Genomic DNA, 56,459 nt, shown 5'->3' with positions numbered 1-56,459 from the left:
AACCGGAATGCCGTCCTCCATGTGAGACACGCAGACGACCATGCTGTCCGAACCGGAGCCGCCGGCGGCGTCCAGGAAGGCCATGTAGCGCTTGCCGGCACTCAGCGCCGGCGCCCGCTCATAACAGCCGGGTTCAACACAGGCCTCGACCACCTCACGGCTTACGAAAGCAGCCAGCCCCGATCGGAACTCGGCGCCCAGCTCGCTGGCGGCACCTTCCGGATCTTGGTCATACGCTTCCTTGATCTCAGACGGATCGAGCGTAGGATTCATCGCCCAAGAGGGGGACTTCCAAATCAAAGTCCGGGAATTGTCCTGCCCGTAGTGCCGCTTGTGCATATCCCACAAGACGCCCATTTCGGCGTATGGGGTCGAACCACCCCACAACATCGAACCTGGGATGTTCAGCAAGCCGCCGCGAATTGCTTTAACTATCTCGCGATCTGGATTGGCGCTGTAGTCCGAGGTCCGCAGATGAGCCAATTCATCCACGACACAGAGCGGATATGAACTTCCCCGCAGCCCGCGATAACTGGCGGCGTGGATCTCGATCTTCACCTGTCCATTGACGATAACTGAGTCCTGGGTCTCGTTGCTCTTCGCACTCGACAAGCCCGGAACACTGTCCAGCATGCCCAGGATGTAACGGAAGATCACCTTCGCCTGGTCGGTGTCGCTCGCGACCACCGGGATAACGGCCAGCTCGCCAGGACCCAGATAAGCGGCATAATCCCTTGCGATAGCAAAATAAACTGCGATCAGGGCCAGGATGCGCGACTTACCCGCCCGTCGGCCGCAGATCAGGAACAACTCCTTCACTGGCGTTGTTGGTGCGTCCTGCCGACCAGTGCAGGTGCGGTAGACCTCCAGCATCTCGGGCGTCATGGGCAGGCCGAAGGCGGCTGCGCACAGTGCTCGCCAGGCCATCCACGACGGATCGGCGAACATTTCGTGGAACACGCCATCCATGGCTTCTAGAATGGTGAACTGGAACACCTAGTCGCTCACGAATTTGGGGCGAGCAAACTTGCCGCGCCAAGTGTTGCGGCGCCGGGTAGCCAGGACCGGCCGGCTTCTTAGCTCAGGGCACCAGGCTGCATCGAACGCCATGCCCTTTCGCGCCATCGCTTCGCACTTAGCCTTCATCGTCCAGTCGATGTCGGTACGGCGCCCGTCCAGGTCGATCGTGCAGGTCACTGCAGCGCCTCCGGCGGCAGATGGATCGGCGGCCGTAGCGCTGCCGGGCAGAGAGCACCGCCGAGATACCGGGGCTCACGACGCTGCAGCAGCGCCGCCTCGGCTTCCTGCGCGGGCTGCAGCGCGTCCTGATCGAGATAGGTGTCGGCGAACACGAACACGCCGACCTCGCGGTCGCGCGCCGGGATCTCCAGCTCGGACGCCAGCACCATCATGCGGACATTGACCAGGAAGGCGCCTGAGGCCGTTGGAACGGTCCAAAAGCCACGGTCGAGCATGATCGCCACGTCGCCGGCTGTGAGGCTCAGAAGGCCATCATGGGCCTCCAGGATGGCCTGCCGTGGGTCGACACCGGGGCTGCGCTGGTAGATGCGACCGACCGCATGATCACTCACGGCGAAGGACCAGGAGCCGCCGCCCATGATCAACCCGGTGTGGAGGTTGCCCATCGCGGCATAACGGACCTCGACAGCATCGCGGCCGAGGCTGGCCTTGCCAGGACGATCATCGGGCAGCACGAACGGATGATCCCGGCCGATCAGGTAGCGCCACACCCGAACGCGCGGCTCTGCCACCAGGGGGGGGACGACCATTGCGCGCTCGATCTGCTGCCAGGCGCGATCCCGGCCGATCGGGCCTTTGGCAACCGCGTTGGCGATGGTCTGGGATCTGATGCCATTGCCCCGCAACGACATCAGTCCACCGTCACTGGCACACCGCGCCATGAACGACCGGACGGACTGGTTGTGTTCAGGTGCAATACCGAAGTCGTGCCGCGCCAGTGGTCGGTTCAGCAGGCCGGTGGGTGCCATGCTGCCCATTAGATGCTCGCCAGCCCCTGCGACCACTTGAGCTGCAGCTGGGCAGCACCCTGGGCAAACGTGGCGCCTGCGGGAAGGCTGAGCAGGTAGGCGGTGTCCTCAGGCAGGGTGAGGGTGCACCGGGCCACCGCTGCCGCTGCTACCGTCAGCGCCGCGCCACCGGCGCCGGTGACCAGGGTGCAAAACGCCACACGCTGCACTGCCGTGCTGGTGTCGGTGCTGCCGCTCATGCTGCCACCCCGGCCCGCGCACGGGCGTGCAGCGCCGCGACCATCTCAGCCGCCGTAGGTGGCTTCTGCTTGGGACCCTGAAGGCCCAGCTGGCGGCTTAGCCTCTCCAGGCTGTTCGACCAGGCTAGATACTGCTTGCCGGCCGCGAGGCTGAATTCGCCCGCCTGCAGGGCCTTCGCGTCCATCTTTGTGATGTGCAGCCGGAGCCAGCAGATCTGCTCGATGATCTGTTTCTGCGTCGCGCTCGGCTTGCCGCCGACGTGCGCGATCAGCTCCTCGCGGACCTTCCGGAGAAGCCGGCCTTCAGTGCTGCGTCCATCGAGTGACAGGAGGCTGTTGGCTCGGTGAGGGTGGGCCGCTTTCGTCATTTCTGGAGCAAATCCGCGACGCTTATCGTTCAGAGATTGGACAGAAAGCTGCAGACATATCAAGGAACTTCGCGAAATCAGTGGGTTGTGCACCAACGTCCATTACTAGATACCGCCGTGTATGAGCGGATACTGTTGTGTTCAGGCGTCTCGCGACGGTCGCGAATATTCTTCCGGCGGAAGCATTCGGATCGGAAAAACGAAGCTTCTTCACGCTGGTGGTCAGACGGGGATATCGGTTGGCAATCCCCACGCCTGGAGCGCTGCCTTCGCCTTCTCGGTCTTCTGTCGCTCGCTATCCTGCTCGCTGTAGAACCAGCGCTGAACCGCTAGGCCCTTCACCCACTCTCTCGGGTCTGCTGGCGTCGTGAGCCCGTTCCAACGGCTCCAGATCGGCTCGTAGAACCGGTTGAAGAGCACCAAGCGCCCGCTGCTGCAGGTCCATTCGCCGTAGGGCATGAAGACGTTGCGCTGGAATTCGGCCTGGCTAGCGGAGATGACGCGCCCGCTCGGCGACGTGAACAGTCTGCTCAAAAGCTTCCCTTTCGTTCTGCTCTTGGTGCGTGCGCCGACCACCAAGGTCGGGCAGCGCACCTCTCCCGTAGGGAGAGACACTCTGCGGAGTGCACCTTCGACGGACCTTCGACGCAGTTTCCTGCGACCTTGGAGAACCTTCGACGGACACCTTCGAGAGACTCTCGACTAAGCAATATCAATGAGTTACGGGAGACCTTCGAGTGCTTCTTTGGCATCCTCGAAGTGGTCGACATGCACGATGTGGAAGGTCTTGTCGGACGCCCATCCATAGTGCTCGCGGCGGATCTGACCGCTGGCAAACAGACGGTTCATGGCGCCCTCAAAGTCGCGCTTCGAGAAGCCGTGGCGGTCGGGATGCTGGCTGAACAGCCTTGGCGCGAAGTTTGCCGAGTTGCGGCTGTCGGAAGCGTGGCGGCCCTGGGTTCCGATCTTGTCGAGCAGCGCCAGGAACACCGCTTCGGCGTTGCCCTTGCCTATGCCGGCGACCGTGCCGTGCATGACCTTCGGGTCCAAGACCAAGACACCTTCGACCCACCGCAGTTTGATCTCGTCACCGCGACTGGCGTAGTTCGCCTTTTTCTTGGCCAGGATGCGAGCGTCGAGGTCGAGCGGCTCACCCTCTTCGCCACTTGGCGTGAGCATCGCCCAGCGCGACCGGGCTGCGCCGTTCCAGCCGGTTGAGCCACCGTCCAGGTCGCCGCTGCTTATGCCAGCGCGGCTAGGGTGCGCATTGAGCAACACGCCGGCGCCGAGCTCGAGCGCCAGGCTGCCGAGGCCGTGCTTGAGGAACTGTCCCACCTGCTGCCGCACATTTTCATTGCCGCCAAACAGATCCGCTGCAACGTCGAAGACCACGAATCCGGGCTTGAACTCGAGCGCCTGCTCGCGGAAGTCGCGGTAGCGCTCGGTGAAGACTGGAGAGCCGTCTGCTTCGAACCGGATGAGCGTGTTGTCGTCACCCACCGGGCAGGTCCAGCGCATGTCGACTAGGTCGTTGAACTGGATGCCGTAGCTCCGGTTGATCGCGTCCTGGCGCCGGTGCATCTCGTCGTCATCGTCCTCGCAGAAGAGACCCATGGCGCGGCACTGGGTCACCGGCAGCCCGATCCAGCGCAGCCCGGTCGCGACGCTTGTCATCAGCTGCTGGGCGAGCAGCGTTTTGCCCTCGCCCCCGGCCGCATAGTTCAGCGTCACGTTGCCGGCCGGCAGCCAGCCCGACACGATCCACTTCCGCGCTGGCACCGGTACGCCCTGCAGATGCTGCGGAGCAGTGAAAGCCAACGGTTGATATTCGGCCGGTGGCTTATCGGCAGTTCCGTTCCAGCCTGGGTTTGCCTGATCGAACTCTGCGCGCCGCAGTGCTTCGGCCGCCCAGAGATCGTAGCTGCCGGCGATCGGACGAAGGGCGCCATTGATCATCATGTCCGAACCTGCCCGGCCTCGACAGCCTGCGCGACGGTGCGGATGATCTCTTTGTCGTCGAGCCCCGCATGCCGGGCGGCGCTGGTCATGACGCTGATGATCTCGCCTGCGCTCAGTTCTCCCTTCGGGATGAAGCGCGCGAGGCTCCAGGTCTGGTAATTCAGCTGATCATGTCGTGTGCCCTCGGGAGCGTTCTTCACCAAGGCCTCCGCCCGCTGCAACGCTGCGGCCGCATAGCCTGCGCCAGACACCACCGTCTCGACTGGGACGGGTCGAACCACCGGTTTCGGTAGTAGCGTCTCCAGTAGCCATCCTGGCCACTGTGCGAGGTCTTCCGGATGCGATACGGCCAAGCCTGCGGCTGGCCACCAAACGATGTAGCCACCCTGCCCGCGAGTATCTACGCCCGACGCAATGCGGCCAGCGGTGTTGCGTACGCCTTCGCGATGCAAGAACAGCAGGTGCAGTCCCCCGGATCGCGTGCGGTGCGTGCGCGTCGCGGGCAGCCGGTGCCGATGTTGCTCCAGCCAAGCGTCCGAGCCGTTGTCGGGATCTAGGTCGAGGACGTCGATGCCGGATCCAGAACCGGTCGCGACGCCGATCAGTTCACTCGGGTATTGGCGAAAGAGCTGGCTCGCCGCATCCGGGTCGGCGACGGCATCCTTGAATCCACGCGGGCAAGCCGGCGCCTTGTTGAGCAGGCAGGGGAAGACCCGGTAGCCAAGGGCTGCCAGCTCCAATGCCGCTCTCACGCTGCATCCTCCACCCGGAAGATCCGCCGCGGGAAGCGATCGCCACCGACCGCGCGCAGCAGATCCGGAGAAAGCCGGCGATACTGCTCAAGCTTATCCAGCAAAAAGTCGACCTCTCCGACAGGAGAGACCACCTCCGCCAGCAGCTCAGCGGTCGCGCGGGGACCGAGGCCGTGTAGGTGCTGGACGCCCCTCTCCAGCTGGAGGCGCTGCGCCGGGCTCACGGCCGCACCTCAGACCCGGTCCTGAGATGGTGCGCAAGCCAGGAAAGAGCTTCCGCGCGAGGCTGATTGCCTGCAGCTGCCGCCAGCTCGGAGAGGTGTTCGGCCTCGCGTGAGGTGAGGCGAGGTTCCGACCAGCGCCGGCGAAAGTGATTGTTCCGAAGAGGATCGGCTTGTCCAGCCATCCGAGAAGAATCGATACGCACGCTTGGTAGCTCCAGGATAGGAGCAGCAACGGCTTGAACGAGCCAACCAAAACCGCTATGTCGATCGTGCCGCGACCGACTGCTGTTGACTTGATTGGCCCCCGCCACGCTGCCCGCGTTGGTGGGGGTTTCTATTTTAGGCGGCGTGGGAAGCGGTCTCGGCTTCCATCTGCCGGCGCCACGCGGTCGCCGCCTCTTCGCTGATCAGGCGGCGAGACCCGACTTTCATGAAAACTGGGCCTTTCCCCGCCTTCCACAGATTATAGAGGGTGGCGCGGGACAACCCATGGGACTGTCCGAACTCATCGACCGAAAAGATGTGCCTTTGCATGACCGTCTCCGTCTATTGGTGACGGAACAAGACTGAATTGGCAGACCTAGGAAAAATACGGACCTTATTGTTGTGAATAAGGTCCCTGCTTCAGCCGGCTCGTCTGTGGAGATTCCCCCGGTGAGCGTCGCGCGCGTGACGGTCGCCGGTTCGCCATAGCGTCGGCGAATGTCTCCGGCGACATCCTTTCCAGGTCGCAGACATGCTGCACCATGCTCGCGCCTATGCAGGCAATCACTCCTGTGCGGTCAGTCCGGTTCAGGTTGCCACTATAGCCAGCGTTGCGGAGGGCTTCTTCGACCCTGCTACAGAAAGGTCGGCCCCATGTGTGCCACCCGGCCTTCGGCTTTCCGGCCAACTTTCTTGGCGCCTCGCGGACATTCCCTGAGACGGCCATGCCACGGAGGAAGTCCGCAAGCTCGGCATAGGGGATACCATCTGCCTCACGGGTCCACAGTCCCCCCTGCAGCAGCTCACCAAGCCGCTCGAGAGAGAAGAGCAGCTTGTTCGCGGCAAGCGTCACTTCAATCTGTGCCTGTGCGATGTATTGGCTCGGCTCTGCATCGCGATGTTTATCCGGCGTTGTCGACTGGTTCCTGTATCGGTTGACTGACTTTTTCAGCTCCTCTGCTACCTGCAGGTAGACCGCCTCTGAGGGTCGCGGATCGTTCTGCTTCAGGGCGTTCTCGAACCAATCTTTCACGTCTGCCGCCGAGGCGATCTTGGGATCGACAGTCACCGGGTCGTCTCCAGCGCCACCACCTTCCGGTCCATCTCAACGCCGAACCGCGGCACGGCCGCCCGGATCGCATCGGCGATGTAGGTCGACGACATGTGGCCGTAATGCTTCTCGACCATCCTGGTGTCGACGTGACCCAGGTTGCGCGCGATCACCATCAGCGGGGCGCCGTTCATGATCGACAGGCTGGCGTAGGTATGGCGCAGCGTGTGGAAGCCAGCCGGCGGGTCGATCCGTGCCGCCTTGCAGGCATCCGTCATAGGCCGCGACTGCTGGCTCTTGGCCCAGCGCGTGCCAGCCTCGGTAGGCAGCAGGATCGAGCGCGTGGGCTGCCCGGCAGCAAGTCGGCTGAAGAACCCCAAGCCCTCCTCGGTCAGCACCACGTGCCGCCCCTTGCCGGATTTGCTGGTCCGGATCTGCAGCGTGCCGCTGTCCTGGTTGAAGTCGCCGGCCTGTAGCGCCGCGAGCTCGCCGAACCTGCATCCGGTGAGCAGGGCGGCGTGCACCAGGTCGTGGAAGCTGCCTGAGGTTGCGTTCAGCAGGCGCTTGGCTTCCTCGACGGTGAGGTAGCGCACCCGGGCTGCGTCAGCCTGCGCGAACGGCTTCAGCGCACGCCACGCCTGATCGCTGGAGATCTTCTGGTCACGCCAGGCGTGGTTGAGGGCCGCCTTCAGGATCGTCAGCACCCGGTTGGCCGATGCTCGGCGCCGGCGCCTGGCCTCGGCCGGATCCTGGTCGGGTGCCGTCCGGAATAGCTGCTTGTCGCCGATCTTCGTCCGGATGCGGGCAGGGGCCTCGGCCGCAGCGTCCCGCCAATCGCGCAGCTGCTTGGTGCTGAGCTTCTCGCAGTCGATCTTGCCGAGCGTCGGCAGGATCAGGGCAAGAGCCCGCCACCGGGCATCCTTGGCGGTCTTCCGGTGCTGCTCGAGCCAGCGAAGGTAGTCCTCGATGCACAGCGCCACCGTGTACGGACCACCCTGCGCCGGCAGGCCAGCCGCGATGCGCTTGCTTTCGACGAACTTGGTCCGGGCGAGGGTCTGCGCCTGGGAGAAGTTCAGGAACTCGACGCCGTCGGCATCCAGGGTATCGTCAGCGCTGCCGATGGTCTCGACACGGTATATCTCGTTCCCGAGATAGGCGCGCATCACCCACTTGCCGGCGGTCTTGCCGCGGCGATAGCCAATGTGCAGGCCCACGTCGATCGCCCGGTAGTATGGCTTGGCAGCCGCCTTTAGGCGCAGCCGAGCCGCGCGGCTCTCAAGGTTGGCGTCACGGACGGTCCTAGCCATCACATCCTCCATCCCGGACGGCCATCCGACCACCAGCCGAGACGAGGCCAGCAGTAGGGCGTCTGTCCAATATCTGTCCAATATATGTGGCTAGACAGCCTTGAACAAGATGATACGGAGAAGGACATCTTCCGTTGCGCATCAGCGGTTTAAGCGGATAATCCTGGACGCTGGTGAACGAACTAACGCCTCTTTCACGGCGGTAACACGGGTTCGAACCCCGTACGGGACGCCAGGAAGACCAGTGAGTTAGCCGCGAGCGCTGGCGCGGATGCCCTATAGTTGGCTGATATGTGGCCCTGGACGAAAACCGGTCCGATGGGACGGTTCAGTGCTCAGTATCCATAAGCTCACGTTTCTCAGCGGGTAGAAGATTTAGCGGCCTTGGCGCATCGGTCAGGCGCTGCCGGCGGAGCGTCCGCTTTCCCGGGCGCGAGGTCGTGCTGCCGAGGGATCCGATTGCCTGATGCCCGTGTTAATGGGTCGCCATGGGTGCCGGCCCGGCCTGCCGCGTCGCTCCGCGGGTGTGCTGGCTCGTCCTGTCCGGGGTCAAGGCCGGGGTACCGGACAACGCCCGGTTGCTCCCCCGGAGACCGCCAGCAGTTGGCCACGGTTCGCAGCACCTTGGAGACCGGTCACCATGTAGAGGTTCGGTGCAGTCCCCGCCAGTGCGGGACGCCGCTTGATCCCGCCGGACTGATCGGATCCGCTCGAGGCGAGGCATCGTTGATCCACCTATCGCTCCGGTGCGCGTGCTGCAGCAGGCAATACTCGGTCCTACTGATGGCGGGCCGGGCATATTACAATCCTGGCTGGAACAGATGTGGTTCTTTGAAAAGCCAGCCTGGAAACGGTATCGCCGGATGAGGCTTGGCAATCAGCTCCCCAATCGCCGTTAACTAGTCATTAACTATTGATTTCTAGTCTCGTGAAACAAGCAGGTCTTTACGCAAGCCGGTTGATGAATAGGCGGGACAATGACCCAGACAGTCGCTGAACCGGATGTATCGCCTGGTCGTCAGGAAACAAACAGCCGGGACCTTCCAGGCCCTTTTGCCGCTCCTGACCTGTTCGACTGGCTGATCGTAGCCGCGGCGAGCGATCTGGATACGCTGCCCTATGGCGTCATCGCCATGGACCTTGACGGCGTAGTGCTGGCCTACAATTCCGCAGAGTCGAAATATGCCGGACTCGGGGTTGAACGTGTGCTCGGGCGAAATTTCTTCAGCAATGTAGCCCCGTGCATGAACAACTTCATGGTCGCGCACCGCTTCCAGACGGAAGTGGATCTCGATGTGATCATCGACTACGTCCTCACCCTCAGGATGAAGCCCCAGAAAGTACAACTACGACTCTTGAAGCGCAGTGACGTCTCAAGAATGTATTTGATCGTCCAAAGGCGCACTTGATGAGCGATCTAGATGAAGGCGAATTTGACTACGCCGCTGCCTATGAAGGTTTGCTCGAGTTCCTTTACCTGACGCCTGCTGGCATCGTTAAGTTCGCGGTCGATGGGATGATCGACATGGCTAATCCGGCGGCAGCGCAACTCCTTATGCCGCTTGCTACCGACGGCGACATGTCAAACCTGTACCGGCTTCTGAGGAGCATTGTCCCCGATCTCCAGATGCATGTTAAACGATATCAGCCAGATGCCGGGCAGATCTTCGACCAGATGCAGATACTGATTCCAGCCAGCAAGATCACCTTGATGCTGGACATCAACAAGATCAACGCTACGACGTTCATGGCTGTCGTCCAGGACATTACAGATCTGACTCTAGCCAGACGTGAAGTCGTGCAACGGACTGAGTCGCAGCGCCTTCTGGCATCCGTCTTCATGCGGATCAACACGCCGGCTCTGGTTGTTCGGGCGGACGGCTTTGTTCTGCTGAGCAATAAAGCCTTCCAGACGTTCATGGGATATGACTCCGTAGGCGTTGCAGGTCTCAATGTCAGCGCTCTTCTACCTCCTGATCGTAACGGCGCAGCACAGGCCGCGCACTCCCAGCAAATGCTTGATGGGCGGTCCTACTCGCTGCTGACGACCGTCGAACTCCGAGACGGTCACCGCGTGCAGGTGGTCATAAACTCGTCCATCCTGGTCGAAGCCGAAGTCAAGCAGCTCCGAGTGATCACGCTTACCGAAGGCTTTGGTGCTGGTCCACCTGGCATGGGATCGACTCGAGTACGGCAGGTTGAAGTATTGGACCTGGGACCGATACGCAACGCGATTGGCGCAGATTGGGCGCGGCTGAGCGCACGTGGACTTGCTCTGGTAGAACAGGAATTGCGGCGCGTACTCGGCCTCGAAAACGTCTTCAAACCCGGCAAAGGGGACAGTTTCATAATCTGGTTCATCGACACGAACCAGTCCCGTAATGCGGAGCTACTCGATCAGGCGGCACAAGCTGTTCGTCGCGTTTTCATGACCGAATTCGGTCCGAAAGTGAGAGCTTATGTCGAGGCGGTGGAGAAGCTAGACGAGCAACGAGCACATCGGCGGCGTGAATCCGACCTTGTCAAATAATGTGCTATGCGGATGAACAGCATGTCGACAGACATGCGGTCGAGGTGAGATGCCGCACGACACCTCGGTGACGTCCCCCCTTCCTCGCTCGGGATGAGCGAGGGAGGCCCCGAACAACATCGCTCCTATCCTGTTGAAGAGGTGTTCAGGCCGCCCTCACCGCAGAGAGGAAGCTCCCAACCTCCGAAGACAGCCTTTCCGCCTGCAGGGACAGGCCGCCCGCCGCGTGGAGCACCTGACCGGCCGAGGCGCCGGTCTCGTTCGCCGCGCGGCTGACGCCGGCGATGTTTTCCGTCACCGCACGTGTGCTGGTAGCAGTCTCCTGCACGTTGCGCGCGATCTCACCGGTGGCCGCACCCTGTTCCTCGACCGCGGCCGCAATCGAGGTCGTGATGGAGCCGACCTCCTCGATCTGGACCGCGATTTCCTTGATCGCTTCAACCGCGGCCTGCGTCGCCTGCTGCACCGCGGTGATCTGCGAACCGATCTCCTCCGTCGCCTTGGCGGTCTGCTGTGCCAGGCTCTTGACCTCGCTTGCCACCACCGCAAAGCCTTTGCCCGCGTCACCGGCGCGCGCTGCCTCGATGGTGGCATTCAGGGCCAACAGGTTGGTCTGGCTCGCGATGTTGTGGATCAGGTCGACAACTTGCCCGATACGCACGGCGGCTTCCGCCAGCATACGGACGGTTGCGTCCGTCTGCCGGATGCTCTGCACAACCCTGCCGGTGAGGGATGCCGACGCCGATACCTGGCGGTTGATCTCGGTGATCGAGGACGCGAGCTCTTCCGCCGCCGCCGCCACGGTCTGCACGCCGGCGTCCGACGACCGGGCGGCATGGGCAACCTTGGTCGCCTGCTGGTCGGTCTGCTCCGCGTTGCCGGTCATCGACCGGGCGGTCGCCTCCATCCCGGTCGAGGCCGCCGCAAGGGCCGCCACCGTGCCACCGATCTGCCGCTCGAAGCCGCCGATCAAGCTCTCGATCCGGGCAGTCCGCTGCGCTACCGCCTGTCGTTCACGCTCCTGCTCCGATGCCGTCGCGTCCGCCTTGATCATGTTGTCCTTGAACACCTGGACGGCAGCGGCCATGCCGCCGATCTCGTCCCCACGCCCGATTCCCGGGATGACCGTCGCCAGGTTGTTGGCGGCAAGGCTGCGCATTGCATGCGTTGCCGCAGCGATCGGGTTGGAGATGCCGCGGATCAGCACCCAGGCTACGAGCAGGCAGAAGGCTGCGACCAAGCTGACAACGAGAATCATCATTGCTTGTGCAGAAGAAGCGTAAGTCGCGGCAGCGGCCGTGCTCTGCTTCGTCTGGCGGTCCTGGTAGTTGATGCTTGCCTGGACCAGGTCCTGGACGCGGTCGAGGGCGGCAATGTAGTCGTCAAGGAAGAAGGCCCTGTAGGTATCCTCGTCGGCGTTTGCCTCAAGCTCGATGAGGCTGCCGTGCGTTTTCAAAAACACACCATACCCCTTGTCTACGGCAGATGCGTCCTGCGCCTCCTCGCCCGGGTCGCAGGTAGGCTTGTACTGGCTCCAGTTCTTCGATACGTCCTCGATCGTCGTCGCGATTTGCGAGACTACTGCAGCGCGCTCATTGGCTTCACGCGCATAGTGACGCCTCGTGGCAAGTCCGGAAAGCTCCGCCAGGTCTCCCGAAATCCGGCCGAGTTGCTGGACGGCAAGAACGTTAGTGGCGACTTGACTGACCGCTGCATGTAGCGCCGCGATCCGCGAGACAGAGAATGTCCCGAGGCCGGCGACGCACCCGACAATCATCGCGAAGACTACGATAAGCTTGACCCGTATCGTAAGGTTCGACATGAGCTTCATTTCGCGCTCCTTGCTGCATGGGTCATCGGCTTGCCTCGAATACCTTCACACCTTGGCAAGGAAAAGTTAATATAACCCTAAGTCCATGCCGCCTACTTCCAGTATATGTGGCTTAATGCGGGATTTTTAGAAATCAAACCTCAAGTCTTTGGCGCCGGATGAAGTCGTCATGTAGCAACGGACCTAGCGAATAGCTGAAGTCGAGATCCAGAACCTTCAGTCCGCTCCGGTCGTTCTACTGCCAAACCCTTCCGCCGTTGGCTCCCCAATCGGAAAATGACTTCAAGACACTGGCTTCGGTTGCCGTGTGCCGGAAGAAGCCGGACGCGGATCATGATCGGTTGATCCTGCTGTCCTCCCTGTTCCGATCGCAGCCTGCTGCCATCGGTGGCGTCGTGGGGGTCGATCGGACAGGGGAGGAGCGCGGGTACGGTTTCGATCCGGTTAAGCCAAAGTTTACGAGTCCGAGCTAGATGTCGCACGCAAACAGAAGGCTCAGAGCGTGAACCATGTCCGCCAGGCACGAAGCTCTTCCGGCGTCCATCAGCCTTCTCGGCAAGCTTCAGCGGACGGCTGAAGCTGCCCTGATCTGGTTCGCATGGGCTCACGGGCCTGTTCTGCTGGTGGTCGGCTTGCTGACCGGGCAGCATCTGCTGCTCGCCTTGGCGCTCTGGTTGGTTGTCGGTGTCTTGGTATCGGGTGTCCACTGGCTTCGGCCCGGAACATCGAGCTCCCGGAGCGCAACAGCCGCCGCAACGTGCGCCATGCCTGTGCTGCTCCTGCTTACTCTCGCAGGTACATCCTGGCAGCTGGACGGGCACACGCTGTTCTTTGCCGAGCTGGCAATGACTGCGGCAATGCTCGATCTCCAGGCAGTCATCGTCGGAGCCTCGATCGTTGCCATCCACCACCTGGTGATGAATTACACGATGCCCGACATGGTCTTTCCAGGCGGAGCGAGCTTCGTCCGTGTCATCTTCCACGCGGTCGTGCTCATCATGGAGTGCGTCGCACTTGGCTGGCTCGTCGCGATGGCCGCGAATGCGATAACCAGTGCCGAAGCACTTGGTGCGAGGATCGAGGACACTGCCGCGCGCCAGAAGGATGAGGAAGCGCGTATCCACAAGGCGGCTTCCTCAGCTCAGAAGGACGCGCTTTCCACGCTGGCCCGGCAATTCGAGAGCAAGATCGGCAGCATGGTTGATGCTCTGGCCGGAGATGCGGAAGGCTTGCAGGCCACGGCGCGATCCATGTCCGCGACGGCACTGCGGACCAACGACATGGCCGGTGCGGTCGCCACCTCCGCGCTGGAGGCAAGCCAGGGCGTCGGAACCGTCGCCGCTGCAGCCGAGCAGCTTTCGGCGTCGATCCAGGAGATCAGCAGGCAAGTCAGCCAGTCCACACTCATCACCGGACAGGCGGTAGCCAGTGCCCATCGCACCGATGCCATCGTTCGCGCTCTGGCGGAGGGCGCCCATAAGATCGGTCAGGTCATCGAACTCATCACCGGGATCGCCGCACAGACCAACCTGCTCGCCCTCAACGCGACCATCGAAGCTGCGCGGGCCGGAGACGCCGGGAAGGGCTTCGCCGTTGTCGCCAGCGAGGTGAAAAATCTTGCGCTGCAGACGGCCAAGGCGACCCAGGAGATCGGTGCACAGATCGCCCAGACGCAGGCCGCGACGGTCGAGGCGGTGACCGCCATCAAGGAAATCGGCAGCCGGATCGAAGAGGTCAGTCACACGACGAACTCGATAGCTGCCGCGGTAGAGCAGCAGGGCGCCGCCACCGCCGAGATCGCTCGCAACGTGCAGCAGGCGGCATCCAGCACCCAAGCTGTCACGTCCAACATCGCAGGCGTGAATGGAGCCGCGAACGAGACGGGTGCTGCCGCCGACAAGGTGCTCGGCGCCGCCAATGGTCTCTCGGCTCAGGCCGTGCAGCTCACCCAGGAGGTCGGTCGCTTCGTTGCTGAAGTGCGCGCGTCATAGGCCAGTGTCGGTCCCGGCCACGCAGGCCAACGCCTCTTCGTCTTGCCCGATCAGCCACCCAGGGGGCGGCTACCGGCCGCAAAGTTGGAACGGGACTTCTCTGGTCATAGCCACCCGCGAGGGCGGGAGGGGGCAGGATCGCGATCAGGTCGTCAGCGGGAAGCCATTGGCGGCGGCGCCGTGCAACACCCCGTTCGCGGTTGCTGGCTTGCCTGCCTTGTCCAGGATCTCCAGGAACGGTTTCATGATGTCGATCGGCATTGGAAAGACGATGGTCGAGTTCTGCTCGGCGCCGATCTCGGTCAGCGTCTGCAGATAGCGAAGCTGCATCGCCGCTGGGACACTGGAGAGGATCCTGGCTGCATTCACCAGGGTCTGCGAGGCCTGGAACTCGGCTTCGGCGTGGATGATCTTCGCACGCCGGTCACGTTCCGCCTCGGCCTGCTTGGCGATGGCACGGACCATATTCTCGGTGAGCTCGACGGTCCGGATCTCGACGTTGCTGACCTTGATCCCCCAAGCCTCCGTCTGGCTGTCGAGAATGCTCTGGACGTCGACGCTCAACTTCTTGCGCTCCGACAGCATCTCGTCGAGCTCATGCTGTCCCAGCACCGCACGCAGCGTCGTCTGAGCCAGCATGTTGGTCGCCGGCATGAAGTGCTGCACCTTGATGATCGCCCGCTCGGGATCGACGACGTTGAAATACAGGACAGCATCGACCTTCATCGAGACGTTGTCGTGGGAGATGACATCCTGGCTGGGGATCTCGATGACCTGGATGCGAAGATCCACCCTGACCATTTCCTGGATGAAAGGCAGCAGGAGGACCAGTCCTGGCCCCTTCACCTCTTGGAACCGTCCCAGAGTAAAGACCACCGCACGCTCATACTCGCGAAGGATCTTGACCGTCGCACTCAGGATGAAGAGCGTGAACAGCACCACCACGGCGCACGCCATGGTTGTCACGAGAAGGCCTACGGACAGGGGCATGGCTGATCTTTCAGTCGTCACGGCAAAGCAGCGCCCACCGCAAGTGGGCCGGCCCAGGCGACCGTAGCGACGGGATCCTTCCGACGACAGGCACGGAAAATACGCATATCCGGAGCCGTCACCGCCCGGCGATGGCCTCAGTGCCGCAGCAGCGCCAGCAGCACCTCGGCCAGGATGAGGATCACGATGATGAATTCCATCGCGGCGGCACGGCCGCTGGAGGCTTCCTCGTAGAGCGCTGCATACGTGTCGCGAATGATCGCGAGCTTGCGGTCGACGGCAGCGCTCACGGTGCTGACACGGAACAGATCCAGCGCCGCGGTGTAGATGCGCGCCAGATAGACGTCCTCGGTGACCTGCAGCGCGTTGTCGACCTTTTCGGTCAGCTCGGTGACCTCCGCAACCAGCGTGTAGAGCCTGCGCGCCAGGCTTGCGAACCGGCGCGAGCTCAGCAGGCCGCCGATGCGATGGGTCTTCTCGACCAGGTCGTACATGCTCGGCAGCTCGTCATCGAGCAGCTCGTCGTAGTAGCGCATCTCCAGCAGCTGCGCGTTCGCGACCTCGATCACGTCCAGCACGTCGGAATCGCCGCGAGGCTCGTAGATGAAGGCGCGGTCCCAGGTCAGCACCGCCAGGTCGTCGGTGTAGTACGAGAACCGCTTGCGCAGCAGGTCGGCCCGTGCGCCATCGGACAGCGTGCGCTGCTCCCCGGACAGCAACGGCACCAGGTCGCAGCGCTCGAGCAGGGCGGCCGCGGTGATCGGGATATCGAACGCGCGCACCACGCCGACCAAGTAATCCTCCTGCAGGATCGATCGCGCCGGGCGTGTCAGCGCCGGTCCGAGCACCTCGTGCAGCTCGGCATTGAGCCGGCTCCAGACCGCATGCGGCGAACCCGGTCCGATTGCATCGTCGACGGCGTTGAGCCGGGCGGTGAACCCCTCCCAGTTGCAGCCACCGGCGGTCACCGAGAAGGCGATCGTCAGCACGCCGAAATCATAGAGCCGCGCCGTCGCGGTGGCGGTCACCTCGCCATCGGCCAGTGCCAGCCGCACCGGCTCCAGCGGCAATACCAGTGGCGGCACATCGTAGGAGATCGCCTTCGGGGAGGTCGCCCGCAGGGTCTTGCGGGCGCTGGTGGCGCCGGTGTGCAGCCGCCAGATCTCTTCCGCCCGCACCAGGTCGGCCTCGTAGGCAAAATCGAACAGCCGATAGACGATGATCTCGCCATCGACGATCTGCAGCGCCGGTGGCTCGCTCACCGGCCGGCCTGCTGCGGCAGCGGCGGAATGGGTGCCGACAGGGATCAGACCCTTATGTTGCTGAACCGGAAAGGCTGCGCGCGGTCGAGATCCTCCGGGAACAGCCTCGCGCGATCCTGCAGCGGCGTCCAGTCGGAATAGACGCCGACCAGCTCGCCAAGATACGGCCGCATGATGTCGAGGACACGCGCATGGTCGAGCTCATCCGCCTCCATCAGTCCCCTGGACGGATGCTCCATCGCCCACACCATGCCGGCCATTACCGCGGCGGTGACCTGCAGGCTGGTTGCGTTGTTGTGCGGCGCGAGGCGGCGCGCCTCCTCGATGGTGAGCCGCGAGCCATACCAGTAGGCGCCGCGCTCATGGCCGAGCAGCAGCACGCCGAGCTCGTCCATGCCGCTCCCGATCTCGTCCATCATCAGCCGCTGCGTCGGCTGCATCTGCCAGTTCCGCCCGGCCAGCTCGTGGATCGACAGCACCGCATCGTCGCAGGGATGGTAGGCGTAATGCACGGTCGGCCGGTAGCGCACGGCATCGCCGTCGCGCACGGTGTAGTAGTCGGCGATCGAGATCGACTCGTTGTGGGTGATCAGGAAGCCGTGGAACGGGCCTTCCAGCGGCGTCCAGCTGCGCACGCGCACCGAGGCCCCCGGGCGCATCAGGTAGATCGCGGCGTCGCAGCCGAATTCGTGCCGGCGTCCGTCCGCGGGCAATGCGCCCTCGTGGGTGCCCCATCCAAGCTCCGCCGGCTGGCAGCCTTCGCCGACGAAGCCGTCGATCGACCAGGTGTTGACGAACTCGCCGCGACGCTTGGCGATGCCGCCGACCTGGGTGTCGCGTTCGGCGATATGGATCGCCTGGATGCCGAGCCGCTGCGCCAGCGCCGCCCAGCCGGCCTGCGTGGCGGGGGCCTCGCCGCCCGCGCCGGTGTCGCGCGCGACATCGAGCAGCGCCTGCTTGACGAAGTGCGAGACCAGTCCGGGATTGGCGCCGTGCCCGACGATTGCCGTCGGAAGCTGGCCGCCGGGAACGGCGAGGGCGCGGGCACTCTCCCGCAGCGCGTAGTTCGAGCGCTGCGACGGGGTCAGCGTCGGATCGGTATAGCCGCCGGCCCAGGGCTCGATGCAGGTGTCGAGATAGAGTGCGCCGGCCGCGCGACACAGCTCGATCAGGGCGACCGACGAGACGTCGACGGACAGGTTGAGCAGGAAGTCGCCGGCTTCGAGCAGCGGCGCCAGCACGTCGCGCAGGTTCTGGCGGTCGATCGGCTGCACCAGCACCCGGATGCCGAGCTCGCTCGCCACCGCGCCGCCGCGGGCGTCGGCGGTAACGATGGTGATGCGGTCGCGCGGCATGTCGATATGCGACAGGATCAGCGGCAGCACGCCCTGGCCGATGCTGCCGAGGCCGAGCATGACGAGGCGGCCGCCGAACGCGACGTGCTTCATGGGCAGAACTCCTGATGTCGTGCGCAGCCTGTGCGCCGGCGCCGCGGGCAGCTCCGGAGACCGTCAGGCCACTAACTTTTTCGCGGGTGAGGTGTCCACCGACAATCTGATGTCGGCGGACACCTCGTGCGGGTCAGGCCGCGAGCAGCTCCGGGGCCACCGTCGCCGGGGCGACCGGCGCGACGCCCTGCAGCAGCGGCGGGTCGCGCACCTCGACCGTATGGGTGCGGTCGAAACCGTTGAAGCTTGTGCGCAGGCACGCTCCGTAGGCGCCGAGCTGGCCGATCTCGATCCAGTCGCCTTCCTCGATATCGTCCGGCAGCAGGAACGGCCCGTGCATGACGTCGGCGCTGTCGCAGGTCGGTCCGAAGAAGCTGAACGCCGCGAGGGATGCATCGGAGGCTGGCGCCTGCGGGCGCATCCGGCGCACCGGATAGCGGAAACCGAGCGCGCCGGCATCCGACAGGCTGCCGTAGACGCCATCGTTGATGTACAGCGACGTCCCGCGGCGCATCTGCACCTGCACCACCACCGAGGCGCCGCCTGCCACCAGTGCGCGCCCGGGCTCGGCCCAGAGACGGGTGCCGGCGGGCAGGCCGAGCGACTCGAACGACCGCTCGATCTCGGCGAAATACGTCCCCATCGGCGGCGGGGTCAGGTCGGGATAGGCAACCGGGAATCCGCCGCCGACATCGACGATGTCCACGCGCATGCCGGAGGCGCGGATCGCCGCGCCCGCCAATTCCATCGCCCGGCTCCAGGCGGTCGGATCCATGCACTGCGAGCCGACATGGAACGACACGCCGAGCCGGGCCGCAAACGGGCGTGCGGCGCGCAGCAGGGCGGCCGCCTCGTCGAGCGGGGCGCCGAACTTGCCGGACAGGTCGAGCAGCGCCTCGCCCTTCGGCAGCGCGATGCGCACCACCAGGCCCAGGCCGCGCTCCGGCGCGGGGATCACGTCGTTGCCGGTCTCCTGCAGGATCTTGGCGAGCTCGCTGGCGCTGTCGAGCACGAAGTCACGCACGCCGAACCGCTCCCACGCCTCGCGGATCGCCTGGCGCGACTTTACCGGGTGCATGAAGTGGATCGCCGCGCGCGGGAACAGGCCACGCACCAGGGCAACCTCGTTCGGCGAGGCGCAGTCGAAATGACGCACGCCGCCGTCCCAGACCGCGCGCAGCAGGCTTGGGTCGGGGTTGCATTTCACCGCATAGAGCACGTCGCCGTCGAAGCCGTTGACGAAGGCGCGGCTCGCCTGGACCACCGCGGCCGGACGCAGGGCGTGCAGCGGCTCGGACGGCTGCTCGACGGCGACGACATCGTCGACCGCAGGCAGCAGGGCGGAATGCAGCGGGAGGTCGCGACGCAGGACCGAGACCGCGGTACGGGCACCGAGATGGGACATGACAGGCTCACGATCGGACAGGGCACACTTGGGATGTGCGGATCACAGTCGACGCGTCGGTTCGGCCTGTTGCCGGACGCGCAGGCGGGTGGGCTTAGGCTCCGGCGCTAAAGCACCGAAGCCCTGGCTGTGATGATGTCGCGATGGCTGGGCATCGCAGCGGACCGAAGCAACAACATGGGCGGCTCCCTAACGACCCCGGCCCTCTCAGGCCGGCCCGGACGAAAAGGACGCGATACGTCGTAGCTGTGCCCCAGTGGGAGGGCTCGCGGCTCGTGCGATTTGCGTCAAGCACCCTGGCCGGACTGGTAGACCACCCCGGCAGGGATCGCTGATATAGGGGACGCCGATCCCGACTAGCTATGCAAAAAATGCATGCAGCTTGGGTGTGATCAGCGTGCGACCAGGGAGAGGTATTCCCAGACGACGGTGGCCGCGGCCAGGGCGGTGATCTCCGAGACGTCGTAGGGCGGCGCCACCTCGACGACGTCCATGCCGACGAAGCGCAGCCCCTGCAGCCGACGCAGGATCGCCTGGACCTGCCAGGAGGCGAGGCCGCCAATCTCGGGTGTGCCGGTGCCGGGGGCGAAGGCCGGATCGAGCGCGTCGATGTCGAAGCTGAGATAGGTCGGACCGTTGCCGGTGACGATGCGGATGCGTTCGGCGACCATGGCCGGGCCGAGCTCGTGGACGTCCTGCGCCGTAAGGATGGTGACCCCCTGGGCCAGGGTCCAGTCCCACACCTCGCGCTGCACCGGCGAGCGGATGCCGACCTGGATCATCCGGTGCGGATCGACCAGATTCTCGCGGATGGCATGGAAGAACGGCGAGCCGTGGCCGTACGCCTGCCCGAAGCTGTCCGGCCAGGTATCGACATGGGCGTCGAAATGCACCAGCCCCGGGGCGGCCTCGCGACGGTTCAGGGCGCGCAGCAGCGGCAGCGTGATGCCGTGCTCGCCGCCGAGGGCAAGGAGGTGCGTGCAGACGGCGGCCTGCTGCTCGATCAAGGCGAGGCTGCCGGCGAGGTCACCGAGCGCGATTTCGAAGTCGCCGATATCGGCGACCGGCAACGCGGCGGGATCGATCCAGCTGTGCGGATGGGCGCCATCGACCAGCATCCGGCTGGCCTGGCGGATCGCCTGCGCCCCGAAGCGTGCGCCCGGCCGGTTGGTGACGCCGATATCGAGCGGAATGCCGGCGACGGTGTAGGCCGCGGCGCGATCGTTGCGCTGCAGGCCGAGGAAGCTGGGGGGTGTCGCAAAGGTCGGGATGCCGGTCATCGGCGGACGATAGGCGGGATAGGCCGGCCTGCGCCACCGGGACACGGGCGTCTTCCGCCATGACACATTGATGAAGATTGCAGGCTGCACCGTCGCAACTTGCTACAGCCCCGGCTAAGGCTTGGATCGCAAGGACATCGTCTGCCAGCCTGACCGCCCAGATCCTGAACACCGGGAATTCATGTCGATGCCGGATACCGATGCGGCTGTCGTAGATCATGAGCAGATCGCCCGTCTGCGCGCCGATTTCCTCGACAGCTGGGACGAGGAACTCGAGTCCGAACTCGACGACGATCGTCTTGGCGGATCGAGCGGCGAGGGTGGCTCGACCCTGTCGCGCCGCACCTATTTCCGCGAGCTGTTCCGGCTGCAGGGCGAACTGGTGAAGCTGCAGGACTGGGTGGCGCATACCGGCCAGAGGCTGGTGGTGATTTTCGAGGGGCGCGATGCCGCCGGCAAGGGTGGCGTGATCAAGCGCATCACCCAGCGGCTCAACCCGCGCATCTGCCGCACCGCTGCGTTGCCGGCGCCAAACGATCGCGAGCGCACGCAATGGTATTTCCAGCGCTATGTCGCGCACCTGCCGGCGGCGGGCGAGATCGTGCTGTTCGACCGCTCCTGGTACAACCGCTCCGGCGTCGAGCGCGTCATGGGCTTCTGCAACGAGCAGGAATACGAGACCTTCCTGGACATGGTGCCGGAATTCGAGCGGATGCTGACACGCAGCGGCATCAAGCTGGTGAAATACTGGTTCTCGATCACCGACGAGGAGCAGGGGGCACGGTTCCGCGCGCGTATCGAGGATCCACTCAAGCAATGGAAGCTGAGCCCGATGGATCTCGAAAGCCGCAGCCGCTGGGAGGCCTATACCGCGGCCAAGGAGATCACCTTGCAGCGCACCCATACCGCGGATGCGCCGTGGTGGGTGGTGCCGGCGGTCGACAAGAAGCGCGCCAGGCTGAACTGCATCAGCCACCTGCTTGGCCAGCTGCCGTACGACGAAGTCGAGCACACGCCGGTGGCGATGCCGGATCGGGTGTTCCACCCGGACTATGTCCGCCATCCGGTGCCGCCGGAGATGATCGTCCCGGAGCTGTTCTGAGCAGCGCCGTGCCGAGGATCGAAGGTTGAGCATCCTGCCGCCGGAGACACGGCCCGATGGGCTGGTCTGGGAAGCCGGACCGATCGGCCCCGGCTGGCACTGGGTGCATTACGATCTGGTGCATTCGGCCGCGCGGCCCGCCATCGAGGCGATGGACAGCCTGCCGGAGGACGCCAGGGACACGCTGGTGGCGGCCGACGAAACGCTTCGGCTTGAAAGCGAGGGCCACACCGTGTTCGGCGTGCTGCCGGGGCTCGAGGGGCGGCTCGGCGAAGACGGCTTTGCCGTGGCCGCCTGGCGGTTCGCGGTCAGTCCGGCCAGCCTGGTCACCTCCCGCCGCGCCCCGGTCTCCACGCTCGGCGAGGCGTATCGCCGGATCGGCGACGGGGGCATGGACACGCCGGCGGCGCTGATCGACTACGCCGTCACCAGCTTCACCATCGAGGTGCGCAAGGCGGTGGCCCGGCTCGCGCTCGACCTGGACGATGCCGAGGATCACCTCCTGAAGGAAGCCGCCGGCGTGCCGGACGGGGTCGGCAGCATCATCGGCCGGGTTCGTCGCCACGCGACCCGCCTGAAGCGGGTGATGGCGCCGCTCGACCGCGTCTTCCACAGCGACACCGAACTGCCCGACTGGGAGATCCAGACGGTGTACGAACGCCTGCAGCGGGAGATCCACAACGTCGCCGACGACCTGTTCGCGTTGCAGGACCGCTCACGCTCGCTGCAGGACGAGCTTTCCTCGCGGCAGGCGGAGGAGGCCAACGAGCGGCTCTACCTGGTCTCGATCGTGACCGCCCTAATGCTGCCGGCAACCTTCGTCACCGGCTTCTTCGGCATGAACACCGGCGGCATGTTCCTCGCCGGCACGCACGGGCATGGTGGCACCATCATGGCCGGCGTGATCTGCCTGCTGTCCCTGATCGGAATGTTCGGCTTCCTCAAGTTCCGCAAGCTGTTGTAGCGGACCGCCGCCGCCGGGCCTGGTCGAGGCGGGAGGAACCGGGGCAGCGCGAGGCGTTGGGCTCGGCAGGCCCGAAAGGAGCACGACCATGCTGACCAGAACCGCCATCTACGAGGGACGCGTGACCCCGGGGCACGAGGAGGAGTTCTTCCGCCGGGTGCGCGACGAGCTGGAGCCGCTCTGGCGCCGCTTTCCCAACGTGACCGAGGTGCGGGTGCAGCGGCTGCGATCTGCCGATCCGGATGCGCGTCCGATCGCGATGATCCTGGAGATGGATTTCCCCGACCAGGCCGCCATCGACGCGTGCCTCGCCTCGTCGATCCGTCCCGAATCGCATTCGGCGACTGTCGAGGTCATGAAGCTGTTCGAGGGCCGCTTCTATCACCTTGTTACCGAGGCCACCGTCCTGCCCCCCGCCGGTTCCACCTGATGCTTGCGAAGGCAGCGCTTGGGGAGAGCGAGACGCGGCTCCTCATGCAGGCGTCGCGCGAGGCCGCGGTCCGGCTCGGTGTGAAGGTCAGCATCGCGGTGGTCGACGAGGCCGGAGTGTTGCTGGCGCTGGAACGCCTCGACGGTGCCCGGCTGCACACGCCGGAAGCGGCGTGGATGAAGGCGCGCACCGCCGCCATCGTGCAGCAGCCGACCGCCGCCCTGGAGCAGCAGGTTGCCCACGATCCCGCCCTGCTGTCGTTCCCCGGCCGCATGCCGCTGGCCGGCGGCATGCCGGTCATCTATCGCGGCGCGGTCGTCGGCGGGGTGGCTTCGTCAGGGGCCCAGCCGGACCAGGACGAGGCGATCTGCAATGCGGCCCTGGCGGCGTTCGCAGCTTCGGGGGGCGAGGCTCAGCCGGGGTAGTCCGTTTCCAGCTCCTGCAGCCGGCCGGTGATGAAGGCGTGTATCTCCGGTGCCCGGCGCGGCAGGTCGGATCCCGCCTGCCCGAATCCGGCGCTCGGCACCACCACCGTGCGGCCATGCACCAGAGCCGCCTCGATCTCGTCGAACACGTCGCTGATAGTCTGGAAGATGCCGTTCGAGCGCCAGTCCGCATCTCCGAACAGGGCCGCCGGATCGTCGCCCAGCGCCCAGCGCGTCGGCAACCCGATCACGTTTGGCTCCCGGCGCAGCGCCTCTGCGCGATCGCTCGGGCTGGCCCGCTGCATGTTGTCGTCGAGGACGAACAGGGTGTCCGGCATGCCGCGCACCATCTCCGGCGTGAGCTGCTTGATGCGCAGGAGGTGGCCCCGTCTGTTCATGCCAGCCCCCGGTCCGGAAGGTTACGGCATCAGGCTACAGCATGATCCGTCATGATGGAGGTGCCGGATGCGGATGCTCGGCGAAGAAGCGCACCATCTCACGGGTGGCGTCGGGGCCGCGCCGGTCGGTATAGGATCCCGCCTCGCTGCCGCCGGACCAGGCGTGGCCGGCTCCCAGCAGGCTCCACTGCTCGATGACCGGCCGGCCGGTCGCATCCCGGTAGAGGGTCCGGCGATACGGATAGCTGCCGGGGTCCTGGCCGTCCTCCGCCGAGATGCGCAGGCCGGCCCCCTGCGCCAGCTGCGCCACCACATCCTCGGCGTTGCGCGGGCTGACGACGCTGTCGCGGTCGCCGTGGAAGACGATGGCCGGCATCGGGCGGGCGCGTGCCGAATGGCGACGGTGCCGCAGCTCCGGATTGCCTCGCTGCATGGCCAGCAGGGCCGACGGCAGGTCCTGTGCGGCGCCGCAGGCGAGTCCGGAATGCACCCCGATGGACGCGTAGAGATCCGGATAGGCCTGACCGAGGATCGCCGCCTCGGCACCGCCGGCCGATAGCCCGGCGACGTGCACGCGTGCCGGATCGACTTCATACTCCGCCATGACCAGGCGGGTAATGCCGGCGATGATTGCCGGCTCGCCGTGGTCGCGCCGCTGGTCCTGCGCGCTGAACCATTTCCAGCAGCGTTGCGCATGCGCCGCCGCCGGCTGGCCGGGATAGACGACCAGGAAGCCATGTTCCTCCGCGGCCGCATTCATGCCGGTGCCGGCGGCGAAATCCTCCGGCGACTGCATGCAGCCGTGCAGCATGACGATCAGTGGAACCCGCTGGCCGGCATAGCTGCCCGGGACATAGAGCCGGTACGGGCGAGTGCCGGCTTCGCTGGTGAAGGTGCCGTACAGGAACTGGCCGCCGGCTCCGGACGGATCGGGCCGGGGTGTATGCGGCGCGTCGTTGGGCTCCGGGGGAGTGCGGTGGAGCGGCTGGGACCAGGAGGCGGGCGGGACGCTCCAGCCGCCGGGCTGGTCCGCACCGGGCTGGGTGCGCAGCAGGCTGCGTACTCCCTCCGGAACGAAGTCGAGCCAGGCCGATGAGGGCCCGGCGCCGGCAGGGGCCTTGGCGATATTGCTGCCGGCGACGCGCTGCCAGGCGGCCTGGGCTGTCGCGTGCCAGTCGCGGGGTGCGCGAGGGCGTCGGGTGGTGCCGTCGGTCATGGTCTGGCCGCCTTTGCAAGAAACTGGATCATCGTGTCCGGCACGCGGCACTGGCCGGATCGTCGAGCGCTGGAATGCGGATCCCCCGGCGGAGATGGTAGAATGCTTCCCGCAGCGGGAGGTTCGTCGTGCAGAAGGCGCCTTCCGACGAGCAGCGCAAGATCCTGGGCGCGTTCCTGGTCGACCGGCGTGCGCGGCTGGACCCCGCCGCTGCCGGTTTCGCGGTCGGACGCCGCCGTACGCCGGGCTTGCGCCGCGAGGAGGTGGCACAACTCGCCGGCGTCAGCGTGAGCTGGTACACCTGGCTCGAGCAGGGCCGCGAGATCCGTGCCTCCCCAGAAACCCTGGATCGCGTCGCCGAGGCGCTTCGGCTGGATTACACCGAGCGCGTCCACCTGTTCGCGCTGTCCGAGCGCAGGCCGCCGGAAGCGCCGCCCGACGACAGCCTCAGCAACGGGCTGCTGCTGCTGCTGCGAGCGCTCGATCCGGTGCCGGCCTACATCCGCAACACCAGGCTGGATATCCTGGCCTGGAACAGCGCGATCGCCGACCTGTTCACCGACTACGGCGTCCTGGAGCCGCACGAGCGCAACACCCTGCGGCTGCTGTTCCTGCATCCGCCATACCGGCGCCTGATCGTCGATTGGGAAGTCGTGGCACGCGGCATGCTGGCGACCTTCCGCGCCGCCCAGGCGCAGGCGGCCGACAAGACGCCGTTCCGCACGCTGGCAGACGAGCTGATCGCCAGCAGCACGGAGTTCCGGCTGTGGTGGCCGGACCACGACGTGCGGCATTTCGATGAAGGCGTGAAGCGCATCGATCATCCGGTGCATGGGACGGTCGACCTGACCTACGTCTCGATGGTCCCGGAAAGCCGGCACGATCTCTCGCTGGTTACCTACATCCCGCGCCCATCCGAGCGCGCGCCCCCCTGAGCGTCCCCCTGCGGGCCTGGGTCTCCCCGACGGGGACCGCAGGTCATAGGTTGAGAGCTTATCTGGTGGGCTCCTGTCGAGGCGCATACATCCAGCCTGTGCAAGCGCCGCATTGCAGCCGGTGCACGAGGATGTTCAAGCCATGTCAGCCTTCCAGACTTCCACCGACCGGCATCCTGGCAATCTGCCCGGCGCGGTGTCGACCGATCCCACCGACGGCGTCGTATTCGCCCGCCATCCGTTCCTGACCGACAGCGAGCTGCGCAGCCTGCTCGAGCGGGCGCAGATCGGGTTCGAGCGCTGGCGCGACACCGCCGCCACCAGACGCGCCGCCCTGCTGCACCGCATGGCGTCGGTGCTGCGCCGGCGCCAGAACGAGATGGCCTTGATGGCGACCCGCGAGATGGGCAAGCCGATCATCCAGGCGCGGGCCGAGATCGAGAAATGCGCAGCGCTCTGCGACTGGTATGGCGAGAACGGTCCGCGGCTGCTGGAGGATGAGAGCACCAGTGTCGAGGGCGACCGCGCGACCGTCTCGTTCCTGCCGCTGGGTACCGTGTATGCGGTGATGCCGTGGAATTTCCCGTACTGGCAGGCCATGCGGGGCGCGGTGCCGATCATGATGGGCGGCAACGGCTTCTTCCTCAAGCCGGCCGGCAACGTGGTCGGCTCGGCGCTGCTGCTGGAACAGGCCTGGCAGGAGGCCGGACTGCCGGACGGGGTGTTCACCGTCGCCAACCTGACCCGCAGCCAGAGCCCGGTAGTGATCGCCGATGACCGCATCGCCGCGGTCACGCTGACCGGTGGTGTTGCGGCGGGCCGGCAGATCGCCTCGCAGGCGGCCGCCGCGCTGAAGAAGTCGGTGCTGGAGCTGGGCGGCTCCGACCCGTTCATCGTGCTCGCCGATGCCGACCTCGACGCCGCGATACGCGCCGCCGTCACCGCGCGATTCCAGAATTGCGGCCAGGTCTGCATCGCCGCCAAGCGCTTCATCATCGAGGCGCCGGTGGCCGAGCGCTTCACCGAGCGTTTTGTCGGGGCCGTGAAGGCGCTACGGGTCGGCAATCCGCTCGACGAGAACACCGAGGTCGGTCCGATGGCACGGGCAGACCTGCGAGACGAACTGCACGGCCAGGTCGAGGCGAGCCTCGCCGCCGGCGCCAGGCTGTTGACCGGCGGCCATGCGGTCGAGGGGCCGGGCTGCTTCTATGCGCCGACGGTGCTCGACCAGGTGCTGCCTGGCATGCAGGCCTTCGATGCCGAGACCTTCGGGCCGGTGGCGGCGATCACGATTGCCAGCGATGCCGATCACGCGGTGCAGCTTGCGAACCAGAGCGAGTTCGGGCTGAGCGGCAGCCTCTGGACCGGCGATCGCAGCATCGGCCGCCGGCTGGCGCGGCGGATGAATACCGGGGGCGTGTTCGTCAACGGCTACGCGATCTCCGATCCGCGGGTGCCGATCGGCGGCATCAAGAAGAGCGGCTATGGCCGGGAACTGTCGCACTTCGGCCTGCGCGAATTCCTCAACGCCCAGACCGTCTGGTCCGACCGGCTCTGATGTCCCGGGTGTTGTCCGAGGAGCGCGCGGACGGTCGGTATCGGTGTGCGCTGCGCGCTAACCGCCCGGTCGCTAATCCTGGCCGAGCCAGTCCGCCACCGTGGCGATCTGGTCGGCGTCCATCAGCGCCGGCGCGTGGCCGCAGCCGCGGAACTCGACGAGATCCGCCTTCGGGCCGCGCTGCGTCATCTCGGTGGCGATGGCCGCCGGCAGGACGTCCGACTCGGTGCCGCGTAGCACCAGAGTCGGACACTCGATCTGGTCCCAGTAGTTCCAGATGCTCAGGTTGAACAGCAGGCTGGAGCGCAGCGGACCTGCGATGTCGGAATCGGCAAGCTTCCTCCATGCGCCTACATTGTTCTGGACGAAGCCGTGCCGCGCCATGTGCTCCCACTTCTCGTCGGAAAGCGGGCCGAAGCCGGACAGGGAGGTCCGGACGAAACTTGTCGCCGATGCGAGGTCCGGCATGGTGAGCGGAGCCGCGCGCACCGCTTCGGCGAGGCGCTGCAGCACCTGCCAGGTTACGAACGGGCCGATATCGTTCACCACCAGCCGGCTTACCGGAGATTGCCGTTGCCCGGCCATCAGCATGCCGACGATGCCGCCGAGCGAGGTGCCGATCCAGTCGATGCGCGGCACATCGAGGCGGGCTACCAGGGCGGCGAGGTCGGAAACATATTGCGGCAGCGTATATTCGGTCGGCTCGCGCAGCCAGTCGCTGCGGCCGCGGCCGACCAGGTCCGGACAGATCACACGCCAGCCCCGGCGCGCCAGCTCGGCAGCGATCAGGTCGAAGTCGCGCCCCTGGCGGGAGAGCCCGTGCAGGCAGATCGCAACACGCTCTGATTGCGGATCGCCCCACTCGACGTAGGCGACCCGGTGGAACCCATGTTTCGAGACGCCGAGATAGGAGCCGGTGCGGTCTGGAGTGCGGAACTGCTCGATCGGGTCGACCGCCAGATCGAATTCAAATGATGGGCCTGTCGTCGTCACGGTTTTTCGCAGCATCTTGCCAAGGGTGTGAACCCATCCTCCGGACCCGATCACGCCCGACCCCCCGGAGACTGGCGGCCCCGAGGGGACCAGCTGCGGCATTGGTGCGTCAACAGCCTCGGAGCCGGGATCCACTGAACGCACGGACCTTGTACTCCGTTCATCCACAAGATCGGGTTAAGCCTGGGCCGGTGTCAGTCTCCTGCGGCAGCGTATTGCGGTTCCAGAACCGCGGGCACGCCTCTTTGCGGACGCTGCTGCCGCTCGCCCGCATGACTGGCCCGCTCCGGAACGCTCAGTTCGTGTAGTGCGAGATGCAGGCCCATCGCTTCGGGCCGGAACAGTCGGGCATCCATCATCCGTGGCCGGTCCACGATCGGCCGGAACCCCATCTGCGCCAGGATGTCCCGCTCGATGTCGATCCCGGGCGCGACCTCGACGAGCTCGACACCGTCATGCGTGCGGGCGAACACGCAGCGCTCGGTGACATACAGCACCTGCTGGCCCTTCTCGCCGGCATAGTCGCCGCTGAAGGTGATCTGCTCGACCGCCTCGATGAACTTGTGCGTCCTGCCCTCGCGCACGATGTGCAGGCGGCCATCCTCGATATGCACCAGCAGGCCGCCGGCCGTGAAGGTGCCGGCGAACACCAGCTTGTGCGCGCTCTGGCTGATGTTGATGAAGCCGCCGGCGCCAGCGAGCCGCCCGTTGAAGCGGCTGACATTGACGTTGCCCTTGGCGTCCGACTGCGCCATCCCGAGGCAGGCCAGGTCCAGCCCGCCGCCGTCGTAGAAGTCGAACTGCTGGTTCTGCTGGATCACCGCCGCCGGGTTCAGCGCGGTGCCGAAGTTCAGCCCGCTCTGCGGCAGGCCGCCGATCACCCCCGGCTCCGCGGTCAGGGTGACGTGCCTGAGGATCTTCTCCTCGGCCGCCACGGTGGCGACGCACTCCGGCATCCCGATGCCGAGATTGACCACGCCGCCAACCGGCAGCTCGAGTGCCACCCGGCGGGCGACGATCTTGCGCTCGTCGAACGGCAGCGTCGGGATGCGGTCCAGCGGCACCCGGATCTGGCCGGAGAAGGCGCCGTTATGCGCCGTCGCGTAGGTCTGGCAGTGATTCTTCGGCTCGGCGAGCACCACGTAGTCGACCAGTATGCCGGGGACCTGTACCCGCCTTGCATCCAGCGAGCCTTCCTGGGCGATGCGCTCGACCTGGGCGATCACGATGCCGCCCGAATTGTGCGCCGCCATCGCCGCCGACAGCACGTCGAGCTGCAGTGCCTCGCGCTCCATGGTGATGTTGCCGGCGGTGTCCGCGGTGGTACCGCGTACGATGGCGACGTCGATCGGGAAGGCCTTGTAGAGCAGCACCTCCTCGCCATCGATTTCCAGCAGCCGGACCAGGTCCTCGGTGGTGCGGTCGTTGATCTTGCCGCCGCCGAGCCGCGGGTCGACGAAGGTGCGCAGTCCGACCTTCGACAGCAGGCCGGGCCGGTGCGCGGCGATGTCGCGATAGAGCTGCGCGATGCAACCCAGCGGCAGGTTGTAGGCCTCGATCTCGCCGTTCATGGCGCACTGGCCGAGCTTCGGCACCAGCGACCAGTGGCCGCCGACCGCGCGCCGCACCAGGCCGGGATGCGCCAGGCGGTTGAGGCCGCGATCCTTGCCGTCGCCAGGGGCGGCCGCGAACACCAGCGTCAGCTCGCCGGAGAGACCGGTGTCGTTGTAGCGCCGCTCGAGCGCCAGCAGGACCTCGTCCGGCGTGCCGACCCCCACGAAGCCGGAAACCGAGACGGTGCAGCCGGTCCGGATCGCGGCGACGGCCTCGTCCGCGGAGACGATCTTGTTGCTCATGTCGGAATTGCTCCGTGTTCGGTCGCGCCGTCCCGGCGCGCGGGGTCCATTTCGCCGTCCCGGCGCGCGGGGTCTCGGTCGTGTCGCATCACGAAATCCGCGAGGGCGGGCGCAAACAGTCGCTGCGACCGGCCGCCGACGAAGATGCCGACATGGCCACCGGGCAACGCCAGCTCCTCGTACTCGTCGGTGCCGACCTCGCGCCCGAGCGCCCGGCTGGTCTCGGCCGGGATGATGTGGTCGTCGCTGCCGAACACGTTCAGCACCGGCATGGTGATGCGCCCAAGCTCGACGCGCCGGCCATCCAGTTCCAATTCGTTGCGGATCAGCTTGTTCTGCTGATACAGCTCGATCAGCCACTGCCTGGCGGCCTCGCCGGGATGGTCGGGCCGGTCGGCGATCCATTTCTCCATGCGCAGCCAGTTGAGCAGCCGCTTGTCGTCATCGACGATGTCGAGCATGTCGAGATTGTATTTGAGCGCGGTGCGCATCGGCGTCAGCTGGTTGAACATCGCGCCGAAGAACCGGCCCGGTACGTTGCCGTGCGCCTCGATCAGCCGCTCGACATCCTGGGCCGGCAGCGATCGCGTCCACACGTTGATCAGTCCGTGGCCGAGCCGGTCCTGCCTGGTGTCGGCATGGAAATCGATTGGCGTGATCGCCAGCGTCATGGTGTTGACGCGCTCGGGCTCGAGCGCCGCATAGCAGGTGGTGAACACGCCGCCTTCGCAAAGGCCGAACAGGTTGACCCTCTCCACCCCGGACAGCCGCGCCACTTCCTCGATGCACCGGTCGAGATAGCCGCAGATATAGTCGTCCATCGTCAGGTAGCGGTCGGCGCGCGACGGATTGCCCCAATCCACCACATACAGATCGACGCCCAGGTGCAGCAGGTTGCGCACCAGCGAGCGGTCGTCCTGCAGGTCGGTCATGGTCCAGCGCCCGATCAGCCCGTAGGTGACAAGCAACGGAATGCGGACCTTCTGCCCGGCGAGCGGGCGGTAGCGGTGCAGCGTCACCTTGTCCTGGCTCCACACCAGGTCCTTCGGGGTGGTGGCGATCTCGACATCGCTGTCGCGGAGGCGGCCCAGGCGCGACGCGCCGGACAGCATCTTGCCGTTCATCCGCGCCGTGGCCGCCATCATGTCGGCCGTCACCGTCAAGGCCTGGGTCCAAGGCAACGGGATGGCGGCGGCCATGGGGGAAGCGGCCGCCGGCGGCGTGGGTGATCCCGCCGAACTCTTGCGCTCGGGCGCCATGGCGTTCATGGACGCTGGCTCCCCTGGCCCGGCCGTACCTGCTTCGAAGACGAACGGGGCTTGTGGCCGTTGATGCCGCGTCGCGTGGCGACCGGGGCAACCGGCTCGCGCGGCTCCGGCGGGTAGGCCGGATGCACACGCGCCGGGTCTGCCTGCCCGGCCGTCGGCATGCGCAACTGCCGCTGCAGCAGGCGCAGTTCCCGACGCAAGGTCGTCACAGTGCGATGCACGTCATCCAGCTCGGTGCGCGTCGGCAGGCCGAACTGGTTGGCCCAGGCCTCCACCACCTCGCGCTGCGCCAGCTTCAGCTCGGTACTGGCGCGCATCAGCGCCGCCTGGGTGCGCAGGAATGGCTCGGACCGCTGCGTCTCGAGCAGCTCGCGGTTGGCGGTCTCGGTCCACAGCGTCAGCAGCGCGCGGCCGGCCGGCGGATGCTGGTCGACCCGCGTCTTTGCCGTCATTTCGCCCAGAAAGATCTGGCCGGCGCGGATCCAGGCCGCGAGCACGATCGCGCCGTGCTCCAGCCGGCAACGGCTCATGTCGAGCCATGCCTTCGTCACCGCCGCCTGCTGTCGCTCGGCGGTCCACAGATCGGCGAACCTGGGTCCTTCCGCCAGGTAGGCGGCTGGACCCTGCATCGCCTCCAGGCCGGTCGCGCCGAACCCCATCGCGCCGGTCAGCCACGCATTCGGCTCGGTCATCGCGCGCCAACCCGCCTCGACGCCGGCGTTGCCCGAACTCACCGCCGCCATGAAGGCGGCGAGCAGCTTCTCGTGCAGCGCCGATGCGGACTGCATCAGATCGGACAGGGGCCGTCCCGCATGCGCGCCGGGCGTGGACAATGGTGCTGCGTCGGCCGGTTCCGCTCCCGGCCTGGCGCCAAGCGTGAAGAAGCCGGCGAAGGCGCGGGCGGCATCCTGCTGCGCCTGCAGGGCGGCGGTGCCGGCGGCATGCCAGAACTCGGCCATCGCATGGCCCGCCTCGATGCCGGCCTGCAGCCCGCCATCCTTCGCCGCATTGCTCATGCCGGAAACCCGATGATCTGCCGGACCGCCCGGCCTTCATGCAGCCGGTCGAAGCCTTCGTTGATCTGGTCGAGCTGCAGCTTGCCGCTCATCAGCCGGTCGACCGGCAGCTTGCCGGCGCGATACAGCCCGACATAGCGCGGGATATCGCGCGTCGGCACGCAGGCGCCGATATAGCTACCCTTCACCGTGCGCTCCTCGGCCACCAGCTGAACCAGCGGCAGCGCCAGCGTCGCCGTCGGCGGCGGCAGTCCGGCGGTCACCGTGGTGCCGCCGCGACGGGTGATGCGGAACGCAAGCTCCATGGCACGAGCGGCGCCCGCCATCTCGAAGGCGTAGTCGACACCGCCGCCGCTCAGCGCGCGCACCTGTTCGGACGCATCCGGCGCCCGCGCATTCACGGTGTCGGTGGCGCCGAGCGAGCGCGCGATCTCGAGCTTCTCGTCCGACAGGTCGATCGCCACGATCTGCCTTGCGCCGGAGGCGACCGCGCCCAGCACCGACGACAATCCGACGCCGCCGAGCCCGATCACCGCGGCGGTCTCGCCCGGCTGCAGCCTGGCGGTGTTGACCACCGCCCCCACTCCGGTCAGCACGGCGCAACCGAACAGCGCCGCCTCGTCGAGCGGCAGATCCGGCGGCAGCTTCACCACGGAGCGGCGCGATACCACGGCATGGGTCGCAAACGCCGAACAGCCGAGATGATGGTTGATGGTGACGCCATCGCAATGCAGCCGCCGCCCGCCGCCGAGCAGCGTTCCGGCGCCGTTCGCCCCCGCACCCGGCTCGCACAATGCCGGCCGGCCCTCGGCGCACGGCATGCAGTGGCCGCAGGAGGGCATGAACACCATCACCACATGATCGCCCGGCACCAGATCCGTGATGTCGGCGCCGACCTGCTCCACCACGCCGGCGGCCTCGTGGCCGAGCGCCATCGGCATCGGCCGCGGCCGGTCGCCGTTGATGACCGAGAGGTCGGAATGGCACAGGCCGGCGGCGGCGATCCTCACCAGCACCTCGTCGCGGCCGGGCGGATCGAGCTCCAACTCGACGATACGCAGCGGCAGGCTGCTGGCGTAGGGCGGTGCGGCGCCCATGGTGTCGAGCACGGCTGCCCGGATCTTCATGACAGGTTCTCGCAGCTCTTCAAGGCACGTTCCTCTTTGCTGTGGCGGCGACCGCGTCGTGCGGCCACTCCGGGCTTGCCACGGATCAGGCGGCCCAGATCTCTTCGTCGGTCGGAATGAGCCGGTGGGCAATGACCCGGCCGACGCGCGAGACATTCATCAGGTGCTTGTAGTCGAGGTTTTCCGAGATCGAGTTGCCGCCCCAGGACCCGCAGCCGAGCGTCGTGGTCGGTGCGAAGCCGTTGCTGAGCGAACCGCCGGCGGTCAGCGACGAAGTCTGGTTCACCACCAGGCGGCTGATCGGCAGCCCCAGGCCCATGGCGCGAATGTTCGCCTCGTCATGCGAATGCAGCGCCGCCGAGTGGCCGGCGCCCTCGACCAGCAAGTTGGCGCGCGCCTTGGCGATGGCATCCTCGAAACTGTCGTAGGCCAGGATCGCCACCACCGGGCAGAGCTTCTCCTTGGCCAGCAGGTCGGCGGTTCCGGCACCGCGCGCCGGCACCAGGATGATGCGTGCAGAAGCCGGCACGTCGAATCCCGCCTTGCGGCCAATGAAGTGCGCCGACTGGCCGACGATCGACTTCTCGAGATGGCCGTTGGTGAACATCACCTCGCGCAGTCGCTCGACCTGCGCCGCATCGTCGGTGAACCACACGTCGCCGGTCGCCAGGAAACTGTCGATGGTCGCCTGGTAGCTTTCCCGCGGTGCCAGCACGAACTGCTCGTGCGAGCAGATGATGCCGTTGTCGAAGGCGGCACCGGCGATGACTTTCTCGGCAGCGTCGCGCAGGTCGACACCACGATCGATGACCACCGGCACGTTGCCGACACCGACGCCGAATGAGGGCTTGCCGGACGAATAGGCCGCCTTGACGAGCGATCCGCCGCCGGTGGCGACCACGACATCGACCGACCGCATGAGCGTCTGCGTGGTTTCGCGCGAGCCGCTCTCGATGGTCTGCACCATGTTTTCCGGACCGCCATGCTCGTGCACGATCCGCTCGTATTGCGCGACGAGATGGCGGGTCGCATGCTGCGCCCGGAAATGCGGTGCGAAGATGATCGCGTTGCCGGCCTTCAGCGCGAACATGGCGTTGCACATGGGGGTCACGATCGGATTCGTGATCGGGCATACCGCACCGACCACGCCCATCGGCTTGGCGATCAGCACGAGGTTGCGCTCGAAGTCCTCTTCGATCACGCCGCGGGACTTCTTGTTCTTGAGGCTGTTCCAGATGGTGCGGGCCTTGCCGCGCTTCTTCTGTACCTTGTCCTCATACACGCCGAGGCCGGTCTCCCGGTGCGCCATGGCGGCGAGCGTCTCGGCATTCGTATAGACGTATTTAGCGAACTCGCGAACGATGCCGTCGACGTGGGCCTGCGAGAGGGTTTCGAAAACTTCCTGCGCCAAACGGGCTTTCTCGATCAGGCGTTGTACGGCGGCGGGTGCGCCTGAATTGGTGCCGCCGGCCTGGGTGCCGTTGGTCGATATGAGAGGCTCGCTGTACATGTGTCACTCCTTCGGCGCGCCGGCCGATCATCCGGTGCGAGGCATGACAACCGGATCTGCTCCGGATCAGGCCGGAGGCGACAACCGGGCAGCATGCTCCGGCAGGGCCCGATCACGGTGGAACGGGCGGCGGACCAGGGATCGGGGACGGGACGCGAATGTGGCTGCGGTGAAGACCAGCGAAGAACTGGCAGCACTCAAGGCTGCGAGATGGCAGGACCAGTCTGCGATATGAGGCGAGGCGACCCGGGTCCCGGACAGGCGGGCAGGGCTTTGCTGTCAACTCCAGGCGCTCGCATCGTCCCGGGTCATGGCTTCGGCGATGGCTGGTCGCCATCACCGAAGCAGGCGATCAGGCGATCGCTTTGTCGAACGTCTCTGCGGCCAGATAGGCGCGCGCGGTCATCGGTCCGGTAACTTTCTCGAACATCTCGACGCTGCTGCGCGCGAAATTGCTCGACTCCGAAATGGCCCAGATCGCGGCACTGCGCGAAAGCGTCATCTGCAATTCGAGCCGCTCCTTGGCGGTCTTGGCGGACATCAGGGTACGTACGCCGGAGAGGCCCTCGGATGTCGCGGTCTGGCTGGTCCTGATCGCATGGCGGATCAAGGCCTGCGTCTCCTCGACCATGATGCGGCCAGACTCGATGTAGGCGGCCATGGTGCCCTGGTTGAACGAGACGGCCTTGCCGGTCATGTCGAGGGTGCGCTTGGAAAGATCGCGATAGGCGGCGCTGGCCGACGCGACGGCATCCTTGGAGGCATCCAGCGTGGCGGTGGCGGCCTCGCGGCTTGCAGACATGGCGGACGAGACCGCTTCCTTGGAGGCGGCGATACCCGCTGAAGAACTTTCCTTTGATCGCGAAGCAGCCTGCTCGGCCGCCTTGCCGGTATCGGTGTCGGAAGACTTGCTGCTCGACATGAGCGCTCCTGTTTTGAGTGGGATCTTCGGGCACCTCTGCGTGCCGCACTGCAACAACTAAAGCGAAGAGCCAGCGTGATCAACGAGAAATACGATAATCTCTCGATTAAGATCCGGAGACAGCCAGCAATGACAGACAAATGAGTTTTGTTAATGGATAGAGCACTACCCTTTATAACCCTATGGCTGTTTATAAACTATTTGTAGCTGCTGCTTGCCCAACTATAAATGCCGGACCATTTGGATGCGCTGCCAGCGCCGCGGGCTGAAGGCACGCGCGACGTTACGCCCCGTGCGTCGGGATTGTCCGGACCATCGCCACGTAGGCCAACTACCGCAAGGGTCTAGCTGTAGACCGGCGTTTGTGTGTGTTCCGACTTGTCGCGGATCGCGGTCAACTCGCGGAGCTTCGCATCGAGGGTCGATAGCTCGTAGGGCTTCGAGATGAACGCCATGCCATCGCCGATCTCAGGCAGGCTCTGCAGGCGTGCCCTGGGATAACCCGACGTGAGGAGGATTCGCAGCGCTGGGTTGAGCTCGCGCGCGCGCCTGGCCAATCCCAGGCCACTGACGCTCTTCGACATGATGATATCGGTGAACAGCAGACCGACGCTCGGATCGTTCTCCAGTATGGCGACCGCCGCCTCGGCATCGGCAGCGCTCACCACCACGTAGCCAAGTTCCTGCACTGCGCAGCTGGCAAGCTCCAGGACGTCCGGATCATCATCGACAACCAGAACAGTGACCTGCCTGTCATCGGCCAGCGCCGGCGCCACACCTCCGACGCTACCGGCGCTGACCTGCGGCTGGTCCGCCTGCGACGTCTCCAGCAGTGTCGCGGTCAGGCGCGCACCCGACTGTGCGGCGCGCTGCGCCATGCGGGTCAGGCGGTGCATCGTGCTGATGTCGTCGGACCGTGTGATCAGGTCGAGGCTGACGGCGACGGCGGACAGCAGGTCGTTGAACTGGTGCGCGACCTCGCCGCTGGCGATGCCGTCCGCCACGCCGCTCTGCGAGTGCGCCAGCTTCTGCTCGAGTTCGTCGATGGTCCGCTGCAGCGTGATGTCGCGGGTGACGTGGGCGAAGCCGATGCAGTCTCCGTGCTCGTCGCGGATCGCGTCCACCACCACACGCGCCCAGAAGCGGCTGCCGTCGCGACGTATGCGCCAGCCCTCGTCCTCGAACTGACCGGCTGCCCGCGCGCTGCTCACGACCAGCGCATCCTTCCCGCTCTCGCGATCGTCCGCGCTGAAGAAGCAGGAGAAGTGCTGGCCGACAATGTCGCGCTTGCCGTAGCCGAGGATTTCCTCGGCAGCCGGGTTCCAGCTTGCAACGATGCCGTCGGTATCGAGCACGAAGATTGCGTAATCGGTGATGCTGCTCATGATCAGGTCGATGTGCTGCTCGCTTCGACGCAAAGCTTCGCGCAAGGCGCGTGTCTCGGAGATGTCGCGCATCATCGTGGTGAAGCCCAGCACCCGCCTCGCATCGTCATGAACCGGCTCGACCACCACGCTGGCCCAATACCGGCTGCCGTCGCGCCGGACCCGCCAGCCCTCTTCCGCGAAGCCGCCATGCAGGACGGCAAGCTTGAGGACCTGCTCGGGTCGGCGCCGGGTGCGGTCCTCGGGGGTGAACAGATGAGAATGGTGTTGTCCGACAAAACCCGACGGGACATGGCTGCCGGCAGAAGCTATGTTTGTTTTCCAGCTGGTTATCATACCATCCGCATCGACCATGCAGACGTTCAACTCATAGACGGCCGGCACGAAACCATGGAAAGGCTCGATCGAGCCGTGAGCTTCCGAAATGTTCAAAGACCCAGCCATCGGAATCTCCTAGTGGGCCTGCCGTGGGTGAAGCTTTACCAGGAAGATGCACAGTGCCTCATGAGGCGACGGCTTTGCAATCGGCATGACTCCGGAACTGCGTCCGGCGACTGGCTTAAGTTTCCATGGCGATGGTATTTCGAGCAATCGCAGCGACTTCGGCGAAGCAACGTTTATTTGGAGCGGCACAGGCAGACTGGCGCGCGGATAGCGCCAGTGCCTTGATCCGGATCAGGTCGTGGAAACCGCCAGACCTGTGACCCGGGCCTCAGTTACGATACATCCGGTTCCAGGTCGGGCTGATGACGATCTCATTAAGGCACACGGTCGCGGGGCGGGTGGCGATGAACAGGATCAGGTCGCCCAGATCGTTCGGCTGCAGCATGCGTGCCCGCTCCTGCTGGTCCGGAGGGTTCGGCCTCGCGTCCAGGATCGGCGTCGCGACCTCGGCCGGCAGCAGGGCGGTCGACCGGATCCCGTTGCCGTATTCCTCCATGTTCAGGCTCTGGCTCATCGCCACCACGGCGTGCTTGGCGGCGGTGTAGGCCGGCCCGCTGACCGGATGGATGTACTTGCCGGCCCAGGAGGCGGTGTGGATCAGCACGCCGTCGCGGTTGGCGCGCATCAACGGAAGTGCTGCGGCCGCGCAGTAGAAGGCAGCCGACAGGTTGCCCTGGATGACGCTGTCGATGGCAGCCGGGACGAGCTGGTCCCACCGACGCAGCGGCGTGTTCAGGCCGGCGTTGTTGACCAGGATGTCGAGCCGTCCGAACCGCTCGCCGATGCGGCCGGCGATGGCGGCGACGGTATCCGAGTGGGTGAGGTCGCCCGGCTCCACCACGACGGTGCCTTCAGAATCGGCGAGCTGGCTCGCGGTGGCCTGAAGCGGCTCGGTGCGACGGCCGGTCAGCACCACGCTGGCGCCGGCGCCGGCGAGTGCGGCCGCCGCGGCAGCGCCGATGCCGCTGCCGGCGCCAGTGATCCAGGCGACTTTTCCACTCAGCAAGCCCATTGCATTCTCCTGCAGGTTGGCGCCCCGCAAGCCGGCAGGGTGGCCGGCGGCATCGTCCGGCTCGATCGGGACGGTGCGGAGCGGGGCGGGTTGGACGGGGGGTGCCGCGCTGTCTAACCTGTTTCCGTAGCCACCAGTTGCATGCCGGAGAACCCATGCAGGAGTTTGCCAGCCGGGTCGCACTCGTCACCGGCACCAGCGGCATCGGCCGCGCGACCGTGCTCCGGCTGGCACACGGTGGGGCGCGGGTGATGGCGCTTGGGATCGATGAGGGCGCCAACGCGGGCCTGGCCGACGCCGCCCGCGCTGCCGGGCTGAACGTCGAGGTGCGCCACGCCGACGTGGCCGAACCGGGGGACGTCGAGGCGGCGGTGCAGGCTACCGTCGATGGCCTCGGCGGACTCGACATCATCGTCAATGCCGCCGCCGTACACCCCTATGGCGACGCCGTGCAGACCTCTCCCGTGCAGTTCGCGCGCTGCCTTGCGGTGAACGTGGGATCGATGCACCTCACCGCGCATTACGGGGTCCCGGCGATGCGCCGGCGTGGCGGCGGCGCGATCGTGACGCTGTCCAGCGTGCAGGGCTTCGCCTGCCAGTCCGGCGTCGCTGCGTACGTTGCTTCCAAAGGCGCGATCCACGCCATGACCCGCGCCATGGCGCTCGATTTTGCCGGCGATCGCATCCGGGTGGTGTCGGTCAGCCCCGGCTCGGTTCGCACGCCGATCCTGGAGGCCTCCGCCCGCGCCTTCGACGGCGACGATGCCGATCTCGATGCCGCCTTCGCCCGCTTCGGCGCGGCTCATCCGCTCGGTCGCATCGGCGAGCCGGAGGAGGTGGCCGAGCTGGTAGCCTTCCTGGCCTCCGACCGCGCCGGCTTCATCACCGGCACCGACCACCGGATCGATGGCGGCCTCACCGCCGGACTCGGCGTGCGCTGAGAGGGCAGGCCCCAGCGTTGCAGCAGACCCCGGCCTTGCAAACCAAGTTCCTGGAGGCGGCCGATGGATGATCGCGTGCTGGCCGGGTTGTCGCCCCGGCAACGCGAGATCGCCGGGCTGATACGCGAGATCGGCCGGATCGGGGTCGACGAGCTGGCGGCGCGGTTCCAGGTCACGCCGCAGACCATACGCCGCGACCTGAACGACCTCAGCGATGCCCGCCTGATCGCCCGCGTGCATGGAGCGGCGATCGCCGCATCCGGGGTGGAGAACCTCGCCTACGACGCCCGCAAGCTGGTGGCGCAGGCGCAGAAGCAGCGCATCGGCCGCGCCTGCGCCGAGCTGATCCCCGACAACAGCTCGCTGTTCATCAATCTCGGCACCACCACCGAGGAAGTCGGCCGGGCGCTGAGCGGGCGCCAGGGCCTGATGGTGGTGACCAACAACGTCAACGTGGTGACAGAGCTGTATCGCAATCCGTCGATCGAGGTCGTGGTCGCCGGCGGCAGCCTGCGTACCAGCGACGGCGGCATCGTCGGGCGGATGGCCGCCGAGATGTTCCGGCAGTTCAAGGCCGACATCGCCATCATCGGCACCTCGGCGATCGACGCCGACGGCACCCTGCTGGATTACGACCTGCGCGAGGTTCAGGTGTCGCGCGCCATCATCGAGAATGCGCGCCGCGTCATGCTGGTCACCGACAGCAGCAAGTTCAGCCGTCGTGCGCCGGTCCGCATCGCCCGCCTCGACGAGATCGACGTGCTGGTGACCGATCGCCTGCCGGACGGCGAGATCGCCGAATTATGCCGCAGCCGCCAGGTCGAGGTGATCGAGACCGATCCCGAGGCCGAGCCATCCGCGGAGACGGCAAAGCCGGCGGCGTGATCGTTCTGATCGCTTGTGTGTTCTGTTTTTTCGCCAATATGCTATGAGCGAACAGGATCACGCTTGAAATCGGGGCTCCGTGTTGGATCAGGAAATTCTCGGCCAACCGCCCGGCGAGCTCTACGACCTCGTCATCATCGGCGGCGGCATCAACGGCTGCGGCATCGCACGCGATGCGGCCGGGCGCGGCTGGCGCGTGCTGCTCTGCGAGCAGAACGATCTTGCGTCCGGCACCTCGAGCGCCTCGACCAAGCTGATCCACGGCGGTCTGCGCTATCTCGAGCACTACGAGTTCCGCCTGGTCCGCGAGGCGTTGCTCGAGCGTGAGACGCTGTGGGGTATCGCACCGCACATCATCTGGCCGCTGCGCTTCGTGCTGCCCTACCATCGCAAGCTGCGGCCGCGCTGGCTGCTACGGCTGGGCCTGTTCCTGTACGACCATATCGGCGGCCGCAAGCGCCTCCCGGCGACCCGATCGGTCGATCTCGCAACCGATCCGACCGGCGCGCCGCTGAAGCCGGAATTCCAGCGCGGCTTCGAGTATTCCGACTGCTGGGTCGAGGATTCCCGGCTGGTGGTGCTGAACGCCAGGGATGCCGAAGCATTCGGCGCCAGCATCCTGACCCGAACGCGCTGCCTCTCCGCCGAGCACCGGCAGGGCCTGTGGAGCGTCACGTTGCGCGACGAGCCGAGCGGGACGGTCTCGACGGTGCGGGCGCGCGCGCTGGTGAATGCCGCGGGCCCATGGGTGGACGTGGTCGCCCGCAGCGTCACGCGCACCAACGAGCGCTCCCCGGTGCGGCTGGTGCAGGGCAGCCACATCGTGGTGCCCCGGCTCTACGACCACGACGGCTGCTACATCTTCCAGAATGCCGACAACCGCATCTTCTTCGTGATCCCGTACGAGCAGGACTTCTCCCTCATCGGCACCACCGACCAGGATTATGACGGCGATCCGGGCGCGGTGCATGCGAGCCAGGCAGAGATCGACTACCTGTGCCGCTCTGCGAGCGAATACCTGCGCCAGCCGGTCACCCCCGACCAGGTAGTCTGGACCTACTCAGGGGTGCGGCCGCTCTATGCCGGCGACGGCGAGGACCCCGGGGGCGCCGCCCAGTCGGCGACCCGCGACTACGTTCTGAAGCTGGTTGCCGAGCCGCAGGCACCGGCGCTGCTGTCGATCTTCGGCGGCAAGATCACCACCTACCGCAAGCTGGCCGAGGCGGCGCTGGCGCAGTTGCAGCCGCATCTGCCGAAACCGGTCGGGCGCCGTGCCGGATGGACCGCGACCGCACCGCTGCCGGGCGGCGATTTCCCGCGTGACGGCTATGACGCCCTGGTCGAGCAGGCGGCGGCTCGCTACCGGTTCCTGTCGCGGCCGCATGTGCGGCGGCTGGTACGCGCCTATGGCACCTGCATCCACGACCTGATCGGCGACGCGGCCAGCCTCGAGCAACTCGGCGCGCGGTATGGCGGCGACCTGACCGATGCCGAGCTTCGCTACCTGGTCGACCGCGAATGGGTCCGCAGCGCCGCCGATGCGCTGTGGCGGCGCAGCAAGCTGGGACTGCGGGTACGCCCCGGCGAAGTCGAGGCGATCGAGGCGGTCATAGACAGGGCCGTCCCCGCCATGCGGCAGATTGCCTGACCCGGCACGGGTGATCGAAACAAGGCGGATCCAGGCGCACCTTGGTCGCAGTGCGGCCGCAATCGGGGTCGATCGTCCGTCGTCAAGATCACGGCACCAGACCTGGAGTTTGAACGATATGATGCGCACATGCAGCGCCCTGCTCGGCGTCCTGCTGGCCTCCGCGGCAGCCTCGACCGTCGGCTCGACCGTCGCCTGGGCCGCGCCCGGCGTGGTGACCGGCACCGGCGTCAACCTGCGGGCCGGTCCCGGCGTCGACTACCCGATGATCGCACCGCTTGCCCCGGGGACTGGGACCGAGATCTTCGGCTGCCTGCCGGGCTGGACCTGGTGCGATATCGGGGTCAACGGGCCCGACGGCAGCCTGCGCGGCTGGGCGGCGGGTCCGCGGCTGCAGGTGCTCTACAACGAGCAGCCCGGATACCTGACGCAATACGGGCCGGCGCTGGGTCTGCCGCTTGTCGGCTTCAGCATCGACAACTACTGGGGCCGGTACTATCGCGGCGAGTCCTGGTATGGCTCGGAGGGCCGTTGGCGGGGCGACCATGGCGGTCCCGGGTATCGAGGGGGCCCAGGATATGGCGGCGGTCCCGGATATGGCGGTGGTCCCGGATACGGCGGCGGTCGCGGGTATGGCGATCGTGGTGGATATGACCCGCGGGGCGGTGGGTTTGCCGACAGGGGCGGCCCTGGCGCCGGCCGACCCGGGGAGGGCGGCAGGCCCGGCTTCGAGCATGGACCGGGTGGCCCGGGCCGTGGGCCCGGTGGCGGGCCTGGTGGCGGACCTGGTGGTGGACCGCATCCCGAGCACGGATCCGGTGGCCATCCGGAAGCGCCACGGGGCGGTGGTCCCGGCCGGGGCGGCCCGGACGACCATGGCGGCCGCTGACTGAAACAGGCTGGCTCAGGCTACGATACGCCCGAGCCACGCCATCCCGGTCATTGCCCTCCGCGCCGGCTGCTGCAGGTTCGGCGACAGGACGAGGCCGCTCCTTGTCGGATCCGGACGAGCGTAATCTGCAACACGTCCGTCGACGCTCGAGGATTTTCGGCAAAAGGGGCGGGGTGTCCCGCCCTGGCGGAAGGCGCCACCGTCGGCCGGTTTTCAGCCGGGGCCCTGAAAAGCTTCAGGCTTGCCGGGGCTATCGCGTGTCCAGGGTCGGGTTGGTCATCGCCAGCAGGCTCTCGATCGGGTTCCAAAGATAGGCGGTCTGCTGCACCGGACGGCCGCCGACATGGGTGGTCCCGACCGCGACGGCCCGGCCGCCGAGGTGCTCGTAGAACCACCGGCTGGGGTTTTCCGACAGCACCCAGAGGAACGCCGAGCGGCAGCCATCATCGGCCAGCCGGGACGCGCCGGCATGCATCAGGCGACGGCCGATGCCGGCCTCCCGCCAGTCATCCAGCACATAGAGGGTGTAGATCTCGCCTTCGCCCGGGGAGGAGGCGCGGTGCCGCCCGACGCTGGCAAACCCGACGACCTGTTCGTCGAGACCTGCGACCGCGACGAACACACCCCCGCGACGGCGGATCATCGCGTCGTAGTAGGAGGACTGGTAGGAGATCGACATCGCGCTCAGCGTCACGTGCGAGAGCAGTGATGCATACGCGCTTCGCCAGGTGGCGACATGCACCGCCCCGATGTCGTCGGCATCACCGGGCCGGGCGGCCCGGATCGTCAATTCGGTCTGCATGATGTACCGCGCCCCGCCCCGTCCTTCTTGTCCATCATCGATGCGAGCGACTGTCCGGCAAGGCCGCCGCCATTGCAAACACGATCGAATATCACAATCGCCTGACCGGAGTTCCCGAAGCGACCGCGCCGCCCTGCGCCGATCCGGAGTGGCGCAACGTTTGCGAGGCCTGGGCGTCAGCAGGCGCGCAGCGCACCGAAGCAGGAGACAGATGTGAGAATACGCGCCGGCTACGAGATCAGCTACACTTGCGCGACCTACACTCCGATGATCCTGATGCTGAGCGTGCTCCCCGACCGCGAGCCCGACCTGCTGTCGTCGCAGAACATGCGCTTCAACCGGCCGATCAGCACCTGGGACTATCGCGACAGCTTCGGCAACCACTGCACCCGGATCGAGGCCCCACCGGGACCGTTCACCGTCTCGGCCGACTTCGAGATCCTGGACAGTGGCCTGCCCGATCTGGTCGACTGGAGTGCGCAGCAGCACCGTGTCCCGGAGCTGCCCGACGAGGTGCTGGTGTATCTGCTGGGCAGCCGGTACTGCGACACCGACCGGCTTTCCGATACCGCCTGGTCGCTGTTCGGGCAGACCCAGCCGGGCTGGGCGCGCGTGCAGGCGATCGTCGACTTCGTACATGACCGCATCACCTTCGGCTACCAGTTCGCCCGGGCGACCCGGACCGCTGCGGAAGGCTTCGAGGAGCGCGTCGGGGTGTGCCGCGATTTCGCGCATCTGGCCGTCACGTTGTGCCGCTGCATGAACATCCCGGCGCGATACTGCACCGGCTATCTCGGCGATATCGGCGTGCCGCCGGTCGACGCGCCGATGGATTTCTCCGCCTGGTTCCAGGTGTATCTGTCGGGCCGCTGGTGGACCTTCGATGCGCGCCACAATAATCCGCGCATCGGCCGCGTCCTGATGGCCATGGGGCGCGATGCCACCGACGTGGCGATGGTGACCTCGTTCGGGTCGAGCTTCCTGAGCGGCTTCACGGTCATCACCGAGGAAATCCCCGCCTAGCTGGAACCCGGACCGGCGGGGCGTTGTTCAGCTCGTCGGCGAACCCGACCGGGCTGGCCTTCACCAGGGGTCGATGTGACAATACCGCCCGCACCGCCAGACCAGACCAGCATCTCATTGCTCCTGCACGACGAAGCCGTGGTGGTCGGCCGGCATCGCGTCGACGGCGACACGGTGCGTGTCGAGACCGTGACCCATGAGCGCGAGCAGCGTGTCGAACTCGATCTCGCGCACGAGCGTGTCGAGATCGAGCATGTTCCGGTCGGGCGCGTTGTAGAGAGCGTGCCGGAGATCCGCAGGGACGCGGATGTGACCATCATCCCGGTCGTCGAGGAGGTGCTGGTGGTCGAGCGGCGCCTCGTCCTCAAGGAGGAAATCCACATCCGCCGGATCCGCGGCAGCGTTCGTCACCAGGAGACGGTGATGCTGCGTCGGCAGGAGGCGGTCGTCACACGGGTATCGAAGGCTGGGGAGACAGAGAATGATTGAAGAGACCATCATTGCCGTGTTCGATACCGCCGAACACGCGCAGGAGGCGATGCAGGATCTCCTGGCCGCCGGGGTTCCGGCCGGCGCGATCAGCCATCATGTCGAGACCGACCCGGTCGACGCCGGTAGTGGGCGCGAACAGGGTTTCTGGTCGCGCCTGTTCGGCGGCGAGCCGGACCATGATACCGCAGTCTACGATCGCAGCCTTGCCAGCGGCTCGACGGTGATCTCCGTGCGCGTACCGGACGAGCACGTGACCGCAGTGAGCGACATCCTCGAGCGACACAACCCGATCGACATCGACGAGCGCGCCTCAACCTACGGCCTGCCAACCGGCGCTCGCCACGACGTTGCTGCCGCCTCGTCGCAGGCCGAAACGCTGCAGCTGGCCGAAGAGCAGCTCGTCATCGGCCAGCGGGTGGTCAACCGCGGCACCACGCGGGTTCGCCGCTTCGTGGTCGAGACGCCGGTCGAGCAGCAGGTGACGTTGCATGACGAGACGGTCATCGTCGACCGGCACAAGGTCAGCGATGACCGCGCGGTGTCCGGCGAGGCGTTCACCGAGCGGGCGATCGAGATGACCGAGGTTGGCGAGGTCGCCGTCGTCGCCAAGACTGCGCGTGTGCGCGAGGAGGTCACCCTACGCAAGCAGGTGATCGACCGCGTGGAGACGGTGCGCGACACCGTGCGCCGCGAGGACGTGCGGATCGAGCACGTGCCGTCCGATCCGACGACCGACGGCCGGGCCTGAAGATCCGGCGGCTCAGCGACCGGGGTGGTGGTGGGGCAGCCGATACGCCTCGACCGCCGAGCCGCCCATGATCCGTGCACGCTCCACCGCGTCGAGATCGGCGAGCGCCACCCCTAGTGCCGCGACCACGTCGCGGTAGCTGCCGGCCACTAGGCAGACCGGCCAGTCGGTGCCGAACATGCAGCGCGCGACACCGAATTCCGACAGCGCGTGTTCGACGTACGGCAGCAGGTCAGCCGGTTTCCACTGCGTCCAGTCGGCCTCGGTGATCAGGCCGGACAGCTTGCACCAGACATGTTCGCGCTGGGCGGCCAGCTGGGTGACCAGGCCGCGCCACGGCTCCATGACCTGTCCGGCGATATCGGGCTTGGCGATATGGTCGAGCACGAACCGCAGGTGTGGCATCTCGGCGGCGATACGTACCATCGCCGGCAGATGCCTGGTGTCGCCGAGCAGGTCGTAGACAAGCCCGGCTTCCGCGACGGCCTGCAGTCCCGACCGGACGTCGGGGCGCAGGATCCAGGCCGGATCCGCCTCGTCCTGCAGCAGGTGGCGCACGCCGACCAGCCAGCGTCCGCCCGGACCGTCGCGCAGCCGGGCCAGGGTGTCGCGCACCGCGGGATCGGTAAGATCCACCCAGCCGACGACGCCGGCGACAAAATCGGTTGCCTCCGCGATGCGCAGGAACTCCCGTGTCTCGTCGAGGCTGTTCAGCGTCTGCACCAGGATGGTGGCGCTGACGCCGTCCGCTTCCAGCGCCGGACGCAGTTCCTCGGGAGAGAACCGCCGACGGATCGGCTGGAACCGCCCGCTCAGCCAGTCATGGCCCCGTGCATCCGAGCCCACGGCCGCATCCGGGTCCCAGAAATGCTGGTGCGCGTCGATGATCGCGTTGGTCATGACCGCTACCAGCGGTGATGCACGTGCGGCCGGATATCCTGGTCGTAAATGGCGGTGAGCTCTGCCATGGCGGCGTCGCTGAGCGCGGGCAGGGCAGCCGCCTCGGCATTGGACCGTGCCTGCCCGGCGTTGCGCGCGCCCGGGATCGCCACCGTCACCGCGTCCGACATCAGGATCCAGCGCAGTGCGAAGCGGGCCATGGTGGTGTCGCCGCCAACCAGCGGGCGGATGCGCTCGACCGCAGCAAGGCCGACATCGTAGGGGACGCCTGAGAAGGTCTCGCCGACGTCGAAGGCCTCGCCGTTGCGGTTGAACTGCCGGTGGTCGGTATCCTCGAACCGGCTGTCCGGCTTGAACTTGCCCGACAACAGGCCGCTCGCCAGCGGCACCCTCGCGATGATGGCGACATCCGCCGCCGCCGCCTGCCTGAACAGCTCGGTCGCCGGACGCTGCCGGAAGATGTTGTAGATGATCTGGATGCTGACGACGCCCGGATATTCGATCGCCTTCAGCGCCTCGTCGATGCGCTCGACGCTGACCCCGTAGTCGCGGATCTTGCCGGCTTGCTTGAGGTCATCGAGGATACCGAATACTTCCGGCTGATAATACAGATCGGTCGGCGGGCAGTGCAGCTGCACCAGGTCGAGCGTCTCGGTCTGCAGGTTGGCGAGGCTGCGCTCGATCCAGCCGGTGAGGTTGGCGCGGCTGTAGCCGGCGGTCTCCTGGCGCTCGAGCCGGCGCCCGGCCTTGGTGGCGATGAACGGCCGCTCACCGCCGCGTTGCCGCATCACCTGGGCGATCAGCTGCTCGGAGCGGCCGTCGCCATAAACGTCGGCGGTGTCGATGAATGTCACGCCGCTATCCAGCGCCTGGTTGAGGGCGGCGAGAGCGTCGGCATCGTCGACATGGCCCCAGCTGGCGCCGATCGCCCAGGCACCGAAGCCGATCTCGCCGACCATGCGGCCGGTCTTGCCGAATTTGCGAAGCTTCATGGCTATGTCTCCCGGCCGGCGCGCCGCAATGGCCTGACGATGCAGGACGGCCTCGCTCGGATCGGTCGGGCCTAACAGGGACGGTCTGGTCCGACAAGCCGGCGCCTCGACGGACAGTCGGGCCCGCCGCCGGTCATCACAGGATTTTGCCCATCGGCAGGTGCGGGATGGTGACTTCGATGTAGGTCTCGCCGGTGACGCGGTAGCCCAGGCGTCGGTAGAAGCCCACGGCGGTCTCGCGCGCCGACAGCACGATCCGGTTCGCCCCGAGCGGTTGCAGGATGGTCTCGGCATGATGCACCAGGGCCGCCCCCAGGCCACGTCCCTGCAGCGATGCCGACACCGCCATCTGACGCAGCTTCGCGGTGCCGCCGGCGTCCGGCCTGATCGCCAGCAGGGTTCCGGCCACCGCGCCGTCGTGCCAGAGGGCGAGGTGGATCTGGTCGCGCTCCGCCTCCAGCTGCGTCTGCGTCAGCAGCAGCCCGAGGGGCGTGCGGAGCAGCCGCCTGCGCAGCGCGACCATCTCGTGATATGGTTCGCTGCCAAAGGCAACCTCGGCGATCCGGATTGACCCCGATTTCATCCGCGACCTCACTCCTTCGGGTTTCCTGGTTCCTCGTGGCTTTGCCCCTGACTGCTCCGGCGCGGGCGGACGAGGTCTGCCACTATGCCGGCAGCAGCGACTATGGCGGCCACATTGCCGTCGAGGCACGCGCGGTCACCGGGATCGGCGGCGTGTATCTGGATGTCCGGCTGCAGCTCGACGCCAATCCGTTGCCGCTGGTGCAGACCCGCTACCTGATGCAGGAGATCAGCGTCTGGCACCGCGACGGGCTCTCGCAACTGGCCGTGAACAGCCGCTACCGTTTCGACCGGCACATCGTGCGCCAGCAATGGGACCTCTACGACCGTGTCCCGGGTGGGCTCGCCGCCTGGCGGGTGCAGGGCAAGCGGCTGGAGGACTTCCAACACCGGCATCCTGGCTTTGCCCCGCACTGGGACCTGTCCCGCTTCGGGGCTCCCTGGCTCGCCGACTACGCCGCCGCCGGCGCCGACCGCAGGCCCGATCTCGACCTTGCGCACGATATGCGTGGGGTGCGCGCGCCGCTGGCGCTGGCCTTCTATTGGCTGCGGCAGACGAACCATCCGGGTCCGGTACCGGTCTACCTGCCGGGCTTCAAGGAGCAGAAGCTGGTGGAGCTGCAGATCGATGGCGATGCCGGGACTGCCCGGGGCGTCGGAGTGCGAACGTGGCGGACGCTGCCGCACTATCCGGGCCTCGACGAGCACCGGCCTTCCAGCGTGACTGCGACGATCTCGCCGGACCACCACCTGCTGCGGCTCGGATTCGACCTGCATGGCGTCGAGCACAGCGCCCGTGCCGCCATCGGGATGGTCGGCTGCACCGGGACCCTGCCGCCGCCGCCGGGGTGACGGCATCGATTTGTTGACTTACTCAGGGTTAGACACGAACATCAGCGCAAATGATCGGACATCGTAACCAAATCGTCGCGCAGCCAGTTATCGCGTGCCCGGATATCGCGCATCGGGCTACCGCGCGTCCGGGTGTCGCAGCGCCCTGCCGTGCGCCGATGAAACGGAGCCGCCGCGATCTCTAGGGTTCCCCCTGGCGAGCAGGTCGGTCCCGATTCGATCGCGATGCTCAAGATCCTGTTCGTCAGCGGCTCGACCCGGGCGCGTGACGAGTTCCCGCGGCAGGCGGGTGCGGCGCGGTCGGGCCTGACCGTCATCGTCGACGACCACATGGGCGAGCTGGCCAGCATCGACGACGAGATCGCGGCCGTGGTGCTGGACTGCCGCAACGATCGCGAGGTCGCCGAGCTGGCCCTGCAGCGGCTGGCATCGCAGGAGGTCGCCAGCCGGCCGTTCGTCCTCATGCTCATCGGCGGCCATGAATCCGAGAAGGACTGGGCCATCGCGCACGCCGCCGATGACGTGCTGGTCGGCTCCTACACGCTGCACGACCTGCGGCTGCGGCTCGCCGCGCTGTGCCGGACCGTCGCCCAGCAGCGCGAGATCGAGCGGCTGTCCAAGGCTGTCGAGGGGGTCGCCAGCGAGGCACGGCAACTGCGGTCGCTGGCCTATACCGACCACCTGACCGGCCTGCCAAACCGGCTGTACCTGGACAACTGGGTCTCCGAGCTCGCCACCCGCCGCGATGGCGATGCGCAGTTCGGCATCCACATGATCGACCTCGACAAGTTCAAGCAGATCAACGATCGCTACGGCCACCGCGCCGGCGACATCCTGCTCAAGCAGGTCAGCGAGCGGCTGTGCCAGAACTCCCGCCGGCTCGACATCGTGGCCCGCCTCGGCGGCGACGAGATCGCCGTGGTGCAGGTCGGTGCCGCCTCCACCGACGACCTGCGCGCGTTCGCCGAGCGGCTGCTCGGGGTGTTCAGGGCCGAGTTCCTGATCGACGGCAACACCATCCAGATGGCCGGCTGCGTCGGCAGTGCGCTGTATCCTGCGCACAGCGACAATTTTTCCGACCTGCTGCACCGCGCCGACATTGCCATGTACGAGGCGAAATCAGCGGGCACCGGCATCTTCCGGCTGTTCCACGGCAGCCTCGAGCCACCGGCGCCCGCCGCGCCCTCGGCGGCGGTGGAGCGGCAGTTGCGCGACGCCAGCTACGAGCTGGTATTCAGCTTGGCGGGGGGTGCCTTCCGGGGTGGCGCGGCCTCGACCAGGGGGCGGCAGGGCAGCCCGGCAAGCGACAGCATCGACGGCCAGTTGCGCAACCTGCGCGTCGCCATGCTGCAATCCAGCCTATGGAAGAAGACAACCTATCCGGTGGTGTTCAGCGCCACGGTGCAGGCCTCGGCGTTCGCCGACGACGACGTGCTGTACAGCATCCGCGACCTGCTGCGCGAGACAGGCGCCGATCCGGCGCAGTGCGAGGTGACGCTCGATGAGCCGGACGATCTCGCGGAGGTCGACCGGCTGCATCAGCTGCGCGAGCTCGGTGTCGGGCTGGGGGCCCATATCCGCATCGAGACCTTCATGCTGCAGCGGATGCTGCGGCTACCGCTGACCCGGCTGCATCTCGATCGCGGCTTCACCGAGACCACGGCACAGGCGGGCAATTCGGATGTGCTGGTGGAAGCCGCGGTGCTGTTCGCGCGCTCGATCCGGGCCCGCACCGTAGCCTGCGGCGTCACCGCCCGCGAGCAGGCGGAAGCGCTGCTGGCGCTCGGCGTCGACGACATGGCCGGACCCTATGCGGCACCGGTCGCCAACAGCGATGCGCTGGCGGCCCGGCGGCAGCGCATCGCCGCCGACCAGGGCTGACCGGCTCCGAAGCCAGGTTCTATCGGGCGGCTTCGGTGACCTGGGTCTGCTCGCCGAGCCCTTCGATGCCGAGCCGTATGGTCTGGCCCGGACGCAGATACACCGGCGTCGGCTTGATCCCCATGCCGACGCCCGGCGGCGTGCCGGTGGAGATGATGTCGCCGGGCTGCAGGCTCATGAACTGCGAGAGATACGACACCAGCGTCCCCACCCCGAAGATCATGGTTTTCGTCGACCCGTCCTGGCGCCTGACGCCGTCGACATCGAGCCACATCGAGAGTGCCTGCGGATCGGCGACCTCGTCGCCCGTCACCAGCCACGGTCCGATCGGGCCGAAGCTGTCGGCGGACTTGCCCTTGGTCCACTGGCCGCCGCGCTCGGTCTGGAAGGCGCGTTCGGAAACATCGTTGATCAGGCAGTAGCCCGCGACATGCGACAGCGCGTCCGCCCCGTCGACATAGCGCGCCTCGCTGCCGATCACCACGCCGAGCTCGACCTCCCAGTCGGTCTTTTCCGACTTGCGCGGAATGATCACCGGATCGTTCGGCCCGGTGATCGAGCTGGTCGCCTTCATGAAGATGATTGGCTCGCCTGGGATCTTGGCGCCGGTCTCGGCGGCGTGGTCGGCGTAGTTGAGCCCGATGCAGATGAACTTCCCGACCCGCCCGACACAGGGTCCGATCCGCGGCGTGCCGTCGACCAGCGGCAGGGACGCCGGATCGAGCGCTGCCAATCGCTGCAGCGACGCCGGCTCCAGCACCGATCCCGCAACGTCGTCGACATGCCCGGAGAGGTCGCGAATGCGTCCGCCGGCATCCAGCAGTCCGGGTTTTTCCTGTCCGTGCGGACCGTACCGAAGCAGCTTCATGTGATTTCTTCCTGTGTTTTCGATGATCCTGGTCAGGCGTTGGACCAGCCGCCGTCGATCTGGATCGCATTGCCGGTCATAAAGGCGCTTTCGTCGCTGGCGAGATACACCACCAGTTCGCCGATCTCCTCCGGGCTGCCAAGACGGCCCATCGGCTGGCGCGCCAGGAAGCTCGCGCGCGCGGCCTCGTAGTCGCCATTCTGGCCGGCCTGCGCGCGCATGCGGTCCTTCAACGAGGGGCTGTCGACGGTGCCTGGGCAGATCGCGTTGGCGCGTATGCCCTGGGTCACGAAGTCCACCGCTACCGACTTGGTCAGGCCGATCACCGCCGCCTTGCTGGCGCCGTAGGCAAAGCGGTTCGGCACCGCGATCACGCTGGAGGCGACCGACGCCATGTTGATGATCGAGCCGCGTTGCCGCTCGATCATTCCGGGCAGCACGGCGCGGATCATCCGGTACATCGCCTTCACGTTCAGCGCGAAGGAGAAGTCGAACGCCTCGTCGTCGCAGTCGAGGATGCTGCCCGCATGCACGAAGCCGGCGCAGTTGAACAGGATGTCCGGGGCCGGGACGCTTGCCACGAAATTGCGGATCGCCGCGCCGTCGAGCACGTCCAGCCGGTACGGCGCGATGCCCGGGATCGCGGCGAGCTGCTCGACCTTGGCCGCGTCGATATCGGTCGCGACCACCTGAGCGCCCTCGCGCGCGCAGGCAAGTGCCGCCGCCCGGCCGATACCCTGGCCAGCCGCGGTGATGAGTGCGGTGCGTCCCGCGAGCCGTCCCGTCATGGTGTCATCCTCCCCGGATCTCCGTCATGCCCTGGCTGGCGTCACCCCGGGGCAGCAACGGGATCATCCGCCCAGCAGCCGACGCCAACCTGACTTCGAGCGGGTCGGGGTCGCCGGGACAAGCAGGATGTCGATATGGTCATCGCCGCTGCGTCGATATTCCGCCATGATTTCGGCGACGGTCGCGGCGGGCGCATCCATGCGGCCGTCGACGACGCTGGCCCGGTAGCCGAGATCCGCGAAGAATTCGAGATACTGCTCGCCGGAGACACCCGAATTGCCTTCCAGCATGCCTGGGCTGAACTCGCTCACGATCGTCGGACGCCATTTCGCGATGACGTCGCGGGCGGCGGAAAGAACGAGATGCTCGGCGCCCTCGACATCGATCTTGATGAAGTCGATCGCGCGGTCGGGCGGCAGCAGTGCCTTGACCGGCAGGCAGGGCACGATCTGCGCCGTCATGAGGTCCGCGAGGTCGTTGCCGACAGGCCCGGTCATGCCGTTCGAGAACGCGGCGTTCAGCGTCAGCAGGCCCGGAGCCGTGCCAGCACCGCACGCCGCCACCGTCACATGGTGGAAGCCGTTGACCCGCCGGCTCGCCTCGAGCATGCGCACGTTCGCGAGGTTCGGCTCCACTGCCAGGACGAAGCCTTGCGGACCGACGAGGGAGGCTGCCAGCATCGAGAAGAAGCCGATATTGGCCCCGAGATCGATGACCCCCATGCCCGGCCGGAGGATGCTGCGGAACAGGGCGGCAACCGCCGGCTCGTAGACCCCCGCTGCCACATGCTTGCCGACGGCGAGATCGTCCTGCGACGTGTAGATGGAAAAGCCCTCGGCCTTGGTCAGCTGGACATCCAGCTCCTTCTGTGGCCCGAGCAGGCCGCGCTCGGCGCATTCGCGACTGTCGAGATAGCTTCTGACAACGTTGTGCAGGTCGTTCCCCGCCAGCCCGCTATGCCCCGGCCATTCCGCGGGCGAGGGATTCCGGCCAAGCAGAAGGCGGAAGCAGTAGTAGATGTCCTCGACCGAAGCCTGCGGGTTGAAGGCGTCGTCCGGTTTCCAGGGCGCAAGATCATCCATGGCATCGGTCCCCGGAATTTGAGCCGCGAGGGGCTGCCTGTATATCAAGCCCGCAGGCTGCTCGATCGGCGGAACGGGACGGATGATCAGGCAAGCTTCAGCCCTATTCCTCTTTGTGACGCTGGCATTGTTGTTGTTCGGCATGCCTCCGGATCCGAGAGCTGTCCTGCTTGACGGAGGCGCCGACGCCTACAGTTTCGTCTGGTTCCTTGAATGGTGGCCCTGGTCGATCGGACACGGTCTGAACCCGCTGGTCACCCATCTTATCTGGTTCCCCAAGGGCTACAACCTCGCCTGGGCGACGCCGGTCCCCACCGCCGCCCTGCTGGCTCTGCCAATCACCTGCCTGTTGAACGCCGTTGCCTCGTACAACCTGCTGATCCTCCTCGCACCTGCCACCGCCGCCTGGACCGCCTACCTGCTTGCGGCAAGGATCACCCGCGACTGGGCTGCATCGGTGACGGCCGGCATCCTGTTCGGCTTCTCCGCCTATGTCGCGGGCCAGATGCACGGGCATCTCAACCTGGCGTTGTCGTTCCTGATCCCGCTGGCGGTCCTCGTCGTCCTGCGCCGCGCCGGCAACGAACTCACCGCAGGCGGCTTGATCGCGCGGCTCGCAGTCATCGCGACCCTTCAGTTCGGCCTGTCGGTGGAAGTGTTTGCGAGCGGCTGCGTGTTCGCTTCCGTAGCACTCGGCCTGCACATCCTGGCGGCTCCCCGGCACTCTCGTCGTGCGGCGATCCGGCTGGCGGCGGAGGTGGCGCTGTCGGTGCTGATCGCTGGGATGCTGGTTTCGCCCTACCTGATCGAGATGGAAGCCGGGCGGAGTTCCGTTCCCGGGTTCGTCAACCCGCCGCATACGTACTCGACCGACATCGCCAATCTCGTGGTCCCGACTGCCAACACCTGGTTGTCACCCGGCGCCGCGAGGGCGATCGCAAGCCGGTTTCCCGGCAACGGGTCCGAGCAGGGCGGCTATCTGGGCCTGCCGCTGATCGTCATCCTCGTGATGTATTTCCTCGGTCGGCCGCCACGTCCGATGACCCGGGTGTTGTTGCCCTTGCTGCTGGTCGTCGCGATCGCAAGCCTGGGTCCGTCCCTGTGGGTGGCCGGCTACGAAACCGGGACAAAGCTGCCCTGGCTACCGATGACGCACCTGCCGCTGATCCGGGGCGCCCTGCCATCGCGCTTCAGCCTCTACGTCGCACTTGCCGCATCCCTTGCCGCTGCCTCGTGGCTGGCAACGGCACGCACGCGGAGTGGGCGGCGCCAGCGACTGGCACTTGGCCTCGTCGCCTGCGTCGTCATCCTGCCGGCTTCCGGATCGCCGGCATGGCAGGCGTCTCCACGGTTGCCCTTTTTCTCCCCGGCCAATATCCGCGCAGCGCTCGGTCGCAATCCCAACCTCCTGATCCTGCCATACGGGGATGCAGGCGCCGGAATGCTGTGGCAGGCGCAGTCCGGCATGGCATTCACCCAGTCCGGCGGCAACCTCAGTTTCGTTCCGAACGATTTCCAGCATCAGAGGATACTGCCGACCCTCTACGGCGCGCCGCCGACGGAGGTGTTCGCCAACGACATGACCGCCTTCTGTGTCGAGAACCGGGTGACCGCGGTCATTGCCGGCCCCGGCACTCCCGCCAGCCTGGCGACCGCCCTCGACGGGTTACC

At 66.5% G+C, this 56,459-nt stretch carries 56 protein-coding genes (2 of these 56 cut by a window edge); 19 read left to right on the top strand and 37 right to left on the bottom strand.

All coding sequences use genetic code 11. The features are described from left to right. The 12 genes from FE263_RS16355 to FE263_RS16300 form a co-directional block, all read right to left on the bottom strand. A protein-coding gene (locus FE263_RS16355) for a hypothetical protein (RefSeq protein WP_205880415.1) crosses the window boundary here: on the bottom strand, window positions 1–996 show its 5' portion. It extends 495 nt beyond the left edge of the window; the window shows 996 of its 1,491 coding nt (coding positions 1–996); the start codon lies at window positions 994–996; its stop codon lies off the left edge, out of view. Further along, window positions 997–1,197, bottom strand: coding sequence for a hypothetical protein (locus FE263_RS16350; RefSeq protein WP_138327107.1), 201 nt, complete (start codon window positions 1,195–1,197; stop codon window positions 997–999). Beyond that, on the bottom strand, window positions 1,194–2,009 hold the full coding sequence (locus FE263_RS16345; RefSeq protein ID WP_171034148.1) for a hypothetical protein: 816 nt from the start codon (window positions 2,007–2,009) through the stop codon (window positions 1,194–1,196). The genes FE263_RS16350 and FE263_RS16345 overlap by 4 nt, the downstream gene beginning before the upstream one ends. 8 nt (window positions 2,010–2,017) lie before the next feature. Further along, window positions 2,018–2,248: a hypothetical protein gene (locus FE263_RS16340; protein WP_138327105.1), complete on the bottom strand. Its 231-nt coding sequence runs from the start codon at window positions 2,246–2,248 to the stop codon at window positions 2,018–2,020. Beyond that, window positions 2,245–2,616 carry a hypothetical protein gene (locus FE263_RS16335; RefSeq protein WP_138327104.1) on the bottom strand — a complete coding sequence of 124 codons (372 nt, stop codon included), beginning with the start codon at window positions 2,614–2,616 and terminating at the stop codon, window positions 2,245–2,247. The genes FE263_RS16340 and FE263_RS16335 overlap by 4 nt, the downstream gene beginning before the upstream one ends. Window positions 2,617–2,838: 222 nt before the next feature. Further along, window positions 2,839–3,150: a hypothetical protein gene (locus FE263_RS16330; protein ID WP_138327103.1), complete on the bottom strand. Its 312-nt coding sequence runs from the start codon at window positions 3,148–3,150 to the stop codon at window positions 2,839–2,841. 186 nt (window positions 3,151–3,336) lie between these two features. Further along, the gene (locus FE263_RS16325; protein ID WP_138327102.1) at window positions 3,337–4,575 is read right to left on the bottom strand and encodes an AAA family ATPase; all 1,239 of its coding nucleotides are present in this window, start codon (window positions 4,573–4,575) and stop codon (window positions 3,337–3,339) included. Next, on the bottom strand, window positions 4,572–5,315 hold the full coding sequence (locus FE263_RS16320; RefSeq protein WP_240759791.1) for a bifunctional DNA primase/polymerase: 744 nt from the start codon (window positions 5,313–5,315) through the stop codon (window positions 4,572–4,574). The genes FE263_RS16325 and FE263_RS16320 overlap by 4 nt, the downstream gene beginning before the upstream one ends. An 8-nt stretch (window positions 5,316–5,323) precedes the next feature. Next, on the bottom strand, window positions 5,324–5,551 hold the full coding sequence (locus tag FE263_RS16315) for a hypothetical protein (RefSeq protein ID WP_138327100.1): 228 nt from the start codon (window positions 5,549–5,551) through the stop codon (window positions 5,324–5,326). A 339-nt stretch (window positions 5,552–5,890) separates the two neighbouring features. Then, on the bottom strand, window positions 5,891–6,085 hold the full coding sequence (locus FE263_RS16310; RefSeq protein WP_138327099.1) for a helix-turn-helix transcriptional regulator: 195 nt from the start codon (window positions 6,083–6,085) through the stop codon (window positions 5,891–5,893). Window positions 6,086–6,149: 64 nt separating this feature from the next. After that, a complete protein-coding gene (locus FE263_RS16305; RefSeq protein WP_138327098.1) occupies window positions 6,150–6,824 on the bottom strand; it encodes a hypothetical protein in 675 nt (224 codons plus the stop codon). Then, entirely contained in the window at window positions 6,821–8,113 is a 1,293-nt protein-coding gene (locus FE263_RS16300) for a tyrosine-type recombinase/integrase (protein WP_138327097.1), read from the bottom strand. The genes FE263_RS16305 and FE263_RS16300 overlap by 4 nt, the downstream gene beginning before the upstream one ends. Before the next feature lie 977 nt (window positions 8,114–9,090). Here FE263_RS16300 and FE263_RS16295 point away from each other — a divergent pair. Continuing rightward, window positions 9,091–9,522 (top strand): PAS domain-containing protein, encoded by a 432-nt coding sequence (locus FE263_RS16295; RefSeq protein ID WP_138327096.1) that lies wholly within the window; start codon window positions 9,091–9,093, stop codon window positions 9,520–9,522. After that, a complete protein-coding gene (locus tag FE263_RS16290; RefSeq protein ID WP_138327095.1) occupies window positions 9,522–10,643 on the top strand; it encodes a PAS domain S-box protein in 1,122 nt (373 codons plus the stop codon). The genes FE263_RS16295 and FE263_RS16290 overlap by 1 nt, the downstream gene beginning before the upstream one ends. Before the next feature lie 145 nt (window positions 10,644–10,788). Here FE263_RS16290 and FE263_RS16285 read toward each other — a convergent pair whose 3' ends face one another. Next, the gene (locus tag FE263_RS16285) at window positions 10,789–12,474 is read right to left on the bottom strand and encodes a methyl-accepting chemotaxis protein (RefSeq protein ID WP_138327094.1); all 1,686 of its coding nucleotides are present in this window, start codon (window positions 12,472–12,474) and stop codon (window positions 10,789–10,791) included. A gap of 509 nt (window positions 12,475–12,983) precedes the next feature. Between FE263_RS16285 and FE263_RS16280 the strand changes: the two genes are divergently transcribed. After that, window positions 12,984–14,465: a methyl-accepting chemotaxis protein gene (locus FE263_RS16280; RefSeq protein ID WP_138327093.1), complete on the top strand. Its 1,482-nt coding sequence runs from the start codon at window positions 12,984–12,986 to the stop codon at window positions 14,463–14,465. 144 nt (window positions 14,466–14,609) lie between these two features. On the opposite strand, the gene FE263_RS16275 is transcribed toward FE263_RS16280, so the two are convergent. From FE263_RS16275 to speB, 5 genes are all read right to left on the bottom strand, one after another. Further along, a complete protein-coding gene (locus FE263_RS16275; protein ID WP_240759789.1) occupies window positions 14,610–15,410 on the bottom strand; it encodes a slipin family protein in 801 nt (266 codons plus the stop codon). Between the two features lie 182 nt (window positions 15,411–15,592). Further along, window positions 15,593–16,717: a hypothetical protein gene (locus tag FE263_RS16270; RefSeq protein ID WP_205880414.1), complete on the bottom strand. Its 1,125-nt coding sequence runs from the start codon at window positions 16,715–16,717 to the stop codon at window positions 15,593–15,595. Between the two features lie 44 nt (window positions 16,718–16,761). After that, the gene (locus tag FE263_RS16265; RefSeq protein ID WP_138327092.1) at window positions 16,762–18,165 is read right to left on the bottom strand and encodes a homospermidine synthase; all 1,404 of its coding nucleotides are present in this window, start codon (window positions 18,163–18,165) and stop codon (window positions 16,762–16,764) included. A 133-nt stretch (window positions 18,166–18,298) separates the two neighbouring features. Continuing rightward, window positions 18,299–19,570: a type III PLP-dependent enzyme gene (locus FE263_RS16260; protein WP_138327091.1), complete on the bottom strand. Its 1,272-nt coding sequence runs from the start codon at window positions 19,568–19,570 to the stop codon at window positions 18,299–18,301. A gap of 392 nt (window positions 19,571–19,962) precedes the next feature. Beyond that, the gene (gene speB, locus FE263_RS16255; protein WP_240759788.1) at window positions 19,963–20,895 is read right to left on the bottom strand and encodes an agmatinase; all 933 of its coding nucleotides are present in this window, start codon (window positions 20,893–20,895) and stop codon (window positions 19,963–19,965) included. Between the two features lie 136 nt (window positions 20,896–21,031). On the opposite strand from speB, the gene ppk2 reads away from it, so the two are divergent. The 4 genes from ppk2 to FE263_RS16235 all read left to right on the top strand — a co-directional run bounded on the left by ppk2 (window position 21,032) and on the right by FE263_RS16235 (window position 23,771). Then, window positions 21,032–21,952 carry a polyphosphate kinase 2 gene (gene ppk2, locus FE263_RS16250; protein WP_205880413.1) on the top strand — a complete coding sequence of 307 codons (921 nt, stop codon included), beginning with the start codon at window positions 21,032–21,034 and terminating at the stop codon, window positions 21,950–21,952. A 25-nt stretch (window positions 21,953–21,977) separates the two neighbouring features. Next, window positions 21,978–22,916 carry a CorA family divalent cation transporter gene (locus FE263_RS16245; RefSeq protein WP_138327089.1) on the top strand — a complete coding sequence of 313 codons (939 nt, stop codon included), beginning with the start codon at window positions 21,978–21,980 and terminating at the stop codon, window positions 22,914–22,916. A gap of 88 nt (window positions 22,917–23,004) precedes the next feature. Continuing rightward, window positions 23,005–23,346, top strand: coding sequence for a hypothetical protein (locus FE263_RS16240; RefSeq protein WP_138327088.1), 342 nt, complete (start codon window positions 23,005–23,007; stop codon window positions 23,344–23,346). Further along, window positions 23,346–23,771: a GlcG/HbpS family heme-binding protein gene (locus FE263_RS16235; RefSeq protein WP_138327087.1), complete on the top strand. Its 426-nt coding sequence runs from the start codon at window positions 23,346–23,348 to the stop codon at window positions 23,769–23,771. Before FE263_RS16240 ends, FE263_RS16235 begins: the two co-directional genes overlap by 1 nt. On the opposite strand, the gene FE263_RS16230 is transcribed toward FE263_RS16235, so the two are convergent. Further along, window positions 23,759–24,169 (bottom strand): DUF7831 domain-containing protein, encoded by a 411-nt coding sequence (locus FE263_RS16230; RefSeq protein WP_138327086.1) that lies wholly within the window; start codon window positions 24,167–24,169, stop codon window positions 23,759–23,761. The two genes, FE263_RS16235 and FE263_RS16230, sit on opposite strands and share 13 nt — an antisense overlap. Window positions 24,170–24,218: 49 nt before the next feature. Further along, complete coding sequence (locus FE263_RS16225) at window positions 24,219–25,385, bottom strand: extracellular catalytic domain type 1 short-chain-length polyhydroxyalkanoate depolymerase (RefSeq protein ID WP_138327085.1); 1,167 nt, start codon at window positions 25,383–25,385, stop codon at window positions 24,219–24,221. Window positions 25,386–25,513: 128 nt separating this feature from the next. Here FE263_RS16225 and FE263_RS16220 point away from each other — a divergent pair, with 128 nt between their 5' ends. Together FE263_RS16220 and FE263_RS16215 are read left to right on the top strand one after the other, a co-directional pair. Further along, entirely contained in the window at window positions 25,514–26,320 is an 807-nt protein-coding gene (locus FE263_RS16220) for a helix-turn-helix transcriptional regulator (RefSeq protein WP_138327084.1), read from the top strand. Window positions 26,321–26,462: 142 nt separating this feature from the next. Beyond that, complete coding sequence (locus tag FE263_RS16215; RefSeq protein WP_138327083.1) at window positions 26,463–27,878, top strand: NAD-dependent succinate-semialdehyde dehydrogenase; 1,416 nt, start codon at window positions 26,463–26,465, stop codon at window positions 27,876–27,878. 72 nt (window positions 27,879–27,950) lie between these two features. On the opposite strand, the gene FE263_RS16210 is transcribed toward FE263_RS16215, so the two are convergent. The 9 genes from FE263_RS16210 to FE263_RS16170 form a co-directional block, all read right to left on the bottom strand. After that, a complete protein-coding gene (locus tag FE263_RS16210) occupies window positions 27,951–28,871 on the bottom strand; it encodes an alpha/beta fold hydrolase (RefSeq protein WP_240759787.1) in 921 nt (306 codons plus the stop codon). A 194-nt stretch (window positions 28,872–29,065) separates the two neighbouring features. After that, the gene (locus FE263_RS16205) at window positions 29,066–30,727 is read right to left on the bottom strand and encodes an acyl CoA:acetate/3-ketoacid CoA transferase (protein WP_138327081.1); all 1,662 of its coding nucleotides are present in this window, start codon (window positions 30,725–30,727) and stop codon (window positions 29,066–29,068) included. Continuing rightward, window positions 30,724–31,995, bottom strand: coding sequence for an alpha/beta fold hydrolase (locus tag FE263_RS16200; protein ID WP_205880412.1), 1,272 nt, complete (start codon window positions 31,993–31,995; stop codon window positions 30,724–30,726). Before FE263_RS16200 ends, FE263_RS16205 begins: the two co-directional genes overlap by 4 nt. Further along, window positions 31,992–33,011: a poly(R)-hydroxyalkanoic acid synthase subunit PhaE gene (locus FE263_RS16195; protein ID WP_138327080.1), complete on the bottom strand. Its 1,020-nt coding sequence runs from the start codon at window positions 33,009–33,011 to the stop codon at window positions 31,992–31,994. Before FE263_RS16195 ends, FE263_RS16200 begins: the two co-directional genes overlap by 4 nt. Continuing rightward, on the bottom strand, window positions 33,008–34,138 hold the full coding sequence (locus FE263_RS16190) for a zinc-dependent alcohol dehydrogenase family protein (protein ID WP_138327079.1): 1,131 nt from the start codon (window positions 34,136–34,138) through the stop codon (window positions 33,008–33,010). Before FE263_RS16190 ends, FE263_RS16195 begins: the two co-directional genes overlap by 4 nt. 85 nt (window positions 34,139–34,223) lie before the next feature. Then, complete coding sequence (locus FE263_RS16185; protein ID WP_138327078.1) at window positions 34,224–35,648, bottom strand: aldehyde dehydrogenase family protein; 1,425 nt, start codon at window positions 35,646–35,648, stop codon at window positions 34,224–34,226. A gap of 352 nt (window positions 35,649–36,000) precedes the next feature. Then, window positions 36,001–36,627: a phasin family protein gene (locus FE263_RS16180; protein WP_138327077.1), complete on the bottom strand. Its 627-nt coding sequence runs from the start codon at window positions 36,625–36,627 to the stop codon at window positions 36,001–36,003. A gap of 287 nt (window positions 36,628–36,914) precedes the next feature. Further along, complete coding sequence (locus tag FE263_RS16175) at window positions 36,915–38,399, bottom strand: hybrid sensor histidine kinase/response regulator (protein ID WP_138327076.1); 1,485 nt, start codon at window positions 38,397–38,399, stop codon at window positions 36,915–36,917. Window positions 38,400–38,667: 268 nt separating this feature from the next. After that, entirely contained in the window at window positions 38,668–39,411 is a 744-nt protein-coding gene (locus FE263_RS16170; protein WP_138327075.1) for an SDR family oxidoreductase, read from the bottom strand. Between the two features lie 155 nt (window positions 39,412–39,566). Here FE263_RS16170 and FE263_RS16165 point away from each other — a divergent pair, with 155 nt between their 5' ends. The 4 genes from FE263_RS16165 to FE263_RS16150 all read left to right on the top strand — a co-directional run bounded on the left by FE263_RS16165 (window position 39,567) and on the right by FE263_RS16150 (window position 43,774). After that, window positions 39,567–40,352 (top strand): SDR family NAD(P)-dependent oxidoreductase, encoded by a 786-nt coding sequence (locus FE263_RS16165; RefSeq protein WP_138327074.1) that lies wholly within the window; start codon window positions 39,567–39,569, stop codon window positions 40,350–40,352. Window positions 40,353–40,415: 63 nt separating this feature from the next. Beyond that, window positions 40,416–41,237, top strand: a complete 822-nt coding sequence (locus tag FE263_RS16160; RefSeq protein WP_138327073.1) for a DeoR/GlpR family DNA-binding transcription regulator — start codon at window positions 40,416–40,418, stop codon at window positions 41,235–41,237. An 82-nt stretch (window positions 41,238–41,319) separates the two neighbouring features. Further along, the gene (gene glpD, locus FE263_RS16155; protein WP_240759786.1) at window positions 41,320–42,885 is read left to right on the top strand and encodes a glycerol-3-phosphate dehydrogenase; all 1,566 of its coding nucleotides are present in this window, start codon (window positions 41,320–41,322) and stop codon (window positions 42,883–42,885) included. Window positions 42,886–43,003: 118 nt separating this feature from the next. Further along, window positions 43,004–43,774 (top strand): SH3 domain-containing protein, encoded by a 771-nt coding sequence (locus tag FE263_RS16150; RefSeq protein ID WP_205880411.1) that lies wholly within the window; start codon window positions 43,004–43,006, stop codon window positions 43,772–43,774. A 253-nt stretch (window positions 43,775–44,027) separates the two neighbouring features. Here the strand turns inward: FE263_RS16150 and FE263_RS16145 are convergent, their stop codons facing one another. Further along, complete coding sequence (locus tag FE263_RS16145; protein ID WP_138327072.1) at window positions 44,028–44,579, bottom strand: GNAT family N-acetyltransferase; 552 nt, start codon at window positions 44,577–44,579, stop codon at window positions 44,028–44,030. Window positions 44,580–44,792: 213 nt separating this feature from the next. On the opposite strand from FE263_RS16145, the gene FE263_RS16140 reads away from it, so the two are divergent. The 3 genes from FE263_RS16140 to FE263_RS16130 all read left to right on the top strand — a co-directional run bounded on the left by FE263_RS16140 (window position 44,793) and on the right by FE263_RS16130 (window position 46,842). Continuing rightward, on the top strand, window positions 44,793–45,602 hold the full coding sequence (locus tag FE263_RS16140; RefSeq protein WP_138327071.1) for a transglutaminase-like domain-containing protein: 810 nt from the start codon (window positions 44,793–44,795) through the stop codon (window positions 45,600–45,602). A gap of 117 nt (window positions 45,603–45,719) precedes the next feature. Next, window positions 45,720–46,091 carry a DUF2382 domain-containing protein gene (locus FE263_RS16135; protein WP_240759785.1) on the top strand — a complete coding sequence of 124 codons (372 nt, stop codon included), beginning with the start codon at window positions 45,720–45,722 and terminating at the stop codon, window positions 46,089–46,091. Then, the gene (locus tag FE263_RS16130) at window positions 46,084–46,842 is read left to right on the top strand and encodes a YsnF/AvaK domain-containing protein (RefSeq protein WP_138327069.1); all 759 of its coding nucleotides are present in this window, start codon (window positions 46,084–46,086) and stop codon (window positions 46,840–46,842) included. Before FE263_RS16135 ends, FE263_RS16130 begins: the two co-directional genes overlap by 8 nt. Before the next feature lie 12 nt (window positions 46,843–46,854). Here the strand turns inward: FE263_RS16130 and FE263_RS16125 are convergent, their stop codons facing one another. The 3 genes from FE263_RS16125 to FE263_RS16115 all read right to left on the bottom strand — a co-directional run bounded on the left by FE263_RS16125 (window position 46,855) and on the right by FE263_RS16115 (window position 49,317). After that, window positions 46,855–47,742 (bottom strand): amidohydrolase family protein, encoded by an 888-nt coding sequence (locus FE263_RS16125; RefSeq protein WP_138327068.1) that lies wholly within the window; start codon window positions 47,740–47,742, stop codon window positions 46,855–46,857. Window positions 47,743–47,747: 5 nt separating this feature from the next. Then, on the bottom strand, window positions 47,748–48,734 hold the full coding sequence (locus FE263_RS16120; RefSeq protein ID WP_138327067.1) for an aldo/keto reductase: 987 nt from the start codon (window positions 48,732–48,734) through the stop codon (window positions 47,748–47,750). A 136-nt stretch (window positions 48,735–48,870) separates the two neighbouring features. Next, complete coding sequence (locus FE263_RS16115) at window positions 48,871–49,317, bottom strand: GNAT family N-acetyltransferase (RefSeq protein ID WP_205880410.1); 447 nt, start codon at window positions 49,315–49,317, stop codon at window positions 48,871–48,873. A 35-nt stretch (window positions 49,318–49,352) separates the two neighbouring features. Here FE263_RS16115 and FE263_RS16110 point away from each other — a divergent pair, with 35 nt between their 5' ends. After that, a complete protein-coding gene (locus FE263_RS16110; RefSeq protein ID WP_138327066.1) occupies window positions 49,353–50,168 on the top strand; it encodes a hypothetical protein in 816 nt (271 codons plus the stop codon). 41 nt (window positions 50,169–50,209) lie between these two features. Here the strand turns inward: FE263_RS16110 and FE263_RS16105 are convergent, their stop codons facing one another. Next, on the bottom strand, window positions 50,210–50,401 hold the full coding sequence (locus tag FE263_RS16105; RefSeq protein WP_138327065.1) for a hypothetical protein: 192 nt from the start codon (window positions 50,399–50,401) through the stop codon (window positions 50,210–50,212). Between FE263_RS16105 and FE263_RS16100 the strand changes: the two genes are divergently transcribed. Further along, the gene (locus FE263_RS16100) at window positions 50,394–52,049 is read left to right on the top strand and encodes a GGDEF domain-containing protein (protein WP_138327064.1); all 1,656 of its coding nucleotides are present in this window, start codon (window positions 50,394–50,396) and stop codon (window positions 52,047–52,049) included. The two genes, FE263_RS16105 and FE263_RS16100, sit on opposite strands and share 8 nt — an antisense overlap. A gap of 19 nt (window positions 52,050–52,068) precedes the next feature. On the opposite strand, the gene FE263_RS16095 is transcribed toward FE263_RS16100, so the two are convergent. From FE263_RS16095 to FE263_RS16085, 3 genes are all read right to left on the bottom strand, one after another. Continuing rightward, the gene (locus FE263_RS16095) at window positions 52,069–52,917 is read right to left on the bottom strand and encodes a fumarylacetoacetate hydrolase family protein (RefSeq protein ID WP_138327063.1); all 849 of its coding nucleotides are present in this window, start codon (window positions 52,915–52,917) and stop codon (window positions 52,069–52,071) included. Window positions 52,918–52,949: 32 nt separating this feature from the next. After that, the gene (locus FE263_RS16090) at window positions 52,950–53,705 is read right to left on the bottom strand and encodes an SDR family oxidoreductase (protein ID WP_138327062.1); all 756 of its coding nucleotides are present in this window, start codon (window positions 53,703–53,705) and stop codon (window positions 52,950–52,952) included. A 63-nt stretch (window positions 53,706–53,768) separates the two neighbouring features. Next, window positions 53,769–54,788 carry an FkbM family methyltransferase gene (locus FE263_RS16085; RefSeq protein WP_171034146.1) on the bottom strand — a complete coding sequence of 340 codons (1,020 nt, stop codon included), beginning with the start codon at window positions 54,786–54,788 and terminating at the stop codon, window positions 53,769–53,771. 142 nt (window positions 54,789–54,930) lie between these two features. On the opposite strand from FE263_RS16085, the gene FE263_RS16080 reads away from it, so the two are divergent. After that, window positions 54,931–56,459, top strand: partial view of a hypothetical protein gene (locus FE263_RS16080; protein WP_138327060.1) — the 5' portion only. The gene runs 382 nt beyond the window's last position; only the first 1,529 of its 1,911 coding nucleotides appear in the window; the start codon lies at window positions 54,931–54,933; its stop codon lies off the right edge, out of view.

Source organism: Lichenicoccus roseus, from assembly GCF_005844085.1.
In the GTDB taxonomy this organism is placed as follows: domain Bacteria; phylum Pseudomonadota; class Alphaproteobacteria; order Acetobacterales; family Acetobacteraceae; genus Lichenicoccus; species Lichenicoccus roseus.
This window is presented reverse-complemented; position numbering and strand designations above follow the sequence as displayed.

Excerpts from the sequence above, each read along its gene's own strand:
- FE263_RS16345 (WP_171034148.1), bottom strand. The coding sequence starts at position 2,009 with ATGGCACCCACCGGCCTGCTGAACCGACCACTGGCGCGGCACGACTTC.
- FE263_RS16340 (WP_138327105.1), bottom strand. The coding sequence starts at position 2,248 with ATGAGCGGCAGCACCGACACCAGCACGGCAGTGCAGCGTGTGGCGTTT.
- FE263_RS16335 (WP_138327104.1), bottom strand. The coding sequence starts at position 2,616 with ATGACGAAAGCGGCCCACCCTCACCGAGCCAACAGCCTCCTGTCACTC.
- FE263_RS16325 (WP_138327102.1), bottom strand. The coding sequence starts at position 4,575 with ATGATGATCAATGGCGCCCTTCGTCCGATCGCCGGCAGCTACGATCTC.
- FE263_RS16310 (WP_138327099.1), bottom strand. The coding sequence starts at position 6,085 with ATGCAAAGGCACATCTTTTCGGTCGATGAGTTCGGACAGTCCCATGGG.
- FE263_RS16300 (WP_138327097.1), bottom strand. The coding sequence starts at position 8,113 with ATGGCTAGGACCGTCCGTGACGCCAACCTTGAGAGCCGCGCGGCTCGG.
- FE263_RS16295 (WP_138327096.1), top strand. The coding sequence starts at position 9,091 with ATGACCCAGACAGTCGCTGAACCGGATGTATCGCCTGGTCGTCAGGAA.
- FE263_RS16290 (WP_138327095.1), top strand. The coding sequence starts at position 9,522 with ATGAGCGATCTAGATGAAGGCGAATTTGACTACGCCGCTGCCTATGAA.
- FE263_RS16285 (WP_138327094.1), bottom strand. The coding sequence starts at position 12,474 with ATGAAGCTCATGTCGAACCTTACGATACGGGTCAAGCTTATCGTAGTC.
- FE263_RS16280 (WP_138327093.1), top strand. The coding sequence starts at position 12,984 with ATGTCCGCCAGGCACGAAGCTCTTCCGGCGTCCATCAGCCTTCTCGGC.
- FE263_RS16265 (WP_138327092.1), bottom strand. The coding sequence starts at position 18,165 with ATGAAGCACGTCGCGTTCGGCGGCCGCCTCGTCATGCTCGGCCTCGGC.
- FE263_RS16260 (WP_138327091.1), bottom strand. The coding sequence starts at position 19,570 with ATGTCCCATCTCGGTGCCCGTACCGCGGTCTCGGTCCTGCGTCGCGAC.
- ppk2 (WP_205880413.1), top strand. The coding sequence starts at position 21,032 with ATGTCGATGCCGGATACCGATGCGGCTGTCGTAGATCATGAGCAGATC.
- FE263_RS16240 (WP_138327088.1), top strand. The coding sequence starts at position 23,005 with ATGCTGACCAGAACCGCCATCTACGAGGGACGCGTGACCCCGGGGCAC.
- FE263_RS16235 (WP_138327087.1), top strand. The coding sequence starts at position 23,346 with ATGCTTGCGAAGGCAGCGCTTGGGGAGAGCGAGACGCGGCTCCTCATG.
- FE263_RS16230 (WP_138327086.1), bottom strand. The coding sequence starts at position 24,169 with ATGAACAGACGGGGCCACCTCCTGCGCATCAAGCAGCTCACGCCGGAG.
- FE263_RS16225 (WP_138327085.1), bottom strand. The coding sequence starts at position 25,385 with ATGACCGACGGCACCACCCGACGCCCTCGCGCACCCCGCGACTGGCAC.
- FE263_RS16215 (WP_138327083.1), top strand. The coding sequence starts at position 26,463 with ATGTCAGCCTTCCAGACTTCCACCGACCGGCATCCTGGCAATCTGCCC.
- FE263_RS16205 (WP_138327081.1), bottom strand. The coding sequence starts at position 30,727 with ATGAGCAACAAGATCGTCTCCGCGGACGAGGCCGTCGCCGCGATCCGG.
- FE263_RS16200 (WP_205880412.1), bottom strand. The coding sequence starts at position 31,995 with ATGAACGCCATGGCGCCCGAGCGCAAGAGTTCGGCGGGATCACCCACG.
- FE263_RS16195 (WP_138327080.1), bottom strand. The coding sequence starts at position 33,011 with ATGAGCAATGCGGCGAAGGATGGCGGGCTGCAGGCCGGCATCGAGGCG.
- FE263_RS16190 (WP_138327079.1), bottom strand. The coding sequence starts at position 34,138 with ATGAAGATCCGGGCAGCCGTGCTCGACACCATGGGCGCCGCACCGCCC.
- FE263_RS16185 (WP_138327078.1), bottom strand. The coding sequence starts at position 35,648 with ATGTACAGCGAGCCTCTCATATCGACCAACGGCACCCAGGCCGGCGGC.
- FE263_RS16175 (WP_138327076.1), bottom strand. The coding sequence starts at position 38,399 with ATGGCTGGGTCTTTGAACATTTCGGAAGCTCACGGCTCGATCGAGCCT.
- FE263_RS16170 (WP_138327075.1), bottom strand. The coding sequence starts at position 39,411 with ATGGGCTTGCTGAGTGGAAAAGTCGCCTGGATCACTGGCGCCGGCAGC.
- FE263_RS16165 (WP_138327074.1), top strand. The coding sequence starts at position 39,567 with ATGCAGGAGTTTGCCAGCCGGGTCGCACTCGTCACCGGCACCAGCGGC.
- FE263_RS16160 (WP_138327073.1), top strand. The coding sequence starts at position 40,416 with ATGGATGATCGCGTGCTGGCCGGGTTGTCGCCCCGGCAACGCGAGATC.
- FE263_RS16150 (WP_205880411.1), top strand. The coding sequence starts at position 43,004 with ATGATGCGCACATGCAGCGCCCTGCTCGGCGTCCTGCTGGCCTCCGCG.
- FE263_RS16145 (WP_138327072.1), bottom strand. The coding sequence starts at position 44,579 with ATGCAGACCGAATTGACGATCCGGGCCGCCCGGCCCGGTGATGCCGAC.
- FE263_RS16130 (WP_138327069.1), top strand. The coding sequence starts at position 46,084 with ATGATTGAAGAGACCATCATTGCCGTGTTCGATACCGCCGAACACGCG.
- FE263_RS16125 (WP_138327068.1), bottom strand. The coding sequence starts at position 47,742 with ATGACCAACGCGATCATCGACGCGCACCAGCATTTCTGGGACCCGGAT.
- FE263_RS16120 (WP_138327067.1), bottom strand. The coding sequence starts at position 48,734 with ATGAAGCTTCGCAAATTCGGCAAGACCGGCCGCATGGTCGGCGAGATC.
- FE263_RS16115 (WP_205880410.1), bottom strand. The coding sequence starts at position 49,317 with ATGAAATCGGGGTCAATCCGGATCGCCGAGGTTGCCTTTGGCAGCGAA.
- FE263_RS16100 (WP_138327064.1), top strand. The coding sequence starts at position 50,394 with ATGCTCAAGATCCTGTTCGTCAGCGGCTCGACCCGGGCGCGTGACGAG.
- FE263_RS16095 (WP_138327063.1), bottom strand. The coding sequence starts at position 52,917 with ATGAAGCTGCTTCGGTACGGTCCGCACGGACAGGAAAAACCCGGACTG.
- FE263_RS16090 (WP_138327062.1), bottom strand. The coding sequence starts at position 53,705 with ATGACGGGACGGCTCGCGGGACGCACCGCACTCATCACCGCGGCTGGC.
- FE263_RS16085 (WP_171034146.1), bottom strand. The coding sequence starts at position 54,788 with ATGGATGATCTTGCGCCCTGGAAACCGGACGACGCCTTCAACCCGCAG.